A 51,366-nucleotide genomic window follows, 5' to 3' on the forward strand; every position below is an offset into this window, starting at 1 on the left:
ACCAGCTGGAGCTGGCGACGCTGGCCGCGCACACCGGGGTGGTCGCCGGGGCGTCGGCAGCCGCCGAGATGTTCAGCTCGTCGACGTCCGCGTAAGCGTCGTAGTTCGAAACGAGCTCCATGATCGCCACAGACTTGTCCATCGAATTCTCCTTCTCGGTTGATCTCTCTTCACCGGCGCCACGGGAATGCGGACACCGTCACTACGGAAAGCGGAGAGTTCCTCGGTTCAGCAGCCGCCGTCGATCGTCCGCGCCGAGAACTGGCTGGCGACGAAACTGGCGGTGGCGCTGGCGATGCAGGCGGGCGAGGTGGCGGGCGCCTCGGCGGCGGCCGTCACATTCAGCTCACGCACATCGCTGTAGGCCTCGTAACCGGCCATCAGCTCCATGATCGCGGTGGTCTTCTCCATGGGGACTCCCTCTCCATGCGGTCACTGCCGGCTCATCGGCCGACCGTGACTACCGGCCTGATGCCGGCAGACTGGGGAGCGACCTGGTCAGCAGGTCAGCTCGTAGGTGGCGCCGCTGACGGCGCTCGCGGAGGCGGCGCACCAGCTGGAGCTGGCGACGCTGGCCGCGCACACCGGGGTGGTCGCCGGGGCGTCGGCAGCCGCCGAGATGTTCAGCTCGTCGACGTCCGCGTAAGCGTCGTAGTTCGAAACGAGCTCCATGATCGCGACAGACTTGTCCATCGAATTCTCCTTCTTGGTGTATTTCTCTTCACCGGCGCCGCGGGAATGCGAACGCCGTCACTGCGGAAAGCGGAGAGCTCCTTGGTTCAGACCGGAGGAGCGACCGGTCAGCAGCCCTTGTGGTAGGTGAGGGCGCCGGCGGCGCTCACGGCGGAGGCGCACACGCCGGAGCTGGCGCCGATGGCGCACACCGGGGTGGTCGCCGGGGCGTCGGCAGCCGCCGAGATGTTCAGCTCTTCGACGTCCGTGTAGGCGTCGTAGTTCGAAACGAGCTCCATGATCGCCACAGACTTGTCCATCGAATTCCCCTTCCTGTCGTGATGTGTTCGTGAGGGTCGTGATGCGTTCGTCGGTGCCGGAATTCCGGCGTAACGGCCTTACGGCGCCTGCGATTTCACTTCAGGCGGACACGAGGCCGGCATCCTGCGGGCTTTCCAGCACCGCCGGAAACTCAGGGGAGGCGCTGTTGCGCGCCGGACGGGCGGGGTCGATTCCCGCCTCGGTGAAGCGGGCGACGACGGCCTCTTCCAGGGGCGTTCCGTCGGCCGCGCTGTCGAGCAGGGCCTGGGCCAGAGCCGTGGCCCGGTGTTGGCCGAAGCTGAGACCGGACATCCCGGGCCGGTCGTCCGCGGGTTCCAGGGCCACGGCCACGCCGGGAGCCACCGTGTCGGCGAACACGGAGGTCTCCTGCCCGATTCCCGGCAGGCTCCGCAGCGTCTCGGCCAGCCGGGGCACCTGCGGCCACATCTCCTGTCCCAGGTAGACCACCAGGGCGTCCCGCCGGGGATACAGGGCCTTGGCCGAGAGGATCTTCGAGCGGTACGCCACCCCCTGGTCCTCCAGGTGGCCGAGCGCCCCCGCCCACACCGGTGCGGCGTCCTCCCAGCGCTCGATGTGGACGTACACGCGCAGCAGTTCACGGTGCGGACTGCGCGGCAGCGAACCGTCCACCACGAAGAACCCGGGTGACAGGGCCGGCCGGCGCGCGGGTACGTCGAGGGTCACCACCTGACCGGCGGCGAGTGGGCCGTCCTCCCGGATGCTCCCGGAGGGCACCCACACCCGCACCCCGTCCCGCTCGACCAGGGCGCGCGGCTCCGTGCCGTCGTCCCCGGCCGCGGGAATGTGCACCCGGGCACGCGCGGTGCTGCGCTCGTGCGGAACCGCCGCGCCGAGGACACGCTCGAAGGCCGTGTCCCGCAGGCGGAACGACAAGGCTCCCTTCTCCACGAACTGCCCGGCGTGCAGGATGTCGTACAGGGCTTCCGCCAGCAGTCGGCGCATCTCCCGCGGGCTGTCCGCCTCGACCAGGCGGTCGTCCACCCACGCACGGGCGCGGTCCGGTGCGACTCTCACCCGGTCGAGGGCGTCCCGCAGCCGTGGCGCCAAGCTCGGCACGGTGGCCGGCCGTCTCTCGCTCATGCCGCTCTGCCTTCCCAGGCACGTTCGTCGGTGCCTTGGTCGCTGCCTTCGCTGGTTGCTTCGTCGGGGCGGTCCTCGAATCCGAGCGTGGTCACGAACCTCTCCGGGGTGATGAGCGCCGCCCGGCCGATTCCCGCCGCCGCCCGCTCGATGCCGGAGAGCCTGGACGTCCGGGACGCGCCGGCCATCAGCCGGTCGAGCAGATGCCAGCCGGCGTACGCCGTGGCCCGGGTGGCGAGTGAGCCGTCCAGGTCAGGACGGACCTGCCGGTAGCCGTGCCAGAAGGCGCGTACCAGTGGCAGGAGTCGTTGCAGCTTCTCCACCCCGCGGCTGAGCACCGCCCCGTGTGTCAGCTCGATGTCCGCGAACCCCGAGTCGCCGCGCGTGGTGACGATGTCGAGGATGGAACGGTGCAGCCACTCGCCGGCGAAGGCGCCGACGTCACGGGCCGGGTCCGCCAGCCGGAACTCCTCCCAGTCCGTCACCAGGAAGTCGTCGCCCGTCACCAGGAACTGGTCGACGCGCAGATCGCAGTGGGACGGCACCCGAGGTGCCTCTCGCTCCCGGGCCCGCAATTCCCCGATGGCCTCGACCAGTGACGTGTCGGTCTGCATGAGCCGCCAGCCCTGAAGTTCCGCGAAACTCAGCGACTCGAACACCGGCAGCGGAAGTCCTCGGAGAAATCCCGACGGCGGATGGAACGGCAGCGAGACGTCGAATTCGATGGAATCCGGTGCGGGCGCCCCGTGCAGCAGTCCGATCGCCCTGCCGATTTTCTCGGCGAGTTCCGGACCGAATGTCTCGTCGATCATCAACTCCGCACCGCTGCGCGCGCCCTCGACGTAGTCGTAGGCCACCAGAGCGGCCGCCTCGTCGGCGCCGAGGAATGCCGGACCGCGCAACGCCGCCGTCGGCAGTCCCTCGGCGAAACGCTCGAACGACAGCAGCCGGCGCATACGGGACCGGACGTCCGGGTCCGCCCCTATCAGGTGCTTGACGAAGACCTTCCGCCCGCTGGTGGTCGCGCCGGTCCAGGAGTCGTTCCGGCCGACCGGAGCCGCCAGGGTGTCCCGGATGAAAGGACCTGTCCCCAGTTCCACGAGGAGCGCGTCCACGGACGGGACCTCGTCCAGATCTCGCGGCTTGAACCCCGCCGCGTTGTTCTTCTCCACAAACCCTCACAAAGTCCGAAGAGTTGACGGGTCGGCCTACTGCCAGCCGTTGACCGGGCCGGGTGTGCGGACGATGTTCCCCGGAATTTCGGAGACCTCGGTGACAAGATGCTCGACGAAACCGGGAATTTCCCCCCCGGAAAGCGTGGCGGACGGTGCGGCCGGCTCATTGTCTGCCGCGAATGCGTTTCCGGCCAGCATCGACGACCCGGAAATCACCAGTGCCGCGGCAACCGTCGCGCCGAGGCGAACAGACTTCGAAACGGCACTGTGAAATTTCCTGCTCATTTTTCCCCCTTGAGTTCCTCTGGAGAACACTCTGTCAGCCGCCGTGGACTCACTCCAGAGGAAGCAATGTCATGTTGCTGCAGGGGCCAGTCAGCTTGATGCAGTGTTGGAGGCGTCCGCCCTGAACCAGCAAGAGGCTCGCCAGCAAGCTGACAGACCTCATGCGAGATCGGGGCTAACCTTCGATCACTCATGGCCGCACGCGCGCCAGTTCACCGCGTCCGGCCCTCACGTCTTTCGTTCCGGGGGGTTCGAAACATCGTGCGCAGACGCACTCTGCCTACCGCGACAGCGCTCGCGGTCCTCTTCAGCTCGGTCGCGCTCGTCGCGACCGGCGCCGGGTCGGCCGTGGCCGACTCCAGTACGACCCTGCCCCTGAAGTCGACCGGCGACATCGTCGTCGACGGGGTCCACCAGCGGGTCTTCATCAGCGACCCGACCACCGGCCAGGTCCTCGTCACGAACTACGCCGGCACGGTCGTCGGCACCGTCGGCTCGCTGCCCGGCGTCCACGGCCTGGAGCTGTCGCCCGACTCGGGCACCCTGTACGCGGCCGTGCACGACGCGACCGCGATCGTCGCGATCGACACGGCCACGGCGACCGAGACCCGCCGCTGGTCCACGGGCCAGGGCGCCGGCCCGGCGTACGTCGCCCTGGCCGGCGGCAAGCTGTGGTTCAGCTACGGCGCTTCCGGCGACGGCAACATCGGCTCGCTCGACCCGAACGCCACCGACCCGGGCCTCACCCTGGGCCAGGACACCAGCCGCACGTTCTACGAGGCCCCGATCCTGGACGCCTCCCCGGGCGCCCCGGGCAGGCTCGCCGCGGGGGCGCCGGGCCAGAGCCCGGTCGAACTCGCCGTGTACGACGTCTCCTCCGGCACGGCGACCCGTACCGCGTACGCCCGCGACCCGGGCGACACGGGCGGCGGCAACCTCCAGGATCTCGCGGTCACGCCTGACGGCACGGGCGTCGTCACGGCCAGCGGCGCCCCGTACTACCAGCCGGTCTACGAGCTCTCGGACCTGTCAGCGGACGGCAAGTACGTCACGAACACCTATCCGAACGCGGTGGACGCCCCGAACGGCGACGTCGCGGCGGGCACGTTCTCCTGGTACGACCCGGACGTCCATGTCTTCAAGCCGGGCACGTCGTTGCCGCTGAAGCAGTACGACTTCCCCAACACCGGCACCAGCAGCGGCGCCGACACGCTGGCCCCGGCGGGCCTGGCCTGGGCACCCGACGAGAGCAAGCTGTTCGCGATCTCGCAGAACGACAACAACGTCTACTCGCTGCGGATCCTCGACGCCCCGGCGAAGACGTCCACCACCCTCACGGCGAACGCCCCTGCCACGGCCACGCGCGCCAAGTCCCTCACTCTCACCGGCACGTTGTCCTCATCGGCGGCGTTCCCGGCGGGCACGAAGGTCTCCGTCACCCGTACCGACGACGAGTCCCCCTCCGGCAAGCCCCTCGGCACGGCGACGGTCGCCGCCGACGGCTCGTACTCCTTCACGGACACCCCGCCGGCCGGTGGCAAGGTGACGTACACGGTCACGTACGCGGGCGACGCGGACCACGCGGGCGCCACCGCCTCCGCCTCGACGACCGTGGCCAGGACGGCGACCACACTGACGCTGACCGACAACGGCAAGGTGTACGACTACGGCCGTGACGTCACCGTCACCGCGCATCTCGGCACGACGTACAAGAACCGCACGGTCGAGATCTGGGCCGACCCGTACGGCTCCGACAAGCCGGACACGCTGGTGAAGAAGGGCACGGTGAACTCGGCCGACGACCTCTCGGCGACGATCCGCCTGACCCGTGACACGAAGGTCAGCGCGAAGTTCACGGGCGACACCCGGTACGCCCCGAAGACGGTCACCAACTCGGTCTACACCAGGGTCAAGCTCTGACGTACGCGACGAAGACGACGTAGGCCTCCGGAGAGACGGTGAGGATCCCGACCTCGGGCTGCTTGGAGTCGCGAACGCCGACTCGGAGTCCGAGGTCAGCGACCTCGACACATTCGCCGCCGCTGCTCCCGCTGTGCGACGACTTACGCCACTCGCTCCGCACCGGCACGCCAGTCACTTCACAGCCACGTGAGCGACGAAGACGGCGTAGGCCTCCGGAGAAACGGTGAGGATCCCGACCTCGGGGTTCTTGGAGTCGCGCACGCCGACTCCGGGAGCACCGAGGTCGGCGACCTCGACGCAATCGCCCCCAGTGCTTCCGCTGTACGACGACTTACGCCACGTCGCGCTCCTCAGCTGCAGGCTGGTCTCCATAGCGCTCCTCCATCACGTGGGCGATCAGGTCTGCCGAGTCCCGTACCGAGAGGGCAGCAGCTCGCACTTGATCGTAATGGAGCCAACCTTCGCTGACACTATCCGGATTGGCCGTCATGTGGCCTTGGACGAAGTCCTCGGTGTAGACGATGTCCGGGTCGTCATCGAGGCGCAGGAGGTTGTAGGAGCCCTGCACACTCGGGTGCTCCCCGGCCGAGAACGGAAGCACCTGGATCTTCAAGCGCCTTTCGTTCCGGAAACGCAACAGGTGCGCCAGTTGGTTCCGCATCACTTCCCGACCGCCCATGGGCCGGTACAACACCGCCTCGTCCAGCACTACCCACACCAGCGGCGGCTTCTCCTTCCGCAGGAGGCGCTGCCGCTCCAGCCGGGCCTCGACCAACTCGTCGAGGTTCTCCGGCTGAAGTGCTCCCAGCACCGCCCGCGCGTACTCCGGCGTCTGCAACAGTCCGTACACCAACTGGGCCTGGTACGTGGAGATGTAGGTCGCCTTCGCCTCCATCTCCGCATACGCCTGAAACCACGTAGGAAGCTGGCTCCGCAGAACCAACCCCACCAACCGCGAGAAACACCCGTCCGTCATGAGCGCCGCATCCGCCCGCTCCGCGAACTCCCTGGTCGGAACCTTGTGCGCGGTTTCGATCTGGCCTACCAGCGAGCCCGTGCAGAAGATGCAGTCCCCCAGTTCCTTCTGGGACAGCCCCGCACTCTCGCGGTACCGGCGCAGCTCCGAGCCGAAGTGGTCCAACGGCGAGGCGGTGGGGTCGAGTCGGCGGATGTTGGGCATGAAGCGCTCACCCTCAGGTCCGAACGCGGCGCGGCGTTCATTTCGGTCTGTAGCCGAGAGTAACCACGCGACTTCACGCTGGTGTCATGAATCACGCAACTGCCGCCCGGCATCTGCGCCGCATCCTCCGGGCCTACCTCACCGCCTGGGAGATGGCCGAACTGTGCGATCCGGCCTGTCTCGCGCTCACCGAGCTGGTCGCCAACGTCGTACGCCACACGCCCGACCGGCGCGCCGCGGCGCTGATGACGCGGCGGCCGGACGGGCGCGGGGTGCGGGTGGAGGTCACGGACACGTGCCCGCGGCCGCCGCTGTCCACAGCTGTGGACGAACTCGCCGAGGACGGACGCGGCGTACTCATCGTCGACACCGTCACGGACCGGTGGGGGTGGACCCCACTGCCCGGCCGGCCCGGCAAGACCGTCTGGTTCGAGTGTGACGTGAGCAAAGAATTCGGGGGGTGAATTCAGCGGGAACGAATTCACCCCCAAAAAGTTCGGCTACTGCGAATTCTCGCGGGCGCGAATGTAGCGCCAGCCGAAGTAACAAACCCCGACCGCTCCACCGGCGGCGCCAACCGCACAGGTCGCCGTCGCCCACGCCGCCATGTCCCGCGTGATCCACAACAGGCTCACCACGACCAGCGCTATGGAGAACAGCAGGCGTTCTCCATAGCCCGGGCCACGGCGGCCGGTCAGTCCCCGGTAGCCGTGCACTTGTACGTCACGCCCTTCATCTTGATGTCGCGGTACCCCACCTTCACGGTCGGGTTGGCGGGCGCGACATCGGTGCCGCCACCACCGCCGCTCTTCTTGCGGCAGTAGTAGCCCAGCGCATCGAGCTTCTTGATGTCGCTCATCGCCTGGTACTTCTTGTAGGAGGCGATCATGGCGGCCCGCTTCTGCGCGGGCGTGGCCTCCTTGGCCTTGGTGTACGCGTAGCACCCGATGCTGGCGCCGATCCCCACCCACGAAGCGCCCTTGGCCAGCGCCTTGGTGAGGCCGCCCGCGCCGCTGCCGATCCCCAGGACCGCGCAGATCTCGTCCGCTCCGGCGCGGAGTTCCGGCTGGGCCGGAGCCGCCTGTGCCGCCTGTGCCCCGGCGCCGCACAGCGCCCCGGTCATGGCGAAGGTGACGGCAGCAGAAATTACCTTGCTTCGTATGCTCACGAAGTCCATCCCCGTTTTTCGCGTTTTTCGAATTGCATGGTCAGTGCGAAAAAGACGCTACCCACCGGGACACACGTAAGCAATGGAGGAAATGTGAACATCACCGGGAGGAAAATCAACCGGGCAAAATCTTCCTCAATGCATCGTCAAGGCTTTTCGCGATCTCCGCGACGCCCGGCCGGCTTCCGCCCGGCCCTCGTGGCGGGCCGTACAGGGCGTCGAGTTCGGTGGTGAGGGTGTGGGTCACCGCTCCGTACAGGGGCGTGCGGGCACGTTCCACCGCCGCGCCCAGGGCCGGGCGCAGGATGTGGCGGAAGTAGCTGGTGCCGTCGGCCATCTCGTCGGGCGGCATACGGCCTGTGCTCTCGCCGGTCGGGGACGCCGTGGGTCCTTCGGCGTACGCGCGGGCGTGCCGGCAGTCGGGGGCCGTGTCGGCCTCGTCGTAGACCGAGGTGCGGGTCGCGGCGAAACCGGCCCGCAGCAGGCAGCGTTCGCTGTCCGGGTCGGTGAGGAACGCGATCAGTTCGGCCGCCTTCGCGGCCCGCCGCTCGGACGTGGACGAGGTGACGGCCAGGCTCTGGCCGCCGAGCACCGCCTTGCCGGGCAGCCGGGCCACACCGAGGTCCTCCCCGAAGGTCTCGTGCAGGGTCGGGTAGACGTACGGCCAGTGCCGCAGGAAGGTGGTGCGGCCCTCGGCGAAGGCGCTGAGCGATTCGGCCTCGCGGGACTCGGCGGACCCCTCCAGGAGGTACGGCGACTGCGTGCGCTCCCACAGTTCGGTCAGCCCCGTCGTCAACTGCTCCTCGGTGGCGACATAGTTGCCCTCGCCGTCGGTCAGCCGGAAGTTCGGTACGGCCGAGGCGAACGCCTCGATCGCGTTGACGGTGCGGCCCTCGTACGCGGCGAGCTGGGTGGTCCAGATCGCCTCGTAGTCGTCGATCCCGGCGTCGTCGAGGGGGCCGCGCAGTTCCCGGAGCCCGTCCCAGCTGACGTCGTCGCCGCCGAGGTCGGTCCGGGAGGCGCTCGCCTTCACCAGGTGGTCCTTGCGGTAGTACAGCAGGCCCGCGTCACTGTTGAAGGGGACCGCGTACCGCTTGCCGTCCCAGTACGACGTCCTGTCCACGGACTTGATGAGGTCCTCGGGCTCCTCGACCGCCGAGTCGTCCAGCGGGCGGATCCGGCCGGCCTCCGCGAACTCCGGGATCCAGGTCACGTCCAGGTTCACCACGTCGTACTCGGCGCTGCCGGACTGGAGGGCCCCGAGCAGCTGGCTGCGCTGCTGGTCCGCGGAGCCGGGCAGCTCCACCAGGCGGGCACGGTAGCCGTGTTCGCCCTCCTTGGCGTTCCAGGCGTCGATGAGCTGCTGGCGGATGCCGTTCTTGCCGGTGACGTCCTGGCCGCTGGCCACCACGATCCGGCGGGAGGAGTCGGCGTCCGCCGGCTGCTCCTGTGCGTCACCGCCGGTGCAGGCCGTGAACGTCAGCAGCGACAGCAGGGACAGCGAGGCGGCCGTCAGGCGTCGGGCCATCATTCCTCCCCCGTTCCGGTGCGGGCGACCTCGTCGCGCAGGGCGGGCACGAGGTCGTCCCCGGCGTCCAGGCAGCGGCCCCGGCCGGCCTCCGCGATCAGCGTGCCGGGACGGTCCCGGTCACAGGCCCCGTTCTTCAGGGTCACCATGGCCACGGGCACACCGGCGGACCGGGCCCGATCGAGCACCCGCTCGAGTCCGTCGCCGGACAGGCGGCTGTCGTCCTCGCCGTCGGTGAGGTACACGATCAGCTGCGGCCGCTCGTCCCCGGCGCCGCGTTCCCGCATGAACTCCAGGGCGTCCAGCAGGGCGGCGGACGGATCGGCTTCCGCGTTCCGCACCCGGGCGGCGCCCAGGGCGCGCTCGACGTCCCGGCGGGCGTGCGTGCCGAAGGGCAGGAGGTCGGTGTGCGTGCGGCCCTTGAGACCGTGCACCGCCCACGCCCCGAACTCGTCCTCCCCGCCGAGCCCGGTCAGGGTCTGCTCGATGATGCCGGGGCCGCCGCTGGAGCCGTCCCACAGACCGGCCATCGAGCCGGAGCTGTCGAGGAGGAACAGGACCCGGCCGGGGCCGTGCGCGTTGCCGTAGCTCTCCAGCGCGTCGTCCATCTCCTTCGGTTCGGCGGAATCCGCCGGCCGGACCTCGTCGATCAGCCCGTCGCGGACCGACTTCGGGTCGAGCAGGCGTCGCTCGCCCTGTGCGGACCTGAAGCCGTGCTCGCCGAGCACCTTCCGGCCTTCGTCGCCGGTCAGCCAGGAGCGCAGGCGGTCCGTCTCGGTGGTCCGCGCGTCGTCGTCCCGCGTGGCGTCGTCCCAGCGCACCCGCACGAACGTGGGTTCCAGGCCGGGGACGTCGTCCGGGTAGGCGGCGGTGCGCGGGGCGCGCGTGGCCGGGTGGCAGCCGACGCCGCTCCTGAGCAGGAACTCCGGGACCAGGGCCGCGCTGCGGTCGTCCACGGCGTGGGTGTCGGCCAGCGTGCACAGCAGCCTGACGGCCGAGGGCTCGGGCCGGCCGGACTGCGTGATGTCCAGCTCCGCGCCGCGCGCGTCGGCTCGGCCGCCGTACAGGCCGACGGTCGCCAGCAGCGCCGCGTCGGCGAACGCCGGGTCGGGGCGGTGCACTTCGGCCTCGCCGGGCGCCTGTTCGAGATCGCTGATCAGTTGCGACAGCGTCCGCCCGGTGGGCTCGACGGCGTCGTCCAGGCCCTTGGGGACGGCCAGGACGACCGGTGAGTACGCGAACGGCTCGTCGTCCGCCGTCAGATGGGCGAAGACGCGGTCCTCCTGGGACGCGGTGACCCGCAGGACGTCCGCGCGCGTGGCGGGGATCCACACGTCCGGCTGCGGGCCGATGTCCCGCTGCGGGTTGTCGTCGTCGCGCGGCTGCTGCCAGGCGTCGGTCCGCTTGCTCAACGCGGTCACCACGCCTGCGGCACCGGAGCTGTAGACGGTGACGCCGCTGCGCCGGCAGCCGTCGTCCGTGGTGTTGGCGTCCGAGGCGACGTAGTCGTCCATGGCCGCCTTGATCGCCGGTTCCAGGTCGGGGTCGGTGAGGAGACGCAGCTCCAGTGCCGGGGCGCAGTCGCCGGAGTCGCCGGCCAGGACCAGGAAGCCGTAGCCGCCGGCTCCGGTGGCGATCAGCCCCAGCACGGCCACCAGGCCGGTGCGGCCGAGCCGGCGGACAACCTGGCCGGCCCGGGCGAGCGTGCGCTGGAGCCAGGAGGGCTTCGGCAGCGGCGGTGGCGGGGCCGGGCCCGCCGCCAGCAGGACGTCGTCCGAGTCCCAGGGGGGAGCCGCGGCCTGCGGCCGCTGCGAGTCGTTGTCCTCCGCCTTGTACTTCGCCTCGGCCATCCGCTGCTTCACCGCGGCATACAGCTGGGAGAGCCACACCTCCCCGCCCCCGTCGAGGACGTGCACCACCTCGCGGGTGAACGGCGTCGCGATGTCGGCGTCCCCGCCCAGGATGCAGCGGTTGGGCTGCACGCTCATCAGCAGCAGGACCCTGGCCCGATCGGCATCGTCCAGGCGGTGCCAGATTCCCGCGGCGTTGCCCGCGTAGCAGCAGTCGAGGATCACCACGACCTGCTCGGCGTTGCTCTCGGCGAGCTCACCCAGCACCAGGCTGAAAGTGACCGAGCCGGGCAGCCCGTTGCCGGTGAGCACCCGCGCGGTGCGCATCTGGAGATGCAGCTCGTCGCCGGCGGTGGAGGTGACGGCGTGCCCGGCGAAGTAGAGCAGCAGCAGCCCCCTGGCCTCGTCGCAGGCGCGGCGCAGCGCCCCCGTGAAGTCGTCCGGGGTCGGCGAGGGCAGTGTCTTCACCTCGCCCGCACCGAAGACACCGCCCCGGTTCAGCGCGTCGTCGAGCAGCACCCGGTTGTGCCGCACGGCGGGGAGCTGGCCGTTGACGCCCTGTGGATGCGGTGCCGTGTGGTCGTACTCGGACACACCGACCAGCAGCGCCCGGTTCACCTTGCCGCGCGGGTCGAAGCGGACCACCGCCCTACTCCCTGCCGGGGTCCAGCGGGCGGATCTGTGGATCGGGATCGCCGCGCTGGAGCCTTCGGCGGTTGTTGGTCCAGGTCTTCACCGCGCGTGCGGTGTACTCGGTCAGTGCCGCGAGCGTGACCACGTCACCGAGCACTCTCAGAACGAGCTCGATGTCGGGCCCCATCCGCCCGTCGGCCCCGTCCGTGCCGGCCTGCTCCTCGATGGTCAGGTGGCGTTCGGAGACGAGTCGCTCCAGCGGCTCTTCCCGCTCCAGCCACGTCTTCAGGGCTCTGACATCGTCCACGGTCGCGCCGGCGCCCAGCCGCACGCGTACGCCTAAGACAGCCACTCGGTCCCCCTCTGTCATGTCCGACATCATGACACCGGGTCAGGCCTCGGCGGCAGACCTGTGACGAGACCTGTGCAAGCGATTGCGCGCCCCCTTCACGCCAAGCGCACACGGCGCACGCGTGGTCAGGGCTGGGTCTGCAACTGCCTCAACTGCCGCTGCACATGATCGAGCGCCCCCTCGCGCCGCCCCGGGACCCGTCCCCGCAACTCGGCGAGCGCCGCGCCCAGTTCGCGGGCGCGGGCGGTGTCGCGGACCTGGCCCCACTGGTGGTGGGCCCGGTCCACGGCGGCCTCGACGGCGGGCGCGTCCGGCGCCTGCCCGGCGTTCAGGCGGACGGTGGCCACCGTCAGCCAGGTGTGGCAGCTGCGGCCCGCGTCCCCGGCGAACATCGCCAGGTCGGCCCGGACCTCGGCCCAGTGCAGGGCCTCCTCGGAGGCGGGCCCGTGCGCGGCGACGGCGGCCTGCTCGTGCCGGGCGGCGAGCGCGTCGGCCTCCGGGTGGCGGCCGGACTGGACGGCGGCGGTGATGGCGGCGTGCGGATCACCGGCCGAGGGGCCCGGCGTGCTCAGCACGATGTCCGTGCCCGCGCTCTCCGGCGCGATCCGGGACAGCGCCTGCTGGTGCAACTGCTCCAGCGGCGGCCGGAAGCCACTGCGCAGGATCGTCGCGACGGCCTTCATGTACGCGGGTGCCGCGACCGCGCGTCTGGACGGCGGGGGCGCGATGCGGCCGTGCACGGCGTTGCCGCGGCCCGCGTCCAGCGGGGTGCCGCGCAGCAGCTCCCAGGTCTCGGCGTCCGCGTGCAGGTCGAGCATGAGGGTCGTCGCGCCGGCGGGCCTGAGCCGCAGTTCGTCCCGGAACCAGTGCCAGGGGAAGGCCGTGTAGCGGGCGGTGGACGCGGTGGTGCGGGCCAGCGCCAGGTGGGGCAGGCGCTGGCGGCGGTCGAGCTGGAGCTGGCCGGTGACGTACACGGTGAGCGGGCCGGGGGCCGCCGCGGCGGCGCGCAGCCGGGTGAGGACGGCCTGCGGCTCCAGCGGGTCGGCGAGTTCGACGACGTTCGCGGTGTCCGTGCCGGCCAGTACGCCGGGTGGGACGGCGGCCAGGACGGGGAGCACGGACGCGGCGTCCACCAGGCGCCCCTTGCCCACCGGCGAGGCCGCCAGCAGCAGCACGGTTCCGGGCATCTCGTCCCTCCCCCTGTCGATCACGTACGGCAGCACCGTAACCGCTGCGGCTGCAAAGGTGGGCCACAGGACCGCAAACGTCCGCCTTCGGGTGCTTCGCCCCCCTCCTCGGGGACGGCCCGGCGACGCACGGCGAAGACGGTTCTGCCACCGGCCAGGCACCCACCGAAGCGCGGCGCCGTGCCGTCCCGACTTGCCGGGGGGTCCCCGCCGGTGTGCCCTGGTAGGCAGGGAGAGAGGAGAGCTCTCATGGCTCATGCGGCACCCGCCTCACGCAAGGTGACCACGCGACGCCGTACACCCGATGTCTTCAGTCCCCGCACCCACGCCATGGCGAAGGTCGCGGTACCCGTCGTCCTCGGGCTCGTCTACGGCTACTGGGCCGCGGCCAACCGGCGCGACGCCGGGCCCATCACGGGCTGGAACCTGCTGTTCGGCTTCCTCACCGCGCTCGTGTTCGCCGTGCTGTACGCCGCCGTGCGGGAGGTCGCACCCCGGCTGCGGCGCGAACTGCACGCGCTGATCTGGTTCGCCTTCACCGGCTGCGCGATCGGCTTCCTCTACAGCCAGACCGGTGAGTCCGTGCTGCGGTCCACCGGGGTGGGGCTGGTGGTCGGCGCGGGCATCCTCGTGACGTTGTTCTACCGCTACTACACACACGAGGACGCCTCCGGCCGACGCGTCGAGTGACGACGTACCGGCGGGCGGTGCGACACGTCCGGCTTGGCTTGTGGGCCCGAATGCAGTCACGCCGGTCGCGGGCCGGGCCCCGGACGCCTTGCCTGGAAGGGTGTCCGAGCACGACCGGGCGCCCGTACCCGAGCAGGCGCCCCTCCGACGACCGCGGAACGCCCTGTCGGCCGTTCTGCTGGCCCTCGCGTGCCTGCTCGCGCCGTTCGGGACGCTCGCCTCCTGGGCGGCGCACGGGCTGGCCGACACCGGCCGCTACGTCCGGGCGATGGCGCCGCTCGCCTCCGACCCGGACGTGCAGCGCGCGGTCGCGGACGCCGTCGGGGACGGCATCATGCGCGAGGCCGGTCACCAGTTCGACAACGGCCCGCCGCCCGGCACGGTCGGGCCCTTCGTACACGACGCGGCGCGCTCGTTCACCCGGACCGAGGCGTTCCGCACAGGCTGGGACGCGGCGAACCACGCCGTCCACGAGGCCGTGCTGCGCGCCGTGCGCGACGACGGCACGCGCGCGGCCGCCGTCACCGTCGACGTCGCGCCGGTCGTCGCCCGCGTCAAACGCCGCCTCACCGACGATCGCGTTCCGTTCGCCCACCGCATCCCGGTCCCGCACGCCCGGGTCCCGGTGCTCCCGGCCGACGACCTGGACCGACTGCGCAAGGGGTACCACGTGCTGGACACCGCCGCCTTCTGGCTGCCGCTCACCGCCGCCGTGTGCGCCGTGGCCGGGATCGCCCTCGCCGCGTGCCGCCGCCACGCGGTCACCGCGCTCGGCCTCGGCACGGCGCTGGGCGGCGGGCTGCTCGTCCTGGCCGTCGCGATCGGCCGCCGTCTCACCCTCGCCGACCTGCCCGACACGCTCCACCGGCCGGCCGCCGGCGCGGTCTACGACGCCCTGACGGCCACCCTGCTGACGGTGTCCTGGCTGCTGTTCGCCTTCGGCCTGACAGTGGCGCTCGGCTCGTGGCTCACCGGCCGGTACGGTCCCCGGCTCGCCTCGCGGCGATGTGCGCGAGCGTCCGCAGCGCCCGGCGCAGATCCGGCTCCGGAGCCGACGCGAGCCCGAGCCTGACGGCGTCGGGCGTGTGACCGGGAGCGACGGCGAAGGCGGGGCCGGGCGTGACGGCGATGCCGTGCGCGGCGGCGGCCCCCGTGAAGGTGTCGGCGCGCCACGGGGCGGGCAGCTCCCACCAGGCGAAGTAGGCGCGCGGATCGGACCGTACGGCGAAGCCCGCGAGCTCCTCGGCGAGGATCTCCTGCCTGCGCGCCGCGTCCGCCCGCTTGGCCGCCACCAGCCGCGCCACGGTCCCCTCCCCGGCCCAGCGCACGGCCGCCTCCAGCGCGAACCGCCCGGCACTCCACCCGCCCGACCGCACGGCACCGGCCACGGCCCCGACCCGGTGCGGCGGCACGACGAGGAAACCGACGGTGAGCCCCGGGGCGACCCGCTTGGAGAGACCGTCGACGACATGGGTGAGCGCGGGGGCGTGAGCGGCGAGCGGATCGCCCGGGTCGTCCAGGAAGGACCAGATGCGATCCTCCACGACGGGCAGGTTCAAGTCATGGACCAGCTGGGCGAGTTGGAGTAAGCGGGGGCGAGTCGTGGTCAGGGACGTCGGGTTGTGCAGCGTCGGCTGCACGTACAGGGCGGACAGCGGCGCCGTCCGGTGCGCGGCGGCGACGGCCTCCGGGAGCAGCCCGGCCGCGTCACCGGCCAGCGGCACCAGGGTGATGCCCAGCCGCGCCGCGATCTCCTTGACCAGCGGATACGTCAGCTGCTCCACTCCGACCCGGCCGCCCGGCCGGACCAGGGACGCCAGCGCGGCGGCGATGGCCTGCCGTGCGTTGCCGGTGAACAGCAGCCGGTCCGGGGCGGGCCGCCAGCCGGGGGTGGCGAGGAGCGTGGCCGCGGCCTCCCGGGCGGACTCGGTACCGGTGGCGGCGGCCGGCAGCAGCGCCTCGGCCAGCACGTCGGGACGCAGCAGCGGCGCGAGGACGGGGGCGAGGAGCTCCGGCTGACCGGGCGCACTGGGGTAGTTGAGCTCCAGGTTGACGGGGGCGTCGGCCGGTCCGGGCTCGGCGAGCGCCCGCCCCGCCGGCCCGTCCGGGGCGGCCCGTACGTAGGTCCCGCGCCCGACCTCGCCGACGACCAGCCCGCGCCGTACGAGTTCGCCGTACACCCGCCCGGCCGTCGACGAGGCGATCCCCCGGCGCCGGGCGAAGGCCCGCTGCGGCGGCAGCCGTTGACCGGGCTTCAGCCGCCCGCTGGCGATGTCGTCGGCGATCCTGTCGGCGATACGGCGGTAGTCACCCATCGATCGGTCTCCCCCTTGGATTGCACCGAGAGCAAAGATCTTATTGCACTGAGTAATGGCAGCTGCCTAGGGTCGTCCCATGGCACCCTTCCTCGCATACGAGGCCAAAGGCCCCGTAACCTCCCGGCAGCCCCTTGTCCCCCTGGTTCTCATCCACGGCCACCCCTTCGACCGCACGATGTGGGACCCGCAGCTCGCCACGTTCTCCGCGGCCCGCCGCGTCATCGCCCCCGACCTGCGCGGCTACGGCGCCTCCCCGACGGCACCGGTCCTCACGGACTTCTCGCAGTTCGCCCGGGACATCGAGGCCCTGCTCGACGAACTGGGCGTGGAGTCCTTCGTCCTCGCCGGTCTGTCCATGGGCGGCCAGATCGCGATGGACTGCTACCGCCTGTTCCCCGGCCGCGTCCGCGGCCTGGTCCTCGCGGACACCTTCCCCGCGGCCGAGACCCCGGAGGGCGTCCGCACCCGCGACGCCATGGCCGACCGCCTCCTGCGGGAAGGCATGCGCGGCTACGCCGACGAGGTCCTGAAGCGGATGGTCGCCCCGTACGCCACCGCCGAGGTCAAGGCCCACGTCCACCGCATGATGACGGCCACCTCACCCAAGGGCGCCGCAGCGGCCCTGCGCGCCCGCGCCCGGCGCCCCGACTACGCCGCCCTGCTGACCCGCGTGACCGTCCCGGCCCTGGTCGTCGTGGGAGCCGACGACACCTACACCCCCGTCTCCGACGCCCGGGCCATGCACGCGGCCCTCCCGGATTCGGCCCTGCACGTGATCGACGGCACGGCCCACATGCCGAACCTCGAACGCCCCGAGGAGTTCGACAAGGCGCTCGGGGAGTTCCTGGCCCGCGTCGACGCACGGCCCGGGGACACCGGCCGCCGGCAACCTTCCGCCGCCCCACCCCGTCTTTGAGGGAGGATTCGGGCACCCACCCCTCGAACCCTGAGGGAGGATTCGGGCACCCCACCCGCGAACGGAAGGCCGGGCCTTGGACACCGCCGCTGCCGAGTGGACCGCCACCGACGGGCCGGAACACCGTCCGCCCGGACGGCGGCCCGGCGCCTGGTGCGCCGCCCTGCTGCTCGCCGCGGTCAGCGTGGTCGTCGGCTTCCGGACCGCCGACAGCGACGGCATCACGCCCGTCCCGCAGGTCATCGCCTTCCTCCCCTGGCTGCTCGCCCCGACCGGCCTGGCGCTGCTGCTCACCCTGCTGTCCCGGTGGTGGCTCGGGACCGCCTGGGGCGTGGTCCTGCTCGGCCTGCTGGCCTGGTTCATCGAGCCGTACGGCAAGGTCGGCGACCCCGTCGGCCGCCCGGTCGCCGAACTGCGCGTACTGACCTCGAACGTCGAGTTCGGGCGGGGCACCGGGTCCCTGGTCGCCGCCGTCCGCCGCGAGAAGCCCGACATCGTCTTCGTGCAGGAATGCGAATACGAATGTGACGCGCGGCTGAAGGACGACCTCTCCCGGGACTACCCGCACCGCCGGGCCGTCGAGGGCGGCGGCTCCGAGGGCTCCGCCATCCTCAGCCGCTTCCCGCTGCGGCCCACCGACGGCGTCCCCGGCACCATGGGCATGCCCGGGGCGATCGCCGACGTTGACGGGCATCCCGTACGACTCCAGCTCGCCCACCCCATGCCCCCGGTCCCCGGCCAGGTGGACCTCTGGAACAGGGAACTCGGCGCCCTGCGCGACGCGGCCACCGCCGACCGCGGCACGCCCCTGGTCCTGGCGGGCGACTTCAACGCCTCCCAGGACCACGCCGCATTCCGCCGCATCCTCGACACCGGCCTGAGCGACGCCGCCCGCCTGGACGACGCCGACCGCACGGCCACCTGGCCGGCCCGGACCGCCCCGACGTTCGGCGCGCAGATCGACCACGTCCTGGTGTCCAGGCACTTCGGGGCCGACCGCACGCGCAATCTGGACGTGGCCGGCACGGACCACCGGGCGGTGGTGACGGACCTGACGCTGCACGAAGGCCGGTAAGGCAGGTAGGGGGCGCCCGTCGGGCGCCCCCTACCTGCCGCTGTCGTGGCTTGGTCAGACGCCGATGTCGCAACCGTCCGCACGCCACACGGCCACGACCGCAGGCCGGACGTACTTCCCGGGCCCGTCGGGCCAGGTGCTGGCCGGCTTCTCCACGGACGCGCCGTCGATCTCGCCCGGGTGCTGCACGGCGACCAGCACGCGCCGGTCCTGGATGATCGGACCGCAGGTCTCGGCACCCTTCGGCACGGTCAGGAACTGCTTCAGCTCACCGCGCCGCTCACCCCGGGTCGCCACGCCGAACAGGCCGTCGTGCGAACCGAGCTGCGCGCCGTCGGTGGAGATCCACAGGTTGCCGTAGGGGTCGAAGGCGACGTTGTCCGGGCAGGAGATCGGGCTGACGCCCTCCTTCGGGAACCCGGCGAAGTAGGTCGCCGGGTCGTCCGGGTCACCGGCGACGAGGAACAGCGACCAGGCGAACCCGGTGCTCTCGGGCCGGTTCCAGCGCTCGGTGAGCTCCAGCACGTGCCCGTGCTTGTTGGCGTTGCGCGGATTGGCCTCGTCCGCCTTGGCGTTGGAGCCGACACCACGGTTGCTGTTGTTGGTCAGGGCGACGTACACCTTGCCGGTCACCGGGTTGGGCTCGATGTCCTCGGGCCGGTCCATCTTCGTCGCGCCCACCTTGTCACCGGCGAGACGGGTGAAGACGAACACCTCCTCGGCGCTCATCCCGTCCACGTGCGAGACGGCACCGTCGGCGGTGGCGGTGGCCAGCGGAATCCACTCGCCGCTGCCGTCGAACTCGCCGTCGCTCGGCAGCTTGCCCGTGCCGTCGATCTCGATGGCGGGGGAGTCACCGGTGAGCTTGGCGACGTACAGCGTCCCCTCGTCGAGCAGGGACATGTTGTGCTCGCGGACCGCGCGGCCGTGGCCGTGCTTCATCCGCTTGCTGCCGACGAACTTGTAGAAGTAGTCGAACCGCTCGTCGTCACCGCTGTAGACGACGGGACGACCGTCCGCCGTGAGCCGGACGGTCGCACCCTCGTGCTTGAAGCGGCCGAGAGCGGTGTGCTTGCGGGGCGTGGAGGTCGGGTCGTACGGGTCGAGTTCCACGACGTACCCGAAGCGGTGCACCTCGTTCGGCTCCTGGGCGACGTCGAACCGCTTGTCGAACCGCTCCCACTTCCGCTCGCTGGCCCCGGTCCCGATGCCGTACCGCTTGTCGGTCGCACGGCTGCTGTTGGCGAAGTACTGGTTGAAGTTCTCCTCGCCGTGCAGGGTCGTGCCCCAGGGCGTGGTGCCGCCGGCGCAGTTGTTGAGGGTGCCCAGGACCTTCGTACCGGTCGGGTCGGCGGAGGTCTTCACCAGGTCCGACCCGGCGGCGGGGCCGGTGAGCCGGAACTCGGTGGTGGCGGTGACGCGGCGGTTGAGCTGGTGCCGCGGAACGGGGGTGAGCTTCCCGGTCTTGCGGTCCCCCTCCACGACGACGGCGGACAGCCCGTGCGCGGCCCAGGCGATCTCGGCCTGCTCACGGGTGGGGTTCGCGGCGTCGTACCCCCGGAACATGAGCACCTCGTCGGTGTACTCATGGTTGGCGACGAGCAGCTGCCTGTTCCGCTCCCCGGGCAACGGGAGCAGGGCGAGGAAGTCGCAGTTGTACCCGAACTGCCCGGCCTGCGCCTTGGCGGTCTGCTTCTCCGGGTCGAAGGCGGGCGCACCCCGCAGGATGGGCTCGCCCCAGCGGATGACGACGTTCTGCCGGTACCCCTCCGGCACGGTCACGGCGTCGGTGGTGTTGGGCGCGACGGGCGCGAAGCGCAGCCCGCGCGCGCCCTTGTGTTTGCGCCGAGCGGCCTCGGCGGCGGCGCCGGCCGGGACGGCACCGGCCGGGGCGGCGCCGGCCTGCGGAGCCTGCGCGACACCCACAGCCCCCGCGCCCGCGGCGGCCACGGTCACCACGGCCGCGGCCCGCATCATCGACCGGCGGCTGAGCGCACCGGCGATCACATCACCGACGTACTCGTTGGAGCTGGTGTTGGGCACCTCGTGGAAGCAGGCGTCACCACACCGGAAACGACAGGTCATGGCGGACCGGCCGCCAGGGTGCGAACCGGACGGCGTTCCGATCAACGGCAGCAGCTTTCGCACTTTGCTCTCTCCTTGGATGCCCATGGTGTCAGCGTGACCGTAGGGGCACATATGTGCGGCAGCCGGGCGCCAGGGTGAACAGCGAGTGAACCTGCGGCGGCCTTACGGCAGTTAGGGCCATTCAGCACGGCGACACCTTCGCAGGCCGGATGTCCCTCTTGACAGCCGGTACCCCGCACACCTGACCCTGCCCAAGATCACCCAGGAGGGCCGCTAACCTTACGTGTCCGTCCTGGCCAGGGATTGACGGGCTTCAACTCACGCGAAGGGTTGCGCGCACATGGGCATTCTCACTCTCTTGCGGAACGCGTTCGGACGGTCACGCAAATCACGGACCGCCGAGGCGGAGGGTGCGGCGCAGACCACCCCGACGGGGGAAACCCCTTCCCAGGACTCACCGACGCCGCAGTCCCCCACACCCGCCGCGGCGGAACCGAAGGTCCCGTCGCCCTCTCCGGAACCGACCCCCGGCCCGACGGCCGACGTCCCGGACGCCCGCGGCGAACACGACCTCGTGTCCATGATCTTCGACAACGTGACGGTGCCCAGGCCTGCGCGCTCCGCGGAGGACGAGCCGGAGCGGACGACGGCGGAGAAGCCGGGGGTTGAGGAGCGAGCGGTCGCCGGGGAGCCGGCGGTTGCGGAGGAGCGGGCGGCCGTCGAGAAGCCGGCGGTTGCGGAGGAGCGGGCGGCCGTCGAGAAGCCGGCGGTTGCGGAGGAGCCGACGCTGGCCGAGAAGCCGACGGTGGAGGAGGAGCGCCCGGCCGCCGACGAGCCAGCGTCTGTCGAGGAGCCGGTGGCGGAGAAGCCGCAGGCCGTGGAGGAACCGACGGCTGCGGAGAAGCCTGCGGCGGTGGCAGCGGAGGCAGAGGCAGACGCTGAGCCGGAGGCCGAGCCCAAGCCGACGGCGGAGGAGCCGACGGCCGCCGAAAAGCCTGCGGCAGAGGCTGACACCGAGGCGGAAGCGAACGCGGAGGCCAAGCCGACGGCTGAGGAGCCTGCCGAAAAGCCGACGGAGGCGACCACGGCGGAGAAGCCGACGTCGACGGACCCGGCGGAGGAGCCGACCGTCGCCGAGGCCCAGGAGCCCGCGGAGCCCGAGTCGTCCTCCGAAGCCGAGGCGGAGCCCGAGGCCGAGGCGAAGCCGACGCCCGAGGCGGAGCCGGCGCCCAAGGCTGAGGCCGAGGCCGAGGCGAAGCCCACCCCCGAGGTGGAGCCGGCGCCCAAGGCGGAGCCCGAGGCCGAGGCGGAGCCCGAGGCCGAGGCGGAGCCCGAGGCCGAGGCGAAGCCCACCCCCGAGGCGGAGCCGGCACCCAAGGCGGAGCCGGCACCCAAGGCGGTGGACGCACCCGCAGCCGCCGACGGCGACTCCGCCCCACAGGGGCCGCCCGCACCCGCCGACGAAAGCAGCACGGGTGCCGCGGCTGGGAACAACGACACGGCTGAAGCCGAAGGCGAGGCCGAGCCCGGCCCGACCCCCGCCCCCGCCGTCCCCCTCACCCGCGTCAAGACCCGCGCCCCCAGCCTCACCACCGCCTACAAGGCCGCCACCACCTCCCTCAAGCAGCACGACCTCACCGGCACCCGGGCCAAGGTCTACCTCGTCCTCGACCGCTCCGCCTCCATGCGCCCGTACTACAAGGACGGCTCGGCCCAGGCTCTCGCCGAACAAACCCTCGCCCTCGCCGCACACCTCGACCCCGAGGCCACCGTCCCGGTCTTCTTCTTCTCCACCGAACTCGACGGCACCGGCGAGATCACCCTCACCGACCACGAGAACAAGATCGACGACCTGCACGCCGGCCTCGGCCGCATGGGCCGCACCAGCTACCACGCAGCCGTCGAAGCGGTCCTCGCCCACCACGGCAAGGAAGCGACCCCCGGCACCCCGGCCCTGGTGATCTTCCAGACGGACGGCGCCCCCGACGCCAAGACCCCCGCCACCCAGTCCCTCACCGAGGCCGCCAAGACCCACCCCGCCGTCTTCTTCTCCTTCGTCGCCTTCGGCGACCCGGAGAACAAGGCCTTCGACTACCTCCGCAAGCTCAAGACCCCCAACACGTCCCACTTCCTCGCCGGCGAAACCCCCCGCGAGCTCACGGACAAGGAGCTCTACGAGGGCGTACTGGCGAACTGGCGCCCGTAGCACCACCCGCGGAACCCGGGGGGTGGACATGGACAGAACAGAACCCCTGTCCCCGTCCACCCCCCGAAACGCATGTGAGTCGATCTTCAGCGGACCAGTAGGATTTCGACCATGGCGGCCACTGGATCCGAGAAGCAGGGGGCGAAGGCGTACTACGTCTCGACCCCCATTTACTACGTCAACGACGCTCCTCACCTGGGCCACGCCTATACGACCGTCGCAGGCGACGTGCTCACCCGCTGGCACCGCCAGCGCGGCGAGAAGGTGTGGTACCTCACCGGCACGGACGAGCACGGTCAGAAGATCATGCGCACGGCCGAAGCCAACGGGGTCACCCCCCAGGCGTGGGCCGACAAGCTCGTCACCGAAGCGTGGAAGCCTCTCTGGGAGCACCTGGAGATCGCGAACGACGACTTCATCCGCACCACGCAGAAGCGGCACACGGACCGCGTCCAGGAGTTCGTCCAGGACCTGTACGACAAGGGCGAGATCTACAAGGGCGGCTACGAGGGCCCGTACTGCGTCGGCTGCGAGGAGTACAAGCTCCCGGGCGAGCTCCTCGACGGCGAGGGCGACTTCGCAGGCCAGAAGCTCTGCCCCATCCACAAGAAGCCCGTGGAGATCCTCAGCGAGGAGAACTACTTCTTCAAGCTGAGCGAGTACGGCGAGAAGCTCCTCGCCCACTACGAGGCCAACCCCGGCTTCATCCAGCCCGAGTCCGCGCGCAACGAGGTCGTGAACTTCGTACGGCAGGGCCTCCAGGACCTCTCCATCTCGCGCTCGACGTTCGACTGGGGCATCCCGATTCCGTGGGACGACAAGCACGTGATCTACGTGTGGGTCGACGCCCTGCTGAACTACGCCACGGCGGTCGGCTACAACGAGAACCAGGCGAAGTTCGAGGAGACCTTCCCGGCCGATGTCCACCTGGTCGGCAAGGACATCCTCCGCTTCCACGCGGTGATCTGGCCCGCGATGCTGATGGCACAAGGGCTCCCCCTCCCCGGCAAGATCGCGGCCAACGGCTGGCTGATGGTCGGCGGCGAGAAGATGTCGAAGTCGAACCTGACCGGCATCAAGCCGCAGGACCTGACCTCGCACTTCGGGGTGGACGCGTACCGCTGGTACTTCCTGCGCGCGATCGCCTTCGGCCAGGACGGCTCCTTCTCCTGGGAGGACTTCTCGGCCCGCTACACCAGCGAGCTGGCGAACGACTACGGCAACCTGGCTTCCCGCGTCGCGGCGATGGTCGGCAAATACTTCGGCGGCACGCTGCCGGAGGCCGCGGCGGCCGGTGAGGCGGAGAAGGCGATCCACGAGGGCCTGGCGAAGGCGGTCAGGGAGGCGGACCGCCGGATCGGCGAGGACCTCGACTTCCAGGGCGGCATCCTGGCTATCTTCGACTTCGTCAAGCAGGTCAACGGCTACATCACGGAGCAGGAGCCGTGGAAGGTCGCCAAGGACACGTCCGACGAGGGCAAGGCCCGCCTGGCGACGATCCTCTACACGGCCGCGGAGTCCCTCCGCGCGGTGGCGGTCCTCCTCAACCCGGTCATGCCGGAGACCTCCCAGAAGCTCTGGGACTCGCTCGGCGCGGGGGCTTCCCTCGGCCCCCTCGCGGACCAGAAGATCGGCGAGGCCGGCGAGTGGGGCCTGCTCCCCGCCGGCACGACGGTCACCAAGGGCGCGGTCCTCTTCCCGCGCCTGGAGGAGAAGCCGACGGCGTAACAGACCGCGTAACGGGCGTAACACGCTCGCTACAGCACGGGGCCCGGGAGAACGAGAACCTTCTCCCGGGCCCCGTGCTTTGCGAAGATCGTGTGAGAGCGGCCACCCGGCCGCCGCCACACACCCGGGGGCTTCCATGGCACTGTTCGGCAACGCACACACCGTCGACCCGGCATCGGCCCAGCAGGACTACGCCCGCCTCCTCGGCCACGGCGAACAGGTCCACGCCGCGTTCCTCCTCATCCGCGACACCATCCTCTTCACCGACCGCCGCCTGATCCTGATCGACAAGCAGGGCATCACCGGCAAGAAGGTGGAGTACCACTCGGTCCCCTACCGCAGCATCACCCACTTCGCGGTGGAAACGGCCGGCACCTTCGACCTCGACGCCGAACTGAAAATCTGGATCTCCGGCACCCCGACCCCCATCGAGAAGACCTTCACCAAGGGCGTCGACATCTACGAGGTCCAGGCGATCCTGACCCAGTTCGTGGCTCGATGAGCGCGCCGTGCGCGGTACGCCGAAACGGATCACGGGCACGGCGCCTGCCGGAGCGAGGTTGTCTCACTCTCTCAGGGAGAACCTGATCAGGCCCCGATAGGGTGACCGTCTCCCAAGCCCTGAACACGCCGTTCTTTGTCCTCCTAGGCTTCATCCATGGACCCGGAGACCGAGGCGGACCTCGTGAAGGCGATCCAGATCGCCGTACTGGAGACGCGCCTAGGAGTACACCCGATCAAGTCCGCACACGGTCTCAGCGTCTTCCTCAGAGAGCTCAGCCAACGCGGCTCCCTGTCCCTCGATGAGCTGACCGAGAACCGCGCCATGCTGGGCCGCTGGACCGACGAGCATGCGAACGGCTGGGCCAAGGGTTACGCCGAGGGCTGTGCCACCGCGATCCTGCGCGTCCTGGAGCAGCGCGGCGTCTCCGTCCCCGACGAAATCGACGGTTTTCTGACCACCCGCACCGACGTCAAGGCCCTCACCGATTGGCTGGATCTCGCCCTCACCGTCACGGACGCCAAGGACCTGTTCACGTCATGGCCCGTGTGCTCACAAGCGCCCGAGGACTGACCACCTCGCGCGCTCCGCGAGCCCCGCCGGAGTCGTCCGCGCTCAGCGCACGGCCGTCGCACCCCCAACCGCCGTTCGATCGCCGGAACCCGCCTTGGGGCCCCGGCTCGTGTGCCGTACGAACGCCACCCCGAGAACCGCCAGCACCGACGCCGCCGACAGCGTGTACAGGCCCCCCGTCGTGCTGCCCGTCGTGTCCTTCAGATACCCGAACAGCGTCGGCGACACGAAACCGCCCAGGTTTCCGATGGAGTTGACCAGGGCCAGGCCGGGCGCGGCGATCTTCAGGTCGAGGCCGGACTGGGCCATCGGCCAGAACAGGGTGGCCGCGCACTTGCCGCCGACCGCGGCGAGCGTGAGGGCGGCGAGGCCGAACCAGGGCGACCCGAGGGTCGCGAGGAACGTGCCGATCGCGGACAGGACCAGGGCGATCGCCAGGTAGGGGCGACGGTCGGGGGCCCGGTCGGTGAAGTGGCTCATCGTGTACATCGCGATCACCGCGCAGATCCAGGGGATCGCCGACAGCAGGCCGATCTGGAAGGGCGACAGTCCGCCGATCTCCTCCACCAGGCTCGGCAGCCAGAACGTGATCGCGTACCCGGTCAGCGCCATCGCGAAGAAGACCGCGGTCAGGACGGCGACCTGGGGGTGGAAGATCAGCTTCATCCTCGACACCGACGGCGCCCGGTCACGTGCCTCCTTGTCGCGCTCCACCGCCTCGGTCAGCGCGTCCTTCTCCTCCTGCGTCAGCCACTTCGCGTCCTGGATCCGGGAGACGAGGAAGAACCCGGCGATGAAGCCGACCACGATGGAGAAGGCGCCCTCCAGGGCGAACATCCACCGCCAGCCCGCGATACCGCCCGCGCCGTGCAGCTCCAGCAGGGCGCCGGTGATGGGGCCGGTGACGATGTACGCCGTGGCCGAGCCGCCCAGGAAGATCGCACTGGCCCGGCCCCGGCTGGAGTCCGGCAGCCACTGGGTGAAGTAGAGGAGCACACCGGGGAAGAAGCCGGCCTCCGCGACACCGAGCAGGAAGCGCAGGCCGTAGAACATCCACACGTTGTGGATGAAGCACATCGCCGCGATCACCGCACCCCAGGTGATCATGATCCGGGTCAGCCAGACCCGGGCCCCGAACCGCTCCAGCAGCATGTTGCTCGGTACCTCGAACAGGGCGTATCCGATGAAGAACAGGCCCGCACCGAGCCCGTAGGCCGTGGCGCTCACCCCGACATCGGCCCGCAGTTCGTTCTGGACGAAGCCCACGTTCGTCCGGTCCATCTGGTTGACCAGCAGCATCAGGACCAGGATCGGGAGCATGCGGCGCAGGAATTTGCCGACCGCACGCTGCTCGGCCTCGGGGATGTTGCGGCGTCTGACATCGTTGTCTCCCTCGATGTGCACATACATGAACAGCAGTCACGTACGCGTTGTCGAAGGGACTTTATGGAGGCGCAGGTTCCGGGTCAACGGGTTGGGCGGAAGTACATGTATGTGAACGACAGCCAGGCGTCACGCGTCTGGGTATGGAAGTGGCCCGGAACCGACGCCGGTTCCGGGCCACCCCAGTCGCTTACGACTTCTCCGAAGGCCTACTTCGGCTGCGGCTTGCGCACCGACAGGTGCAGCTCCTTCAGCCGCGTCTCCTCCAGCTCGGTCGGCGCGCCCATCATCAGGTCCTGGGCGTTGCCGTTGAGCGGGAAGGCGATCGTCTCGCGGATGTTGGGCTCGTCGGCGAGCAGCATCACGATGCGGTCGACGCCCGGGGCGATGCCGCCGTGCGGCGGGGCGCCGAAGCGGAAGGCGCGCAGCATGCCGGCGAACTTCTCCTCGACCGTCTCGCGGTCGTACCCGGCGATCTCGAAGGCCTTGAGCATGATCTCCGGCTCGTGGTTCCGGATCGCGCCGGAGGACAGCTCGACGCCGTTGCAGACGATGTCGTACTGCCAGCCGAGGATGTCCAGCGGGTCCTGGGTCTCCAGGGCCTCCAGGCCGCCCTGCGGCATGGAGAAGGGGTTGTGCGAGAAGTCGATCGCGCCGGTCTCCTCGTCCTTCTCGTACATCGGGAAGTCGACGATCCAGCAGAAGCGGAAGACGTTCTCCTCGAAGTGCCCGGCACGCTTGGCGGCTTCCACCCGCACCGCGCCCATGATCTTGGAGACCTCGTCGAACTCGCCCGCGCCGAAGAACACCGCGTGGCCGGCGGCCAGCGACAGGCGCTTGGTCAGCTCGGCGACGTTGTCCTCGGTGAGGAACTTCGCGATCGGGCCGGTGAGCGAGCCGTCCTCGGCGACGCGGACCCAGGCCAGGCCCTTGGCGCCCTGCGAGACGGCGTAGTCGCCGAGCTGGTCGAAGAACTTGCGGGGCTGCGCGGAGACGTCCGGCACCGGCAGGGCGCGGACGTGCTTGCCGGCGAACGCCTTGAACTCCGAGCCCTCGAAGATGTCGGTGATGTCGACGAGTTCGAGCTGGGCGCGCAGGTCGGGCTTGTCGGAGCCGTACTTCAGCATCGCCTCGCGGAACGGGATCCGCAGGAACGGCGAGGTGACGTGGCGGCCGCCGCCGAACTCCTCGAACAGTTCGGTCATCAGCTTCTCGACGGGCTGGAAGACGTCTTCCTGCTCGACGAAGCTCATCTCGATGTCGAGCTGGTAGAACTCGCCCGGCGAGCGGTCGGCGCGCGCGTCCTCGTCGCGGAAGCAGGGCGCGATCTGGAAGTAGCGGTCGAACCCGGAGATCATCAGCAGCTGCTTGAACTGCTGGGGCGCCTGGGGGAGCGCGTAGAACTTGCCCGGGTGCAGGCGGGACGGGACGACGAAGTCGCGGGCGCCCTCGGGGGAGGTCGCGGAGAGGATCGGCGTCGCCATCTCGTTGAAGCCGAGGGCCGTCATCTTGTGGCGGATCGCCGAGATGACCGCCGTGCGCAGCATGATGTTGCGGTGCATGCGCTCGCGGCGCAGGTCGAGGAAGCGGTACTCCAGGCGCCGCTCCTCGTTGACCCCGTCCTCGGCGTTGATCGTGAAGGGCAGCGGGGCGGCCGCGCCGAGCAGTTCGACCTCGCCGACCTCGACCTCGACCTCACCGGTCGGCAGCTCGGGGTTGATGTTCTCGGCGCCCCGGGAGACGACCTTGCCGTCGACGCGGACGGTCGACTCCTTCGACAGCTTGTCGAGGGCCTCGTAGGCGGGGGTGCCGGGACGGGCCACGAGCTGCGTGATGCCGTAGTGGTCGCGCAGATCGATGAAGAGGATGCCGCCCAGGTCGCGCCGATTGTGCAGCCAGCCACTCAGCCGGACGTCGGTGCCGACGTCAGAGGAGCGGAGCTCGCCGCAGGTGTGGGACCTGTACCGATGCATCGTCGTTCATCCAGTCTTCGCTGATCGGGGTCTGTGTTTCACGTGAAACTGGTCCCCAGCGTACCGGCCGGGCGAAGATCGGCTCTCCTCAGTTAACGATCGAGCACACTTCCCTCATCGGTGGCAGTGTCCGAGCGCCTCTTCTTAAAGTAGGTCAATGCGCACTGACGAGCCCCTGCCCGCCGTGGAGGAGGCTCTCGTAGCCCTCGCGACCGGCCTGTGGCACTGGGACACCGCCACCGGGCTGGTCACGGTCGACGCCGAGGCGGCACGGCTGCTCGGGCTGCCCGCCGAACAGGTCAGCCTCACGGAGGCCCAGGCCCGGGCCCGGCTGCACCCGGTCGACTGGAACGAGATCACCGGCGTGATCCAGCTCGCCGTCGCCGAGGGCACCCTCGCCGAGGTACGGATCCGGATCATGGACGAGCAGGGCCGCATCGTCCGGATCGTCCGCAGCCGCTCCAAGCCGTCCTTCGACCGGGCCCGTAAGGCGTACCGGCTGATCGGCACCCTCCAGGAGGTCACCGAGCCCACACCGGGCACCCTGGCGGGGCGCAGCGCGGTCACCGGCGACTGGCGGCGCTCCCGGGAGGCGTTCCTGCTGGACGCGGGCCGGGCGCTGGCCGAGGCGCGCTCCACCCAGGAGGTCCTGCGGGTCACGGCCAATCTGTCGATGCCCGGGTTCTCGCCGGACGGGCTGGCGGTGTTCGGCGTGGAGGGCGACCGGCTGACGATCATCGGGCACCACGGGCAGCAGCAGGGTGACGACAGCCCGTTCTCCGATATGGCGCTGGACACGGACTACCCGGCCGCCGAGGTGGTGCGGACCGGCCGGGCGGTGTACCTGTCCTCCCCCGAGCAGTACAAGGCCCGCTACCCGCTGACCTGGCCGCTCGCCGAGCGCTTCGGCCGCCGGTCCTGGGCGTTCCTGCCGCTGACCGTGGCCGGCCGCACGATGGGCGCGTGGATGGCGGCGTTCACCTATCCGGTCGCGTTCACCCCGGACGAGCGGTCCGTGCTGGCCACCGTGGCGCGGATGCTGGCACAGGCGCTGACCCGGGCCGGCGTGGCCGAGAGCGAGCGGGCGCTGACCGACGGACTCCAGCGCACGATGCTGCCGAGGCTCGGCCCGCAGCGCATCCCGGGCATGAGCGTCGCCGCCCGCTACGTCCCCACCGGCGGCGGCCTCCAGGTCGGCGGCGACTGGTACGACGTGATCCCGCTGCCCAGCGGGCGGTTCGCGCTGGTCATCGGTGATGTGCAGGGCCATGACGTGCGGGCGGCGGGCCTGATGGGCCAGCTCCGCATCGCCCTGCGCGCCTACGCCTCCGAGGGGCACCGTCCCGACGCCGTCCTCTCCCGCGCCTCCCGCTTCCTGCACGGCATCAGCGACGAGGACCCCTTCGACCCGCGCTTCGCGACCTGTGTGTACGTGGAGGTCGACCCGGCGACCGGCGTGCTGGACATCGCCCGGGCCGGGCATCCGGACCCGGCGATCCGGATGGCCGACGGCACGGTGCTGACGCGGCCGACGTCGGGCGGCCTGCCGCTGGGCATCGACCCGGACGCCGACTACCCCACGACCCGGCTCGCCCTGGAGTCCGGCGAGACCATGCTGATCTGCACGGACGGCCTGATCGAGACCGGCGGCCACGACCTCGACTCCGGCTGGCGGCGGCTGCGCGCGATCCTGGAGGACCACAAGGGCGACCTGGAGGAACTCGCCGACACCCTGGTGCAGGCCGTGCACGGGCCGTCGTCGCACCACACGACCGGCCCGCTGGCCGACCGCCGTGAGGACGACATCGCGCTGTTGCTGCTGTGCCGGGAGGGCGAGGGCTGCGGCTGCGGCGACACCATGATCGTGCGGGCTCCCGTGCGGCGGACCATGCTGACGGTCGCGCAGGCCGAGCCGGAGAGGGTCGCGGTGGCCCGGCAGCAACTGCGCGAGCTGCTGCACGACTGGTCCTCCTCCGACCAGGTCGACTCGGCGGTGCTGCTGCTGTCCGAGCTGCTGACGAACGTCCTCGTGCACACCGACTCCGACGCGCTGCTCGTCGCCGAGATCACCGGCGGGGAGGGTGAGCGGCGGCTGCGGATCGAGGTCACCGACGCCGGTGACGACCTGCCGCACAAGCGCAGCCCCGGGGAGCTGGCGTCCTCCGGCCGCGGCCTGGTGCTGATGGAACTGCTCGCGCACGTCTGGGGGGTGGACCCGCGCGGCGAGGGCAAGAGCATCTGGTTCGAGCTCTACGAGTCCGTGGACGGCTCGGGCGACGGCTCCTGGTCCCCGTAGCGGGTGCGGAGCTCCTGGAGGACGCCGAAGGCGGCCGCGGTGAGCGGCACGGCGAGCAGCATGCCGAGCACTCCGGCCACGGACGCCCCGGCCGTGATCGCCACCATCACCACCGCCGGGTGCATCTGCACGGTCCGGCTCTGGATCGCCGGCTGGAGCACGTGCCCTTCCAGCACCTGCACCGCGAGCACCACCCCGAGCACCCACAGCGCGATGACGAACCCCCGGTCGGCGAGCGCGACCAGCACGGCCACGGCTCCCGAGATGAAGGCGCCGAGGTAGGGGATGTAGGCGCCGACGAAGACCAGCGCCCCCAGTCCGGCGGCCCCGGGCACGTCGAGGACGAGCAGTCCGACGGTGATGCAGAGCGCGTCGATGAGCGCGATGAAGGTGGTGCCGCGCATGAAGCCCTCGACGGCTTGGAAGGCCCGTCGCGCCATGGCCTCCAGGGTGTCGGCCGAGCCACGCGGGGACAGGGCCCGCAGCGTCCCGGCGGCCTTGTCGGAGTCGCGCAGGAAGAAGAAGACGAGCAGCAGCGCGAGCACGGCCATGGCGATGGCCTCGCCGACCACGCTGACCCCGCTGATCACTCCGGAGGCGGCGGAGCCGCCGAACTTGCCCAGAAGTTCCCGGGCGTTGGTGGCCAGGTCGTCCAGCGAGGTCCCGGCCGCCCCGAAGCGCTCGGAGATGCCCCGCGCGGCCTGCTTGAGCGAGGCGACGATCTCGTCGCCCGAGTCGATGAGCGCGGCGACCACGATGTACACGGCCCCGCCGACCACGGCCACGACGGCGACACAGGTGAGCCCGGCCGCGACCGACCGCTGCACCCCGGCCTTCACCAGCCGCCGGTGCAGAGGTCCGAGCAGGGCCGTCCCGAGCAGCGCGAGCAGCACGGGCACGACGGCGGTCCGGAACTCGTCGCACAGCCGGATCCCGACGTAGACGACTCCGGACACGAGCAGGAGGAGCGCGCACCAGGCGGCGAGACGCCGGAGGGGATCCGGGAGCAGCGGCCTGGGGCCGTCAGCGGTCGGGGCGGAGTCCTGCACGCCTCCACCCGACCATGTCCTGGACGGGCCGTCCCGCCGGAAGGGCCCGCCCGGGTGACGGAACGTCAGCGCCGTCGGCCCGACCGCCGGTTCATGTCACGCCGTGGCCGCCACGGACCTTGCGCACCGCCACCCGCCCGACGGGCTGACCAGCCCGACCCGGGCCTGGCGTCGGCGTTGGACTCGCGGACTCCGCGCCATCGCCGACAAGGACGTTGAGCCCGCCGGACGACCAGTCCAGCCGGAGCGTGGCCGTCGCCAGCGGCAGCCGACTCACAGGCTCCGCGCCGTCACCGGCAAGAACCTCGCGGACCGCCACCCGCCCGCCGGGACAACCAGCCCGGCCCGGGCCTGGCATCGGCGTCGGACTCGCAGGCTGCGCGGCATCGCCGACAAGGACGTTGAGCACGCCGCCCGCCCGCCGGACCGACCAGCCCGGGCAGGGCGTGGTCGGTCCGGCAGCGGACGCGCTAGCTCCGCGCCATCGCCGGCAGGACCCTGAGGGCCGCCCGCCCGCCGGACCGACCAGCCCGGGCAGGGCGTGGTCGCCGGCAGCGGACGCGCTAGCTCCGCGCCATCGCCGGCAGGACCCTGAGGGCCGCCCGCCCGCCGGACCGACCAGCCCGGCCGGGCGTGCCCGGCACCAGCGGCAGCCGACTCGCGGGCTCCCCGAGTGCGGGACCGCCTCGGCCGGGAACGGTCGGCATCAGTCAGGGCCGACGGGGGGCGCCGCGCATGCGGCGCCCCCCGTACGACACCGGCGTCAGTCCTGCGGTCCGCTCGCGGTCATGCCGTGCACCGCCGGGACCGTCCCCAGCCGGCCCTTCTGGAAGTCTTCGAAGGCCTGCATGAGTTCTTCCTTGGTGTTCATCACGAACGGGCCGTAGTGGGCCATCGGCTCACGGATCGGCTGCCCGCCGAGCAGGACGACCTCCAGATCCGGCGTGTGGGAGTCCTGCTTCTCGTCCGCGCGGACGGTCAGCGAGGAACCCGCGCCGAAGACGGCGGTCTGGCCCATGTGGACCGGGCGGCGCTCGGTGCCGACGCTGCCGCGCCCGGCCAGCACGTACGCCAGGCCGTTGAAGTCCTCGCGCCACGGCAGGGTGAGCTCCGCACCCGGCGCCAGCGTCGCGTGGACCATCGTGATCGGCGTGTGCGTGATGCCCGGGCCCGCGTGCCCGTCCAGCTCACCGGCGATGACACGCAGCAGCGCGCCGCCGTCGGGGGTGCTGAGCAGCTGGACCGAGCCGCCGCGGATGTCCTGGTAGCGCGGGGCCATCATCTTGTCCCTGGCCGGGAGGTTCACCCACAGCTGGAGACCGTGGAAGAGCCCGCCGGACATGACGAGATGCTCCGGTGGCGCCTCGATGTGCAGCAGGCCCGAGCCCGCGGTCATCCACTGGGTGTCCCCGTTGGTGATGGTGCCGCCACCGCCGTTGGAGTCCTGGTGGTCGAAGATCCCGTCGATGATGTACGTGACGGTCTCGAAGCCGCGGTGCGGGTGCCACGGCGTGCCCTTGGGCTCGCCCGGCGCGTACTCCACCTCGCCCATCTGGTCCATCATGATGAACGGGTCGAGGTGGCGGTAGTTGATCCCCGCGAACGCCCGGCGCACCGGGAAGCCCTCACCCTCGAAACCGCTCGGAGCGGTCGTGACGGCGAGCACGGGACGTGCCACGGCGTCGGCAGGCGCGGTCACGCGGGGCAGCGTCAACGGGTTCTCGACGGTCACAGCAGGCATGTCGGTTCCTCCTCGTGTACGCCCAGTTTAGTTGAGCGTTGAACTTTCTGCCACCCCCAACAGAGAAAACCGGGCGGGCATTCCCGGGCGACGGCGCAGCGAACCACGGGACACCGGCACGGCGAAAGACCGGCACCCCCGCGCTCGGGGTACCGGCCTTCCCGTACGTCCGCGTCAGGCGACCAGCTGGGGCTCCTCACTCCCGGCCCGGGCCGGCTCGGTCCCGGTCCCGGACGCGGTCTCGGGCGCGGTCCCGGGCTTGCGGTCCCGCATCACCAGCGTGGCCACGGCCGCCGCGGCCAGGACACCGATCGCGCTGATCGTGAAGGTCGTCGACATCGAGGCGGTGAAGGCCTCCCGGGCCGCCCGCACCAGACCCGTGTCACCGCCCGCGACCGCCAGGGCCCCGCCGATGGACTCCCTGGCCTGCCCGGGAGCCCCGGCCGGCATCTCGTCCGTGTAGCCACCGGAGAGCAGCGCGCCGAGGATCGCGATGCCGAGGGCGGTGCCGGACTGCTGGATGGTGTCGTTGAGGGCCGAGCCGACGCCCGCCTTCTCCTCCGGGATGGTGCTCATCAGGGCAGCGACCGCGGCCGGCATCGCCAGACCGGCTCCCAGGCCCAGGATCCCGAGCGCCACGGCCGGCACCGTGAAGCCGCTGTCGGCAGTGAGGGTGGTCAGCAGCCCGAAGGAGGCGGCCATCAGCAGCATCCCGGCGAGGATGACGAGCCGGTTGCCCACCTTCACCGCGAGCTGCGCCCCGGCCGCGTTGCCGGCCAGCGCGGCCACGGCCAGCGGCAGGAAGGCCAGCCCCGCCTTGACCGCGGACCATCCGAGGACGAACTGGAGGTACTGGGTCAGAACCAGCAGCAGGCCGGCGTTGCCGATCTGGACGAGCGCCAGGGAGAGTGAGCCCCCGCTGAAGTTGCGGTGCTTGAAGAGGACCAGCGGGACCATCGGCGAGCGGGTGACGTTCTCCCAGACCACGAAGCCGGCCAGGGCGACGACCGCGACAGCCAGGATGAGGAGGGAACCGCCGCCGAACGCGCCGTGCTGCGGGATCTCGATGATCCACCACACCAGGGCCGCCATGCCCACCGCCGACAGCACCGCACCCAGCGGGTCCGGCTTCTGCCAGGGCGCCTTCGACTCCGGCATCAGCAGCACACCGGCCAGCAGCGCCAGGGCGACGATCGGCACGTTGATCAGGAAGATCGCCTGCCAGGCGAAGTGGTCGATCAGCACACCGCCGAGGACGGGACTGCCGACCAGCCCCAGCATCGACACCGAACCCCACGCCGCCATCGCCTTCGGCCGCTCGTCCTCGTCGAAGACGGTGATCAGGATCGACAGCGTGGACGGCATGATCAGCGCCCCGCCGACGCCCATCGCGATCCGCACCGCGATCAGCTCACCCGGACTGGCGCAGAACACCGCCCCCAGTGAAGCGGCCCCGAACAGCAGCAGGCCGATCAGCATCACCTTCCGGCGCCCGAACCGGTCTCCCAGGCTTCCCGACGTCAGCAGCAGCCCGGCGAAGACCAGGATGTAGGAGTCGAGGATCCACTGCATGTCCTGGGCACTCGCCCCCAGGTCCTCCGTCAGCGCGGGCACGGCGACCGTCAGCGCCATGTTGTCGACGACCAGCACCAGCGTGCTCAGGCACAGCACGATCAGGATCCACCAGCGCCGCGGATTGCGAGCGTCCATTCCAGTTCCCCTCCTGCGAACACCGTTCCTTCGATGCGCACACTGTACGCATGGTGGAACAGCGTGCGCAAGCCTTGAGTTCTGTACGCTGATTGCGCACGCTGTTCGCAGGAAGATGCCGCAGGTCCCAGCAGGTCGCACGAAGGTGCCGCAGGTCCCAGCAGGAGGAGCAGATGAGCCCCGGAAAGACGACGGACAAGAACCCGATCCCGTCCGTATGGGCCCGCGAGCGGCGCCGCGCCGACCAGCCCGCGCTCAGCCGCGAGGCGATCGTCCGGGAGGCGGTCGCGATGCTCGACACGGACGGCATCGAGGCGCTCAGCATGCGCAAGCTCGGCGCCCGTCTGAACGCCGGCGCGACCTCCCTGTACCGGCACGTCGCCACGAAGGACGAGCTGATGGAGCTCGCCGTGGACGAGGTCGCCGCCGAGATCCACGTCCCGCCGGCCGACAGTCCCGACTGGCGCGCGGCGGTGACCGAGGCCGCGGAGTCCTTCCGCACGACGGCCCTACGGCACCCCTGGCTGACCCTGGTCCTCGGCCAGGCCGGCCTCGCCTACCTCGGGCCCAACTACATGAGCTTCTCCGAGCGCCTCGCGGCCCTGTTCACGGCCGCGGGATTCCCCGAGCCGAGCCGCGCGATCGAGACCGTCTTCTCGTACGTCATGGGCATGAGCAACGCGGAGGCCGCCTGGCTCACCACGGTCGCCCGGTCCGGCGAGACCGAGGCCGGCTTCATCGCCCGCCTCATGCCCGCGGCCCAGCGGGCCGCGGCCGACCACACGCACCTGGCGATTCCGCACGCGGAGGTCGAGGAAGCCACCACCGACCCCGTCGCCCTGCGCGACATGAAATTCGCCTACGGCCTGGAAGTCGTCCTGGACGGCCTGGCGCTACGCCTGCCGAAGTAGGGTCGGCCGCCGCAGGTGAAGCGGGGGACGGCTAGCCCTCTGCGCAGCAATGGCGTCTAGCCATACATCCGGCGCATCGCGAACTCGACCATCTGCTCGACCGCCTTCGCGTCGAACACCATGCGGTGCTCGCCCTCCATGTCCAGCACGAAGCCGTAGCCGGTCGGCAGCAGGTCCAAAACCTCGGCACCGGTGATCACGAAGTACTTGGACTCCTTGCCCGCGTACCGGCGCAGCTCCTTGAGCGTGCTGAACATCGGGATCACCGGCTGCTGGGTGTTGTGCAGGGCGAGGAAGCCGGGGTTGTCGCCGCGCGGGCAGTAGACCTTCGACGTCGCGAAGACCTGCTGGAAGTCCTCGGCGGTCATCTGCCCGGTGGTGAACGCGCGCACCGCGTCCGTCAGGGAGGGCGGGGACGGCTCCGGGTACAGCGGCGGCTGCTGTCCGTATCCGCCGGACATCGGCTGCTGCGGAGGGGCGTACTGCCCTTGCGGGCCCGCTGTCTGGTCGTAGCCGTACATGAGCGCAAGAGTACCGAGAGCGGCCGTCCGGGCGGTGCGGTACGGCAGTGATGGCGAATCGACAGTGACTCGACAGCGACCTGACAGTCGCCGCTATGGATCGGCACAGCCACGGCTCATAGCGTCGGAGCCATGAACGAACGCCACGACGAGGGCCCGCACGAACACGACAGAGGCCTCTCCTACGACCTTCCCGTCCTCGCCCGCCGCCGGATGATCCGGCTGATGGCCGGCGCGAGCCTGATCCCGCTGATGGGCTGCACGACAGAGGAGAAGACCCCGTCGTCCTCGACGTCCTCGGCGTCCTCGTCGTCCTCGTCGTCCTCGTCGTCCGCCGCGTGCGCGGAGATCCCCGAGGAGACGGCCGGGCCCTTCCCCGGTGACGGTTCGAACGGCGTGAACGTCCTGAAGGAGAGCGGTGTCGTCCGCAGCGACATCACCAAGAGCTTCGGCGACTCCGCGGGCGGCACCGCCGAGGGCGTGCCCCTGACGATCACGCTGACCGTGGTGGACGCGGCCTCCGGCTGCGGCACCCCCAAGAAGGGCGCCGCCGTCTACCTCTGGCACTGTGACCGGGAGGGCAACTACTCCCTGTACTCGGAGGGCGCCACCGACGAGAACTACCTGCGGGGCGTCCAGGAGACCGACGACAAGGGACAGGTCACCTTCACAAGCGTCTTCCCCGGCTGCTACGCCGGCCGCTGGCCGCACATCCACTTCGAGGTCTACGGCAGCCTGGCCGACGCCACAGCGGCGACGTCCATCACGAACACCTCGCAGCTCGCCTTCCCGAAGGACGTCTGCGACACCGTGTACGCCACGGACGGCTACGACGCCAGCGTGCGCAACCTGAGCAGTCTCTCCCTGGAGGACGACGGCATCTTCAGCGACGGGCACGAGCGGCAGCTGGCGGCGATGGCGGGCAGCACGGGCGACGGCTACACCGCGACCTTGACCGTTCCGGTGTGACCTGTCACTTGACCGTTCCGGTGTGACCTGTCACAGATGACCGGATGGGGTTGCGCCTTATTACTGGCGGGTAGCATCATCGTAGCTACTTGTTGGTACGTGAACTAGCGCGAGGAGCCAGTGCCTCGCCGATCTCTCTAGGGAGCCGGGAGCCGTCGCCATGGGGCACTACAAGTCGAATCTCCGCGACATCGAGTTCAACCTCTTCGAAGTACTCGGGCGCGACAAGGTGTACGGCACCGGCCCGTTCGAGGAGACGGACGTCGAGACCGCGAAGAGCATCCTCGAGGAGATGACCCGCCTCTCGGAGAACGAGCTGGCCGAGTCCTTCATCGACGCCGACCGCAACCCGCCGGTCTTCGACCCGGAGACCAACACGGCGCCGGTCCCTGCGTCCTTCAAGAAGAGCTACCAGGCCTTCATGGACTCCGAGTACTGGCGCCTCGGCCTGCCCGAGGAGATCGGCGGCACCACCTCGCCCCGCTCCCTGATCTGGGCGTACGCCGAGCTCATCCTGGGCGCCAACCCGGCCGTGTGGATGTACTCCTCGGGCCCGGCCTTCGCCGGCATCCTCTTCGAGGAGGGCAACGAGGTCCAGAAGCACATAGCCAAGATCGCCGTGGAGAAGCAGTGGGGCTCCACGATGGTGCTCACCGAGCCCGACGCGGGCTCCGACGTGGGCGCCGGCCGCACCAAGGCCGTGCAGCAGGAGGACGGCTCCTGGCACATCGAGGGCGTGAAGCGCTTCATCACCTCTGGTGAGCACGACATGTCGGAGAACATCCTCCACTACGTGCTCGCGCGTCCCGAGGGCGCCGGCCCCGGCACCAAGGGCCTGTCCCTCTTCCTCGTCCCGAAGTACCTCTTCGACTTCGAGACCGGCGAGCTGGGCGAGCGCAACGGCGCCTACGCCACGAACGTCGAGCACAAGATGGGCCTGAAGGCCTCCAACACCTGCGAGATGACCTTCGGCGACCAGCACCCCGCCAAGGGCTGGCTGATCGGCGACAAGCACGACGGCATCCGCCAGATGTTCCGCATCATCGAGTTCGCCCGCATGATGGTCGGCACGAAGGCGATCTCCACGCTGTCCACGGGCTACCTGAACGCGCTGGAGTACGCCAAGGAGCGCGTCCAGGGCCCCGACCTGGCGAACTTCATGGACAAGACCGCGCCCAAGGTCACCATCACCCACCACCCGGACGTGCGCCGCTCGCTGATCACGCAGAAGGCTTACGCGGAGGGCATGCGCGCCCTGGTGATGTACACCGCCTCGATCCAGGACGCGATCCAGATCAAGGAGGCCGCCGGCGAGGACGCCTCCACCGAGCACGCGCTGAACGACCTGCTCCTGCCCATCGTCAAGGGCTACGGCTCCGAGAAGGGCTACGAGCTGCTCGCCCAGTCGCTCCAGACGTTCGGCGGCTCCGGCTTCCTTCAGGAGTACCCGATCGAGCAGTACATCCGGGACTCCAAGATCGACACCCTCTACGAGGGCACCACGGCGATCCAGGGCCAGGACTTCTTCTTCCGGAAGATCGTCCGCAACCAGGGCGCCGCGCTGAACTCCCTCGCCGAGGACATCAAGAAGTTCCTGGCCCTCGGCACGGGCGGCGAGGAGCTGGCCGGTGCCCGCGAGCACCTCGCCAAGGCCGCGGTCGAGCTGGAGGCCATCGTCGGCCTGATGCTCACCGACCTCGCGGCCACCGAGCAGGACGTCAAGAACATCTACAAGGTCGGGCTGAACACCACCCGCCTGCTGATGGCCTCCGGTGACGTCGTCGTCGGCTACCTGCTGCTCAAGGGCGCCGCGATCGCCGCCGAGAAGCTGGAGACCGCCTCCGCCAAGGACAAGGCCTTCTACACCGGCAAGATCGCCGCAGCCAAGTTCTTCGCCGCCAACGTCCTGCCGGGCGTCACCCTGGCCCGCAAGGTCGCCGAGGGCGTCGAGCTGGACCTGATGGAGCTGGACGAGGCCGCGTTCTGATCCTCACGTCCTCTGTTCGAGGGCCTGTTCCCCTGCCCGGGGAGCAGGCCCTCGTCCGTCGTTAAGGTGAATGCATGACCGAACCAGCGCGCTTCGACCGCGGCCACACCGACGACCTCATGTCCTTCCTGGCGACGAGCCCGTCGCCCTACCACGCCGTGGCGAACGCCGCCGAGCGGCTGGAGAAGGCCGGCTTCCGGCAGGTCGCCGAGACGGACGCCTGGGACGGGACCAGCGGCGGCAAGTACGTGCTGCGCGGCGGCGCGATCGTCGCCTGGTACGTGCCGGAGGGTGCCGCGCCGCACACGCCGTTCCGGATCGTCGGCGCGCACACCGACTCCCCCAACCTGCGCGTCAAGCCGCTCCCCGACAGCGGGGCGCACGGCTGGCGCCAGGTGTCCGTGGAGATCTACGGCGGACCGCTGCTCAACTCCTGGCTGGACCGCGACCTGGGCCTCGCCGGCCGGCTGACCCTGCGCGACGGCTCGACGCGCCTGGTCAACATCGACCGCCCGCTGCTGCGCGTCCCGCAGCTCGCCATCCACCTGGACCGCTCGGTGACGGCGGACGGCCTCAAGCTCGACAAGCAGCGGCACATGCAGCCGGTCTGGGGCCTGGGCAACGACGTGCGCGACGGCGACCTGATCGCCTTCCTGGAGGAGACGGCCGGCATCCCCGCGGGCGAGGTCACCGGCTGGGACCTGATGACGCACTCCGTGGAGCCGCCCGCCTACCTGGGCCGCGACCGCGAACTGCTGGCCGGCCCGCGCATGGACAACCTGCTGTCCGTGCACGCCGGCACGGCGGCCCTCGCGGCCGTGGCCTCCGGCGCGTCCAAGCCGGCCTCCATCCCGGTCCTGGCCGCCTTCGACCACGAGGAGAACGGCTCCCAGTCGGACACGGGCGCGGACGGACCGCTGCTCGGCAACGTGCTGGAACGCTCGGTGTTCGCGCGCGGCGGCTCCTACGAGGACCGGGCCCGCGCCTTCGCCGGCACGGTCTGCCTGTCCTCCGACACCGGCCACGCCGTCCACCCCAACTACGCGGAGCGGCACGACCCGACGCACCACCCGCGCGTCAACGGCGGCCCGATCCTCAAGGTCAACGTCAACAACCGCTACGCCACGGACGGTTCGGGCCGCGCGGAGTTCACGGCGGCCTGCGAGGCGGCCGACGTGCCCTTCCAGTCCTTCGTCTCCAACAACTCCATGCCCTGCGGCACCACGATCGGCCCGATCACCGCCGCCCGGCACGGCATCAGGACCGTCGACATCGGCGTGGCCATCCTGTCGATGCACAGCGCGCGCGAACTGTGCGGTGCCGACGACCCGTTCCTGCTCGCGAACGCCTTGACGGCGTTCCTCGAGGGATAGAACGGGCCGTCACCGCATGGGTGTTCCCCTCGGGGGTACCCGGTGTGCGGACCGGAACGACCGGACCGTACAGGGAGGCGACACTCATGGGCCTCGGCGGATGCATCATCCTCATCGCCGTGGGAGCCATCCTCACGTTCGCGACCGACTGGGACATGCAGGGGGTCAATCTCGACCTCGTCGGCATCATCCTGATGATCGTCGGACTGATCGGCGTCACGACGTTCAGCAGCATCGCCAGGCGGCGGCGCGTCGTGGTGCCGCCCACGACACCGGTCGTGGACGACGGACGGCGCCACACGCGTGACGGCTACAGCGACGGCTACGGGGTGTGACCCCCGCCCGGATCAGGTGTCCATCCCGGCAAGGACCAAGGGCAGCCGGTCCGTCCCCGACTCGGTGAGACGGACCGGCACGCCCCAGTCCTGCTGGTGGACGTGACAGGCCGGGTACTCGTTGTCGGGATCGTCGTCGCAGGAGGCGGCCATCGCGGAGACGTGCAGCACCCCCTCCGGCACGGAGGGGTCGAGTTCGAGGGCGCGGGACAGCTCGGTTCCCGCGCCCTCGCCGTCGATCAGCAGCTCCGGCGGGGTGGACGAGACGAGCAGGCGGGTGGAGGGGCCGTAGCGCGTGTCGAGCTTCTGGCCCGCCGGGGCCTGGAAGACCACGTCCAACCGGAGGCGCCCGGGGGCGACTTCGGTGGCCTCCCGCTGCGTACGGTGGGCGACCTCGGGCACCTTCACCGCTTCCTCCGGCAGCCGCAGTCTGGTCAGCCGGTGGCGGGCCGACTCCACGACCACGATGTCGTCGCCGACGAGCACCGCGTCACTGGGCTCGCGCAGGTCCGTGGCCAGGGTGGTGACCTCACCGGTCGCGGGGTCGTAGCGCCGCAGGGCGTGGTTGTAGGTGTCGCTGACCGCGACCGATCCGTCCGGCAGGGCCGTGACGCCCAGCGGGTGCTGGAGCAGGGCCTGTCCGGCGGCGCCGTCGCGGTGGCCGAAGTCGAACAGGCCGGTGCCGACGGCGGTGTGGACGGAGCCGTCCGGGTCCACCCAGCGCAGGGCGGACGTCTCGGAGTCGGCGAGCCAGAGGCGGTCGGGGGTGGCGGCGAGGCCCGAGGGCTGCGCGAACCATGCCTCGGTCCCCGGGCCGTCCACCAGCCCCTCGTTCGTCGTCCCGGCCGCGACCGCGACCGTGCCCTCGGCCGGGTCGTACGCCCAGAGCTGGTGGACACCGGCCATGGCGATCCAGACCTTGCCCTGCCAGAAGGCGACGTCCCAGGGGGAAGAGAGGTCGACCTCGCGAGCCGGGCCCGAGGTGGGTGAGCCCTGCCACCACTGCCTGCCCGTACCGGCGAGGGTGGTGACTTCACCGGTGGTGAGGTCCAGCCGCCGCAGGGCGTGGTTGACGGTGTCGGCGACGACCACGGATCCGTCCTCCAGGAGGGCGAGCCCCTGCGGCTCGTTGAAGGCGGCCGCGTCCGTCGATCCGTCGGCGAACCCGCGCGTGCCGGAACCGATCCTCCGCACCACGCTCTCGCCGTCCTCCGCGAGCTCCACCAGCTGATGCCGGGTCGTGTCGCTCACCAGGAAGTTCCCGGACGGCAACAGCAGCGCCTTGCCCGGGAACCGCAGCACCGTCGGCTCCGGCTCCGGCGCCACGTACGGCCCGTCCCCGCGCCGCAGCGTCCCCTTGGCCTCGTGCTCGGCCTCCAGCTCCGCGACCAGTCGCTCGATGGCGTGCGCATGCCCCTCACCGGCGTGCTGCGCGACGACGTACCCCTCGGGGTCGATCACGACGAGCGTCGGCCAGGCCCGCACGGCGTACTGCTTCCACGTCGCCAGCTCCGGGTCGTCGAGCACCGGGTGCTCCACGCCGTACCGCTCGACGGCGTCCACCACCGCCTGGTGCTCGGCCTCGTGCACGAACTTCGGCGAGTGCACCCCGATCACCACGACCGTGTCCCGGTGCTTGTCCTCCAGCTCGCGCAGCTCGTCCAGAACATGCAGGCAGTTGATGCAGCAGAACGTCCAGAAGTCGAGGATGACGATGCGTCCTCGCAGGTCGGCGAGGGTGTACTGGTGCCCGCCCGTGTTCAGCCAGCCGCCCTTGCCGGTCAGCTCGGGGGCGCGGACGCGGGCCCGTCGGGGTGCGGAGTGGTTCATGCGTCCAGGGTGTCATCCGGCACTGACAGCCGGTCCAGCGCATGGCCGGTCGTGGCGTCCACGTGCCCGGGCACGTCGTCGTGGCGGTCGCCGACCGTGAGGGTGCCGGTGGGCTCGAACATGAGGATCGCGGTCGGGACGGGGGCGTACGGCTTGTGTTCGGTGCCGCGCGGGACGGTGAAGACCGAGCCCCTGGGCAGGACGACCGTGCGCTCACCGGCCGGCTCGCGCAGGCCGATGTGGAGTTCGCCGTCGAGGACGAGGAAGAACTCGTCGGTGTGGTCGTGCACGTGCCAGACGTGCTCGCCCTCGACCTTGGCGACGCGGACGTCGTAGTCGTTGACGGCGGTGACGATGCGCGGGCTCCACTGCTCGGAGAAGGAGGCCAGGGCGTGGGCGAGGGAGACGGGTTCCTGGGTCATGGAGTGATCTTCAGGGGTGCCGTGCGTCTCGTACGAGTGCTAGGAATCGCACATGTCGCAAGGATCCTCGCATCGTCCGCACCAGGTCGCCGTGATCGTCGACGAGGGCACCAACCCCTTCGAGGTCGGCGTGGCCACCGAACTGTTCGGACTGCCACGGCCCGAGCTGGGGCTGCCGGGGCCGTTGTACGAGGTGTCGCTGTGCGCGCCCGCGCCGGAGATCCGGATGAACCACGGCTTCTTCACGCTCACCGGCGTCCGGGGCCTGGACGCCGTGGACCGGGCGGACACGCTGGTCGTACCCGGCCGGCCGGACAACGTCGTACCGCGCGGCCCTGCCGTGCTCGACGCCATCCGGCGCGCACACGCGCGTGGCGCCCGGGTCATGAGCTTCTGCACCGGCACCTTCGCGCTCGCCGAGGCCGGACTGCTGGACGGGCGGCGGGCGGCGACGCACTGGCGCTGGGCGGACTCCTTCCGCCGGCTGCACCCGAAGGTGCTCCTGGAGCCGGACGTGCTGTTCGTGGACGAGGGCGACCTCCTCACCGCCGCCGGCAGCGCGGCCGCGCTCGATCTCGGGCTGCACGTCTGGCGCCGGGACCACGGCGCCGAGATCGCCAACCACGTCTCCCGGCGGCTGGTGTTCGCCACGCACCGGGACGGCGGGCAGCGGCAGTTCGTGGAGCGGCCGGTGCCGGACGTGCGGGACGAGTCCCTGGCACCCCTGCTGGAGTGGGCGCAGGAGCGGCTGGGCGAGCCGCTGACGGTGGCGGACCTGGCGGCACGCGCGCGTGTCAGCCCCGCCACGCTCCACCGGCGCTTCCGCGCCCAGCTCGGGACGACACCGCTCGCGTGGCTGACGGGGGAGCGCGTGACGCTGGCCTGCCGGCTGATCGAGCGGGGCGAGGAACGGCTGGACGTGGTGGCGGCCCGCAGCGGGCTCGGTACGGCCGCCAACCTGCGGAACCGGCTGCGGCGGGTGACCGGGCTCAGCCCGTCGGCCTATCGACGGCGTTTCGGAGCGGGCGCCGGGGAAGCCCTGGTGTCATGAGATTCCTCGTGTACGACCGGCTCCTCGGCTTCGGCGACGACTACTGGATCGAGGACGACAGCGGCTCCAAGGTGTTCCTCGTCGACGGCAAGGCCCTGCGTCTGCGGGACACCTGGGAACTGAAGGACACCCAGGGGCGCGTCCTCGTCGACATCCACCAGAAGATGCTCGCCCTGCGCGACACGATGGTGCTCCAGCGGGGCGGCGAGCCGCTGGCGACGATCCGCCGCAAACGGCTGTCCCTGCTGCGCAACCACTACCGGGTGTCCCTGGCCGACGGCAGCGAGCTGGACGTCAGCGGCAAGATCCTCGACCGGGAGTTCGCCGTCGAGTACGACGGGGAGCTGCTGGCGGTGGTCTCCCGGCGGTGGCTGACCGTACGGGACACCTACGGCATGGAGGTCGTCCACGAGGACGCGGATCCGGCGCTGCTGATCGCGGTCGCGGTGTGTGTGATCCACCTGGCGGAGAAGGAGCGGGAGGGCTGAGGGCGCGTCCTCAGGGCCTGCGAGGGGGCTGGAGTCCCAGCACCCGGTCCTTCAGCGCCGGGAACTGCTCACGGGTGGTGGCGACCTTCCCGGGGTCGAAGTCCACCGTGAGAACCTCCTCGCCGGCGCCCGCCTCGGCCAGCACCTCGCCCCACGGGTCGACCACGATCGAGTGACCGGCCTGGGGAACTCCGGCGTGCGTCCCGGCCGTTCCGCACGCGACGACGAACGTCTGGTTCTCGACCGCCCGCGCCTGAGCCAGCAGCGTCCAGTGGGTCCGGCGGCGCTCCGGCCAGCCCGCCGGGACCACGAGCGTCTCGGCACCGGCGTCGACGAGACCGCGGAAGAGCTCGGGGAAACGGAGGTCGTAACAGGTGCCGAGGCCCAGGGTGGTCGCCGGCAGACGGACCGTCACCAGCTCGGCACCCGCGCCCATCAGCACGGCCTCGCCCTTGTCGAAGCCGAAGCGGTGGATCTTGCGGTAGACGGCGGCGAGGTCGCCGGAGGGGGAGAAGACGAGGGAGGTGTTGTAGAGCGGACCGTCCGGATCACGCTCGGGAATCGACCCCGCGTGCAGCCACACGCCGGCGTCGCTCGCGGCCTTCGCCATCACCTCGTACGTCGGCCCTTCGAGCGGCTCCGCCTCCTGCCCGAACTCCTCGTAGGCGAAGGCACCCGTGGTCCACAGCTCCGGCAGGACGACGAGATCGGCCCCGGCCTGCTCGCGGACCATCGAGGCCGCCCGCCGACGGCGTGATTCGACCGATTCGCCCTCGTCTACGGCGATCTGGATCACAGAGGCGCGCACACTACCACCGTCCTGGCATTCGGCCCGTCCAACAAGGGGTTCCCCACGGGCCTACGATCGTCACACGAAAGCACTGCCGGGGTGCCTCACAGCAGCGTAACTTAGCTGCCAAGACACCCGCCGACAGCCGCCACCTCCCACTGGCAACCGCCACCACCTGCCCGTGCACCGACCGCCGAGGGGTCCCGTTCCGTGAGTCTGCATCCCACCCTCCAGCCCTACGCCGACGCCTGGACCCACTCCATCGAAGCGATATCCGAGCTGCTCCAGCCGCTCGCGGAGGCCGAGTGGAACCGGCGGACGCCGTGCCCCGGGTGGTCGGTGCGGGACGTGGTCTCCCATGTCATCGGCCTGGACTGCGAGATGCTGGGCGACCCGCGCCCCATCCACACGCTGCCGCGCGACCTCTTCCACGTGACGAACGACCACCAGCGCTACATGGAGATGCAGGTCGACGTCCGCCGTCACCACACGGCGCCGGAGATGACCTCCGAGCTGGAGTACGTGATCATCCGCCGCAACCGCCAGCTGCGCAACGACTCGCGCGACCCGGGCACGAAGGTGCGCGGCCCGCTCGGCACGGAGCTGACCCTCGAGGAGTCCATGCGCCGGCACGCCTTCGACGTGTGGGTGCACGAGCAGGACCTGCGCACGGCCCTCGGCCGGCCCGGCAACCTCGACTCCCCCGGCGCGCACGTCGCCCGTGACGTGCTGCTCGGCGAACTCCCGCGGGTGGTCGCCGAGGACGCGCAGGCACCGCGCAGCTCGGCCGTCGTCTTCGACGTCCACGGTCCCATCGAGTTCCTGCGCACGATCCGCGTCGACATCCAGGGCCGCGGCACCCTGGAAACGGCCCCCGCCCTCGGCCCCGCCGCCACGCTCACCCTCGACTGGGAGACGTACGTCCGCCTGGCCTGCGGCCGCGTGACGCCGGAGTCGGTGACGGACAGGCTGAAGACGGAGGGCGACCCGGACCTGACGGCGGCGATCCTGAGGAACTTCACGGTGACGAAGTAGGCAGCCCCTAGCTGCGGGCAATCGTGCCTCCCCCAGTGCCTTAAGGGTCTGGGAGGTGCCCCCAGGGCGGCACGGGTGGGCGCAGCGGCACCTCGCCGCGCCGAGCTGCGCACCCACCCCGGCTCGGCACCAGCACCGGAAAACCCCGTGCCGCCGACCCACCACTCCCCGTACCGTCCCTGCGCATGACAACCCCGCCCCGCCACACCCGCCTCACCTTCCACGGCCCCCTGTCCGAGACCCGGGCGGACGCCCTCGTACAACGCCTCACCCGCCACGCCCCCGCCACGGTGCTGGACATCGGCTGCGGCTGGGGCGAACTCATGCTCCGCACCCTCGCCGCCACCCCGGAGGCGACCGGCACCGGCATCGACCTCAACGCCGAGGACCTGGCTCGAGGCCGGAAGGCAGCCGAGGCACGAGGCCTCACGACCCGAGTCCGTTTCCTCGAAGAGTCCGCCACCGGCACCCCCCACGGCCCCGCCGACCTCGTCCTGTGCGTAGGCGCGAGCCAAGCCCTCGGCAGCGAACTGCCCCAAGCCCTCGCGGAACTCCGCAGGCTCGTCACCGACCACGGCCGCGTCCTCCTCGGCGAAGGCTTCTGGCAGCGCACCCCGACCGAGGCCGAACTGTCCCGCATGTGGCCGGACGCGAAAGCCACCGACCATCCCGACCTCGCGGCCCTCGTCGGCCTGGCCGTCGACGCGGGGTTCCGGCCGGAGTGGACGGAGACCGCGAGCCTCGACGAATGGGAGGAGTTCGAGTCGGCGTACCTCGCGGACACCGAGGTGTGGCTCGCCGGGCACCCCGGCGAGCCCCTGGCCGACGAGACCCGGGAGCGCGCCGACCGGCACCGAGCCGCCTGGCTCACCTACCGCGGCGTTCTCGGCCTGGCGTACCTCACCCTGGTACCGATGGTGGCCCGTTGACCTAGGCCGGTACGTGCACCGTCTCCACCCGGCTCGCCACAAGCCGCTCCCGCTCGCGCCGGGCCGCCTGCTTGCGCAGCCGCAGGATCTGCGTGACCCCGAGCGCCTGGAGCACGAACACAAAAGAGAAGGCCACGGTGTAGTCGTCGCCGGTGGCGTCGAGCAGCACGCCGACCGCGAACAGCGTGGTCATGGAGGCCACGAAGCCGCCCATGTTGGTGATGCCGGAGGCCGTGCCCTGCCGCTCGGGCGGGTTCGCCGGGCGGGCGAAGTCGAAGCCGAGCATCGACGCGGGCCCGCATGCCCCGAGGACCGTGCACAGGACGATCAGCAGCCACATCGGGGCGTGCGGGCCGGGGTAGGCCAGCGTCGCCGCCCACAGGGCCGCCGTCGTCCCGACCGTGCCGAACGCGAGCGGCAGCCGCGCCCCGTGGTGCCGGGCGACGATCTGCCCGTAGACCAGGCCGACGACCATGTTCGACAGCACGACGAGCGTGAGGAGTTCACCGGCCGTGGCCCGGGACAGTCCCTGGGCCTCGACCAGGAAGGGCAGTCCCCACAGCAGCAGGAACACCATCGCCGGGAACTGGGTCGTGAAGTGCACCCACAGGCCGAGCCGCGTCCCCGGCTCCCGCCAGGCGGCGGCGATCTGCCGCCGAACGTAGGCCGCGCCCTGGTGCGGGACCGGCTCGGGCTCGTGACCCTCCGGGTGGTCCTTCAGGAACAGCAGCACCAGCACGAACACCACGGCCCCGGCGGCCGCGCTGCCCGCGAAGGCCGCCGTCCAGCCGATGCCGTGCAGCAGCCGGGCCAGGACGAGCGTGGAGACGAGGTTGCCCGCCATGCCCGCCAGCCCCGCGAACTGGGCGACGAGCGGCCCGCGCCGGGCCGGGAACCACCGGCTGCCCAGGCGCAGCACGCTGATGAACGTCAGCGCGTCACCGCAGCCGAGCAGCGCCCGGGAGGCGAGCGCCGTGCCGTACGACGGGGAGAACGCGAAGCCCAGCTGTCCGGCCGTGAACAGCACCGCGCCGAGGGCCAGCACCTTCTTGGTGCCGAGCCGGTCGACGAGCAGGCCGACGGGTATCTGCATGCCCGCGTAGACCAGCAGCTGGAGGATGGAGAAGGTGGAGAGCGCGGAGGCGTTGACGTGGAAGCGGTCGGCGGCGTCGAGGCCGGCGACGCCCAGGGACGTGCGGAAGATGACCGCGACGAAGTAGACCGAGACGCCGATGCCCCAGACGGCCAGCGCGCGGCGGCCGCCCGGCGGGTCGCCCGGCAGCGTGCCGCTCATCGGACCTCCCCCCGGGCCAGGTGCGAGAACCAGCCGACGTGCCGGTGGACCAGCGCGACGGCCGCCTCGGCGTCCCCGGCGCGCAGCGCCTGGAGGATCTCCTCGTGCTCGGCGAGGGTCTTGGCGATCCGGTCGGGGTGGGAGTGCATGACGGCGACGCCCATCCGCAGCTGGCGGTCGCGCAGTTGGTCGTAGAGGCGGGAGAGGATCTCGTTGCCGCCGCTGCGGACGATCTCGGCGTGGAAGCAGCGGTCGGTGACGGCGGCTCCCGCGAGGTCTCCGGCGGCGGCCTGCTTCTTCTGCCGGGCCAGCAGCTCCTCCAGGCGCTCGATGAGCCCGGCGGGCGCGGGCACGGCCTTGCGCGCCGCGTGCTCCTCGACGAGCAGCCGTGTCTCGACGACGTCGGCGATCTCCTGCGCGGAGACCGGCAGGACGAGGGCGCCCTTCTTCGGGTAGAGCCGGATCAGCCCCTCGGCCTCCAGCCGGAGCAGCGCCTCGCGCACCGGCGTGCGCGAGACCCCTACGGCCTCCGCGAGCTCGCCCTCGGTGAGGAGGGTCCCGCCCTCGTAACGGCGCTCCAGCACGCCCTGCTTGACGTGGGTGTAGACGCGGTCGGCGGCGGGAGGTTGCTTCACGGCCAAGGTCATGCCGACAGGATAGATACAACACGTACGCATGGATGCATTCGTCCAGTATGCGGACTCGAATGTCACACATCTGTGGCAAAGAGGGGGTCCCGCTCGGCAATGGCACAACCAGGTGTGCTAGTTACGAGTCAGACACGTGCGGCCCCTTTCCCCTCGTCCTCAACTCGGCCGCACCGTTGGGGCATTCGACGTAATCGGGGTACTTCACTTGATAACCGGCATTCAGGGCACCCGTCTCCGCAGAGCCGCGGCCGCCGCCGTCACCACCGGCGCCATGCTCGCGACCGGAGCCCTCACCGTCGCGCCGGCGCAGGCCGCCACGGCGCCCACGATCGCCGCCCAGGGCGGCTACGTGATGAACAACGCGACCGGCAAGTCGCTCTACACCAAGGCGGCCGACACGCGCCGCTCCACCGGCTCGACCACCAAGATCATGACCGCCCTGGTGGTGCTGAAGCAGCCGAAGCTCAACCTGGACAGCAAGGTCACGATCCAGAAGGCGTACAGCGACTACATCGTCGACAACAACTGGGCGTCGAACGCCAAGCTGATCGTCGGCGACAAGGTCACCGTCCGCCAGCTGCTGTACGGCCTGATGCTGCCGTCCGGCTGCGACGCGGCGTACGCGCTCGCCGACAAGTTCGGCTCGGGCTCGACGCGGGCGGCGCGCGTGAAGTCGTTCATCGGCAAGATGAACACCACCGCCAAGGACCTGGGTCTGAAGAACACCCACTTCGACTCGTTCGACGGCATCGGCAAGGGCGCCAACTACTCCACGCCGCGCGACCTGACGAAGATCGCCAGCAGCGCCATGAAGAACTCCACGTTCCGCACGGTCGTCAAGACGAAGAAGTACACGGCGAAGACGACCACCAAGTCCGGCGGCACGCGGACGATGGCGCCGTGGGAGAACACCAACCCGCTGCTCTCGAGCTACTCCGGCGCGATCGGCGTGAAGACCGGTTCCGGCCCGGAGGCCAAGTACTGCCTGGTCTTCGCCGCCACCCGGAACGGCAAGACGGTCATCGGCACGGTCCTCGCCTCGACCAACGCGACCACGCGGAAGACGGACGCGACGAAGCTGCTGAACTACGGCTTCGCGAAGTAGGGAAGCAGGACGGGCACCAGGAAGGGGGGCTC

49 protein-coding genes are annotated in these 51,366 nt (G+C 70.8%); 21 read left to right on the forward strand and 28 right to left on the reverse strand.

Annotated features, from left to right (window positions below; translation table 11 throughout):
- The 7 genes from QC385_RS41405 to QC385_RS41435 form a co-directional block, all read right to left on the reverse strand.
- A partial coding sequence (locus tag QC385_RS41405; RefSeq protein WP_336621356.1) for an LxmA leader domain family RiPP occupies positions 1-142 on the reverse strand: 142 nt, incomplete at its 3' end.
- An 86-nt stretch (positions 143-228) separates the two neighbouring features.
- Positions 229-411 carry an LxmA leader domain family RiPP gene (locus tag QC385_RS41410; RefSeq protein ID WP_190198377.1) on the reverse strand — a complete coding sequence of 61 codons (183 nt, stop codon included), beginning with the start codon at positions 409-411 and terminating at the stop codon, positions 229-231.
- An 87-nt stretch (positions 412-498) separates the two neighbouring features.
- Complete coding sequence (locus tag QC385_RS41415) at positions 499-693, reverse strand: LxmA leader domain family RiPP (RefSeq protein ID WP_190198376.1); 195 nt, start codon at positions 691-693, stop codon at positions 499-501.
- Positions 694-800: 107 nt separating this feature from the next.
- Entirely contained in the window at positions 801-992 is a 192-nt protein-coding gene (locus QC385_RS41420; RefSeq protein WP_279546578.1) for an LxmA leader domain family RiPP, read from the reverse strand.
- A 100-nt stretch (positions 993-1,092) separates the two neighbouring features.
- Positions 1,093-2,115 (reverse strand): T3SS effector HopA1 family protein, encoded by a 1,023-nt coding sequence (locus QC385_RS41425; RefSeq protein WP_279546579.1) that lies wholly within the window; start codon positions 2,113-2,115, stop codon positions 1,093-1,095.
- Positions 2,112-3,287 carry a class V lanthionine synthetase subunit LxmK gene (gene lxmK / locus QC385_RS41430; RefSeq protein WP_279546580.1) on the reverse strand — a complete coding sequence of 392 codons (1,176 nt, stop codon included), beginning with the start codon at positions 3,285-3,287 and terminating at the stop codon, positions 2,112-2,114. Before lxmK ends, QC385_RS41425 begins: the two co-directional genes overlap by 4 nt.
- 36 nt (positions 3,288-3,323) lie before the next feature.
- Positions 3,324-3,575 (reverse strand): hypothetical protein, encoded by a 252-nt coding sequence (locus QC385_RS41435; RefSeq protein ID WP_279546581.1) that lies wholly within the window; start codon positions 3,573-3,575, stop codon positions 3,324-3,326.
- Between the two features lie 261 nt (positions 3,576-3,836).
- Here QC385_RS41435 and QC385_RS41440 point away from each other — a divergent pair, with 261 nt between their 5' ends.
- Positions 3,837-5,495 (forward strand): Ig-like domain-containing protein, encoded by a 1,659-nt coding sequence (locus QC385_RS41440; RefSeq protein ID WP_279546582.1) that lies wholly within the window; start codon positions 3,837-3,839, stop codon positions 5,493-5,495.
- Here QC385_RS41440 and QC385_RS41445 read toward each other — a convergent pair.
- The 3 genes from QC385_RS41445 to QC385_RS41455 are packed head-to-tail and all read right to left on the reverse strand — an operon-like array spanning position 5,485 to position 6,678.
- Positions 5,485-5,673, reverse strand: a complete 189-nt coding sequence (locus tag QC385_RS41445) for a DUF397 domain-containing protein (protein ID WP_336621355.1) — start codon at positions 5,671-5,673, stop codon at positions 5,485-5,487. The genes QC385_RS41440 and QC385_RS41445 overlap by 11 nt on opposite strands.
- Positions 5,670-5,870 carry a DUF397 domain-containing protein gene (locus tag QC385_RS41450; RefSeq protein WP_279546583.1) on the reverse strand — a complete coding sequence of 67 codons (201 nt, stop codon included), beginning with the start codon at positions 5,868-5,870 and terminating at the stop codon, positions 5,670-5,672. Before QC385_RS41450 ends, QC385_RS41445 begins: the two co-directional genes overlap by 4 nt.
- Entirely contained in the window at positions 5,830-6,678 is an 849-nt protein-coding gene (locus QC385_RS41455) for a helix-turn-helix domain-containing protein (RefSeq protein WP_279546584.1), read from the reverse strand. The genes QC385_RS41450 and QC385_RS41455 overlap by 41 nt, the downstream gene beginning before the upstream one ends.
- An 86-nt stretch (positions 6,679-6,764) precedes the next feature.
- Here QC385_RS41455 and QC385_RS41460 point away from each other — a divergent pair, with 86 nt between their 5' ends.
- Positions 6,765-7,142 (forward strand): ATP-binding protein, encoded by a 378-nt coding sequence (locus tag QC385_RS41460; RefSeq protein ID WP_279546585.1) that lies wholly within the window; start codon positions 6,765-6,767, stop codon positions 7,140-7,142.
- 230 nt (positions 7,143-7,372) lie between these two features.
- Here QC385_RS41460 and QC385_RS41465 read toward each other — a convergent pair whose 3' ends face one another.
- The 5 genes from QC385_RS41465 to QC385_RS41485 form a co-directional block, all read right to left on the reverse strand.
- On the reverse strand, positions 7,373-7,855 hold the full coding sequence (locus QC385_RS41465) for a hypothetical protein (RefSeq protein ID WP_279546586.1): 483 nt from the start codon (positions 7,853-7,855) through the stop codon (positions 7,373-7,375).
- A gap of 106 nt (positions 7,856-7,961) precedes the next feature.
- Positions 7,962-9,374, reverse strand: a complete 1,413-nt coding sequence (locus QC385_RS41470) for an extracellular solute-binding protein (RefSeq protein ID WP_279546587.1) — start codon at positions 9,372-9,374, stop codon at positions 7,962-7,964.
- On the reverse strand, positions 9,374-11,869 hold the full coding sequence (locus tag QC385_RS41475; protein WP_279546588.1) for a caspase family protein: 2,496 nt from the start codon (positions 11,867-11,869) through the stop codon (positions 9,374-9,376). Before QC385_RS41475 ends, QC385_RS41470 begins: the two co-directional genes overlap by 1 nt.
- A 4-nt stretch (positions 11,870-11,873) precedes the next feature.
- Positions 11,874-12,209, reverse strand: coding sequence for an effector-associated constant component EACC1 (locus tag QC385_RS41480; RefSeq protein ID WP_279546589.1), 336 nt, complete (start codon positions 12,207-12,209; stop codon positions 11,874-11,876).
- Between the two features lie 125 nt (positions 12,210-12,334).
- Positions 12,335-13,396 (reverse strand): hypothetical protein, encoded by a 1,062-nt coding sequence (locus QC385_RS41485; RefSeq protein ID WP_279546590.1) that lies wholly within the window; start codon positions 13,394-13,396, stop codon positions 12,335-12,337.
- Positions 13,397-13,645: 249 nt separating this feature from the next.
- Between QC385_RS41485 and QC385_RS41490 the strand changes: the two genes are divergently transcribed.
- Positions 13,646-14,086 carry a hypothetical protein gene (locus tag QC385_RS41490; protein ID WP_279546591.1) on the forward strand — a complete coding sequence of 147 codons (441 nt, stop codon included), beginning with the start codon at positions 13,646-13,648 and terminating at the stop codon, positions 14,084-14,086.
- A 100-nt stretch (positions 14,087-14,186) separates the two neighbouring features.
- On the forward strand, positions 14,187-15,158 hold the full coding sequence (locus QC385_RS41495; protein WP_279546592.1) for a hypothetical protein: 972 nt from the start codon (positions 14,187-14,189) through the stop codon (positions 15,156-15,158).
- Here the strand turns inward: QC385_RS41495 and QC385_RS41500 are convergent.
- Positions 15,055-16,401, reverse strand: coding sequence for an aminotransferase-like domain-containing protein (locus QC385_RS41500; protein WP_279546593.1), 1,347 nt, complete (start codon positions 16,399-16,401; stop codon positions 15,055-15,057). The two genes, QC385_RS41495 and QC385_RS41500, sit on opposite strands and share 104 nt — an antisense overlap.
- Before the next feature lie 79 nt (positions 16,402-16,480).
- Between QC385_RS41500 and QC385_RS41505 the strand changes: the two genes are divergently transcribed.
- Positions 16,481-17,320, forward strand: a complete 840-nt coding sequence (locus QC385_RS41505; RefSeq protein WP_279546594.1) for an alpha/beta fold hydrolase — start codon at positions 16,481-16,483, stop codon at positions 17,318-17,320.
- Positions 17,321-17,396: 76 nt separating this feature from the next.
- The gene (locus QC385_RS41510) at positions 17,397-18,395 is read left to right on the forward strand and encodes an endonuclease/exonuclease/phosphatase family protein (protein ID WP_279546595.1); all 999 of its coding nucleotides are present in this window, start codon (positions 17,397-17,399) and stop codon (positions 18,393-18,395) included.
- Positions 18,396-18,449: 54 nt separating this feature from the next.
- Here the strand turns inward: QC385_RS41510 and QC385_RS41515 are convergent, their stop codons facing one another.
- Positions 18,450-20,543, reverse strand: a complete 2,094-nt coding sequence (locus QC385_RS41515) for a PhoX family protein (RefSeq protein WP_279546596.1) — start codon at positions 20,541-20,543, stop codon at positions 18,450-18,452.
- A 280-nt stretch (positions 20,544-20,823) separates the two neighbouring features.
- Between QC385_RS41515 and QC385_RS41520 the strand changes: the two genes are divergently transcribed.
- The 4 genes from QC385_RS41520 to QC385_RS41535 all read left to right on the forward strand — a co-directional run bounded on the left by QC385_RS41520 (position 20,824) and on the right by QC385_RS41535 (position 25,492).
- Positions 20,824-22,689, forward strand: a complete 1,866-nt coding sequence (locus tag QC385_RS41520; RefSeq protein ID WP_279546597.1) for a VWA domain-containing protein — start codon at positions 20,824-20,826, stop codon at positions 22,687-22,689.
- 111 nt (positions 22,690-22,800) lie between these two features.
- Positions 22,801-24,417, forward strand: coding sequence for a methionine--tRNA ligase (gene metG, locus QC385_RS41525; RefSeq protein ID WP_279546598.1), 1,617 nt, complete (start codon positions 22,801-22,803; stop codon positions 24,415-24,417).
- Between the two features lie 136 nt (positions 24,418-24,553).
- The gene (locus QC385_RS41530) at positions 24,554-24,919 is read left to right on the forward strand and encodes a PH domain-containing protein (protein WP_059417055.1); all 366 of its coding nucleotides are present in this window, start codon (positions 24,554-24,556) and stop codon (positions 24,917-24,919) included.
- A gap of 156 nt (positions 24,920-25,075) precedes the next feature.
- The gene (locus QC385_RS41535) at positions 25,076-25,492 is read left to right on the forward strand and encodes a hypothetical protein (RefSeq protein ID WP_279546599.1); all 417 of its coding nucleotides are present in this window, start codon (positions 25,076-25,078) and stop codon (positions 25,490-25,492) included.
- Positions 25,493-25,534: 42 nt separating this feature from the next.
- Here the strand turns inward: QC385_RS41535 and QC385_RS41540 are convergent, their stop codons facing one another.
- Positions 25,535-26,902: an MFS transporter gene (locus tag QC385_RS41540; RefSeq protein ID WP_279546600.1), complete on the reverse strand. Its 1,368-nt coding sequence runs from the start codon at positions 26,900-26,902 to the stop codon at positions 25,535-25,537.
- Between the two features lie 182 nt (positions 26,903-27,084).
- Positions 27,085-28,848, reverse strand: a complete 1,764-nt coding sequence (gene aspS / locus QC385_RS41545) for an aspartate--tRNA ligase (protein ID WP_279546601.1) — start codon at positions 28,846-28,848, stop codon at positions 27,085-27,087.
- Between the two features lie 157 nt (positions 28,849-29,005).
- Here aspS and QC385_RS41550 point away from each other — a divergent pair, with 157 nt between their 5' ends.
- The gene (locus tag QC385_RS41550; protein ID WP_279546602.1) at positions 29,006-31,144 is read left to right on the forward strand and encodes a SpoIIE family protein phosphatase; all 2,139 of its coding nucleotides are present in this window, start codon (positions 29,006-29,008) and stop codon (positions 31,142-31,144) included.
- On the opposite strand, the gene QC385_RS41555 is transcribed toward QC385_RS41550, so the two are convergent.
- The 3 genes from QC385_RS41555 to QC385_RS41565 form a co-directional block, all read right to left on the reverse strand.
- Complete coding sequence (locus QC385_RS41555) at positions 31,099-32,193, reverse strand: AI-2E family transporter (RefSeq protein ID WP_279546603.1); 1,095 nt, start codon at positions 32,191-32,193, stop codon at positions 31,099-31,101. The two genes, QC385_RS41550 and QC385_RS41555, sit on opposite strands and share 46 nt — an antisense overlap.
- Before the next feature lie 763 nt (positions 32,194-32,956).
- Positions 32,957-33,934, reverse strand: a complete 978-nt coding sequence (locus QC385_RS41560; protein ID WP_279546604.1) for a pirin family protein — start codon at positions 33,932-33,934, stop codon at positions 32,957-32,959.
- Positions 33,935-34,108: 174 nt separating this feature from the next.
- Positions 34,109-35,644: an MFS transporter gene (locus tag QC385_RS41565; RefSeq protein WP_279546605.1), complete on the reverse strand. Its 1,536-nt coding sequence runs from the start codon at positions 35,642-35,644 to the stop codon at positions 34,109-34,111.
- Positions 35,645-35,817: 173 nt separating this feature from the next.
- Here QC385_RS41565 and QC385_RS41570 point away from each other — a divergent pair, with 173 nt between their 5' ends.
- Positions 35,818-36,555: a TetR/AcrR family transcriptional regulator C-terminal domain-containing protein gene (locus QC385_RS41570; protein WP_279546606.1), complete on the forward strand. Its 738-nt coding sequence runs from the start codon at positions 35,818-35,820 to the stop codon at positions 36,553-36,555.
- Positions 36,556-36,611: 56 nt separating this feature from the next.
- Here the strand turns inward: QC385_RS41570 and QC385_RS41575 are convergent, their stop codons facing one another.
- A complete protein-coding gene (locus tag QC385_RS41575; protein WP_020270440.1) occupies positions 36,612-37,076 on the reverse strand; it encodes an SseB family protein in 465 nt (154 codons plus the stop codon).
- A gap of 132 nt (positions 37,077-37,208) precedes the next feature.
- Between QC385_RS41575 and QC385_RS41580 the strand changes: the two genes are divergently transcribed.
- The 4 genes from QC385_RS41580 (at position 37,209) to QC385_RS41595 (ending at position 41,740) form a co-directional block, all read left to right on the forward strand.
- On the forward strand, positions 37,209-38,045 hold the full coding sequence (locus tag QC385_RS41580) for an intradiol ring-cleavage dioxygenase (RefSeq protein WP_279546607.1): 837 nt from the start codon (positions 37,209-37,211) through the stop codon (positions 38,043-38,045).
- Positions 38,046-38,205: 160 nt separating this feature from the next.
- Positions 38,206-40,032, forward strand: coding sequence for an acyl-CoA dehydrogenase (locus tag QC385_RS41585; RefSeq protein ID WP_279546608.1), 1,827 nt, complete (start codon positions 38,206-38,208; stop codon positions 40,030-40,032).
- Positions 40,033-40,106: 74 nt separating this feature from the next.
- A complete protein-coding gene (locus QC385_RS41590; protein WP_279546609.1) occupies positions 40,107-41,405 on the forward strand; it encodes a M18 family aminopeptidase in 1,299 nt (432 codons plus the stop codon).
- Positions 41,406-41,491: 86 nt separating this feature from the next.
- Complete coding sequence (locus QC385_RS41595) at positions 41,492-41,740, forward strand: DUF6458 family protein (protein ID WP_086600312.1); 249 nt, start codon at positions 41,492-41,494, stop codon at positions 41,738-41,740.
- Between the two features lie 12 nt (positions 41,741-41,752).
- On the opposite strand, the gene QC385_RS41600 is transcribed toward QC385_RS41595, so the two are convergent.
- Together QC385_RS41600 and QC385_RS41605 are read right to left on the reverse strand one after the other, a co-directional pair.
- Positions 41,753-43,570 carry an NHL domain-containing thioredoxin family protein gene (locus QC385_RS41600; RefSeq protein WP_279546610.1) on the reverse strand — a complete coding sequence of 606 codons (1,818 nt, stop codon included), beginning with the start codon at positions 43,568-43,570 and terminating at the stop codon, positions 41,753-41,755.
- Complete coding sequence (locus QC385_RS41605) at positions 43,567-43,992, reverse strand: cupin domain-containing protein (RefSeq protein WP_279546611.1); 426 nt, start codon at positions 43,990-43,992, stop codon at positions 43,567-43,569. The genes QC385_RS41600 and QC385_RS41605 overlap by 4 nt, the downstream gene beginning before the upstream one ends.
- 52 nt (positions 43,993-44,044) lie before the next feature.
- Between QC385_RS41605 and QC385_RS41610 the strand changes: the two genes are divergently transcribed.
- A complete protein-coding gene (locus tag QC385_RS41610) occupies positions 44,045-45,043 on the forward strand; it encodes a helix-turn-helix domain-containing protein (RefSeq protein ID WP_279546612.1) in 999 nt (332 codons plus the stop codon).
- Entirely contained in the window at positions 45,040-45,531 is a 492-nt protein-coding gene (locus QC385_RS41615) for an LURP-one-related/scramblase family protein (RefSeq protein ID WP_279546613.1), read from the forward strand. Before QC385_RS41610 ends, QC385_RS41615 begins: the two co-directional genes overlap by 4 nt.
- A gap of 10 nt (positions 45,532-45,541) precedes the next feature.
- Here the strand turns inward: QC385_RS41615 and QC385_RS41620 are convergent, their stop codons facing one another.
- The gene (locus QC385_RS41620; protein ID WP_279546614.1) at positions 45,542-46,339 is read right to left on the reverse strand and encodes a carbon-nitrogen family hydrolase; all 798 of its coding nucleotides are present in this window, start codon (positions 46,337-46,339) and stop codon (positions 45,542-45,544) included.
- Between the two features lie 192 nt (positions 46,340-46,531).
- Here QC385_RS41620 and QC385_RS41625 point away from each other — a divergent pair, with 192 nt between their 5' ends.
- Both QC385_RS41625 and QC385_RS41630 read left to right on the forward strand, forming a co-directional pair.
- A complete protein-coding gene (locus tag QC385_RS41625; protein WP_279546615.1) occupies positions 46,532-47,356 on the forward strand; it encodes a maleylpyruvate isomerase family mycothiol-dependent enzyme in 825 nt (274 codons plus the stop codon).
- 185 nt (positions 47,357-47,541) lie between these two features.
- Positions 47,542-48,285 carry an SAM-dependent methyltransferase gene (locus QC385_RS41630; protein WP_279546616.1) on the forward strand — a complete coding sequence of 248 codons (744 nt, stop codon included), beginning with the start codon at positions 47,542-47,544 and terminating at the stop codon, positions 48,283-48,285.
- 1 nt (position 48,286) lies between these two features.
- Here QC385_RS41630 and QC385_RS41635 read toward each other — a convergent pair whose 3' ends face one another.
- Both QC385_RS41635 and QC385_RS41640 read right to left on the reverse strand, forming a co-directional pair.
- The gene (locus QC385_RS41635) at positions 48,287-49,579 is read right to left on the reverse strand and encodes an MFS transporter (protein WP_279546617.1); all 1,293 of its coding nucleotides are present in this window, start codon (positions 49,577-49,579) and stop codon (positions 48,287-48,289) included.
- On the reverse strand, positions 49,576-50,226 hold the full coding sequence (locus QC385_RS41640; RefSeq protein ID WP_086851734.1) for an FCD domain-containing protein: 651 nt from the start codon (positions 50,224-50,226) through the stop codon (positions 49,576-49,578). The genes QC385_RS41635 and QC385_RS41640 overlap by 4 nt, the downstream gene beginning before the upstream one ends.
- A 208-nt stretch (positions 50,227-50,434) precedes the next feature.
- Here QC385_RS41640 and QC385_RS41645 point away from each other — a divergent pair, with 208 nt between their 5' ends.
- Positions 50,435-51,334: a D-alanyl-D-alanine carboxypeptidase family protein gene (locus QC385_RS41645; RefSeq protein ID WP_279546618.1), complete on the forward strand. Its 900-nt coding sequence runs from the start codon at positions 50,435-50,437 to the stop codon at positions 51,332-51,334.
- Positions 51,335-51,366: the final 32 nt, after the last annotated feature.

The sequence above is a fragment of the Streptomyces sp. DH10 genome (assembly GCF_029813805.1).
GTDB classification, from domain to species: Bacteria; Actinomycetota; Actinomycetes; order Streptomycetales; family Streptomycetaceae; genus Streptomyces; species Streptomyces coeruleofuscus.

What these genes read in the sequence shown, in the direction of transcription:
- QC385_RS41410 (WP_190198377.1), bottom strand. Translation starts at nt 411, where the DNA reads ATGGAGAAGACCACCGCGATCATGGAGCTGATGGCCGGTTACGAGGCC.
- QC385_RS41415 (WP_190198376.1), bottom strand. Translation starts at nt 693, where the DNA reads ATGGACAAGTCTGTCGCGATCATGGAGCTCGTTTCGAACTACGACGCT.
- QC385_RS41420 (WP_279546578.1), bottom strand. Translation starts at nt 992, where the DNA reads ATGGACAAGTCTGTGGCGATCATGGAGCTCGTTTCGAACTACGACGCC.
- QC385_RS41425 (WP_279546579.1), bottom strand. Translation starts at nt 2,115, where the DNA reads ATGAGCGAGAGACGGCCGGCCACCGTGCCGAGCTTGGCGCCACGGCTG.
- QC385_RS41435 (WP_279546581.1), bottom strand. Translation starts at nt 3,575, where the DNA reads ATGAGCAGGAAATTTCACAGTGCCGTTTCGAAGTCTGTTCGCCTCGGC.
- QC385_RS41450 (WP_279546583.1), bottom strand. Translation starts at nt 5,870, where the DNA reads ATGGAGACCAGCCTGCAGCTGAGGAGCGCGACGTGGCGTAAGTCGTCG.
- QC385_RS41455 (WP_279546584.1), bottom strand. Translation starts at nt 6,678, where the DNA reads ATGCCCAACATCCGCCGACTCGACCCCACCGCCTCGCCGTTGGACCAC.
- QC385_RS41460 (WP_279546585.1), top strand. Translation starts at nt 6,765, where the DNA reads ATGAATCACGCAACTGCCGCCCGGCATCTGCGCCGCATCCTCCGGGCC.
- QC385_RS41465 (WP_279546586.1), bottom strand. Translation starts at nt 7,855, where the DNA reads ATGGACTTCGTGAGCATACGAAGCAAGGTAATTTCTGCTGCCGTCACC.
- QC385_RS41470 (WP_279546587.1), bottom strand. Translation starts at nt 9,374, where the DNA reads ATGGCCCGACGCCTGACGGCCGCCTCGCTGTCCCTGCTGTCGCTGCTG.
- QC385_RS41485 (WP_279546590.1), bottom strand. Translation starts at nt 13,396, where the DNA reads ATGCCCGGAACCGTGCTGCTGCTGGCGGCCTCGCCGGTGGGCAAGGGG.
- QC385_RS41490 (WP_279546591.1), top strand. Translation starts at nt 13,646, where the DNA reads ATGGCTCATGCGGCACCCGCCTCACGCAAGGTGACCACGCGACGCCGT.
- QC385_RS41500 (WP_279546593.1), bottom strand. Translation starts at nt 16,401, where the DNA reads ATGGGTGACTACCGCCGTATCGCCGACAGGATCGCCGACGACATCGCC.
- QC385_RS41505 (WP_279546594.1), top strand. Translation starts at nt 16,481, where the DNA reads ATGGCACCCTTCCTCGCATACGAGGCCAAAGGCCCCGTAACCTCCCGG.
- QC385_RS41520 (WP_279546597.1), top strand. Translation starts at nt 20,824, where the DNA reads ATGGGCATTCTCACTCTCTTGCGGAACGCGTTCGGACGGTCACGCAAA.
- metG (WP_279546598.1), top strand. Translation starts at nt 22,801, where the DNA reads ATGGCGGCCACTGGATCCGAGAAGCAGGGGGCGAAGGCGTACTACGTC.
- QC385_RS41530 (WP_059417055.1), top strand. Translation starts at nt 24,554, where the DNA reads ATGGCACTGTTCGGCAACGCACACACCGTCGACCCGGCATCGGCCCAG.
- QC385_RS41535 (WP_279546599.1), top strand. Translation starts at nt 25,076, where the DNA reads ATGGACCCGGAGACCGAGGCGGACCTCGTGAAGGCGATCCAGATCGCC.
- QC385_RS41540 (WP_279546600.1), bottom strand. Translation starts at nt 26,902, where the DNA reads ATGTATGTGCACATCGAGGGAGACAACGATGTCAGACGCCGCAACATC.
- aspS (WP_279546601.1), bottom strand. Translation starts at nt 28,848, where the DNA reads ATGCATCGGTACAGGTCCCACACCTGCGGCGAGCTCCGCTCCTCTGAC.
- QC385_RS41550 (WP_279546602.1), top strand. Translation starts at nt 29,006, where the DNA reads ATGCGCACTGACGAGCCCCTGCCCGCCGTGGAGGAGGCTCTCGTAGCC.
- QC385_RS41560 (WP_279546604.1), bottom strand. Translation starts at nt 33,934, where the DNA reads ATGCCTGCTGTGACCGTCGAGAACCCGTTGACGCTGCCCCGCGTGACC.
- QC385_RS41565 (WP_279546605.1), bottom strand. Translation starts at nt 35,644, where the DNA reads ATGGACGCTCGCAATCCGCGGCGCTGGTGGATCCTGATCGTGCTGTGC.
- QC385_RS41570 (WP_279546606.1), top strand. Translation starts at nt 35,818, where the DNA reads ATGAGCCCCGGAAAGACGACGGACAAGAACCCGATCCCGTCCGTATGG.
- QC385_RS41575 (WP_020270440.1), bottom strand. Translation starts at nt 37,076, where the DNA reads ATGTACGGCTACGACCAGACAGCGGGCCCGCAAGGGCAGTACGCCCCT.
- QC385_RS41580 (WP_279546607.1), top strand. Translation starts at nt 37,209, where the DNA reads ATGAACGAACGCCACGACGAGGGCCCGCACGAACACGACAGAGGCCTC.
- QC385_RS41585 (WP_279546608.1), top strand. Translation starts at nt 38,206, where the DNA reads ATGGGGCACTACAAGTCGAATCTCCGCGACATCGAGTTCAACCTCTTC.
- QC385_RS41590 (WP_279546609.1), top strand. Translation starts at nt 40,107, where the DNA reads ATGACCGAACCAGCGCGCTTCGACCGCGGCCACACCGACGACCTCATG.
- QC385_RS41595 (WP_086600312.1), top strand. Translation starts at nt 41,492, where the DNA reads ATGGGCCTCGGCGGATGCATCATCCTCATCGCCGTGGGAGCCATCCTC.
- QC385_RS41600 (WP_279546610.1), bottom strand. Translation starts at nt 43,570, where the DNA reads ATGAACCACTCCGCACCCCGACGGGCCCGCGTCCGCGCCCCCGAGCTG.
- QC385_RS41605 (WP_279546611.1), bottom strand. Translation starts at nt 43,992, where the DNA reads ATGACCCAGGAACCCGTCTCCCTCGCCCACGCCCTGGCCTCCTTCTCC.
- QC385_RS41610 (WP_279546612.1), top strand. Translation starts at nt 44,045, where the DNA reads ATGTCGCAAGGATCCTCGCATCGTCCGCACCAGGTCGCCGTGATCGTC.
- QC385_RS41615 (WP_279546613.1), top strand. Translation starts at nt 45,040, where the DNA reads ATGAGATTCCTCGTGTACGACCGGCTCCTCGGCTTCGGCGACGACTAC.
- QC385_RS41630 (WP_279546616.1), top strand. Translation starts at nt 47,542, where the DNA reads ATGACAACCCCGCCCCGCCACACCCGCCTCACCTTCCACGGCCCCCTG.
- QC385_RS41635 (WP_279546617.1), bottom strand. Translation starts at nt 49,579, where the DNA reads ATGAGCGGCACGCTGCCGGGCGACCCGCCGGGCGGCCGCCGCGCGCTG.
- QC385_RS41640 (WP_086851734.1), bottom strand. Translation starts at nt 50,226, where the DNA reads ATGACCTTGGCCGTGAAGCAACCTCCCGCCGCCGACCGCGTCTACACC.